This window comes from Pedobacter sp. GW456-11-11-14-TSB4 (assembly GCF_059424425.1).
The window spans coordinates 1,436,650-1,494,320 of the sequence record NZ_JBWKZK010000001.1 but is presented as its reverse complement, the minus strand read 5'-3'; the positions used below and the strand labels follow the sequence as shown (position 1 = coordinate 1,494,320).

Sequence of the window (57,671 nt, the reverse complement as noted above, 5' to 3'; positions counted from 1 at the left end):
GTATAAATCTTGTTAAAAAGATTAGTCAAGAAGCTTCATTTTTTACATAAACCACAGATTTAAAGCAAATAAATATCATTATTTCTTTGTGTTTGATTTAGATTTTTATACCTTAAAGCATCTAATTATTAAGCCCGTGAAAGAAGAATTAAAAGAATGGTATAGCCCAAACCTAAATATGGATATTAAAACCCTAATTTTTGGGCATAGTGGATATCCAATTATCCTTTTCCCGACCAGCATGGGAAGTTATTATGAAAATAAAGACTTTAAGTTAATAGAGGCGATATCGGGATTTATCAATGACGGCAAAGTAAAAGTATACTGTCCAGACGGAATTGATAAATTAAGTTGGTATAACAAAGGAGTTCATCCGGCAGACCGAGTAAAAAATCATGTTTGGTATGATAAATTTTTATTGGAAGAACTTGTTCCGTTAGCCAAACATGAAACCGGGCATCATAAAGTTATTACGGCTGGTTGTAGTTTTGGTGGTTACCATGCTGCAAACTTTGCCTTTCGCCACCCATGGACGGTAAGTCATTTATTTAGCATGAGCGGCGCTTTTGATATTTCGAGCCAGTTAGATGGCTTTTACAACGACGAAGCTTATTTTAACAACCCTGTAGATTTTGTGCCAAATGACATGAACCAAGAACTTTGGCAGATGAAAATTGTTTTAGGTACAACTGACAGAGATATGTGCAAAGGCGATAACGAGCGTTTATCAGAAATTCTAAATAGAAAAGGGATTAACCATTGGCTAGATATTAGACAAAATGCAGACCATGATTGGCCAATTTGGCGAACTATGCTACCAGAATACTTATCGCAATTGTAAAATAGGCTTAAAAGCAGCAATGTTAAACTTCAAGTGCAAATACAACATTTAATTACAACATTAATATACATCAATACTTATGAAGAAAATAGGAATTTTATATGGGCAAGAGCGCTCGTTTCCAGAAGCAGTAATTAAGAGAATTAACGAAAAAGGTGAAAAAGATATCACTGCTGAAGCAGTAAAAATCGATAAAATGTTTCAAAATGCGCCTTTAGGTTATTCGGTAATTATAGATCGTATTTCTCAAGATGTTCCATTTTATCGTGCATCATTAAAAAATGCTGCTATCACAGGTACGGCTGTTATCAATAATCCATTTTGGTGGAGTGCTGATGAGAAATTCTTTAATAATGCATTGGCAGAACAAATTGGTGTGCCGGTTCCTAAAACGGCTTTAATACCATCCCGTCAGCATCCAACAGGTACAACAGGAGAATCGTTTTCTAACTTGGCGATGCCTTTAGATTGGGATGCAATTTTTGAATATACTGGCTTTCCGGCTTACATGAAACCTTTTGATGGTGGCGGATGGAAAGATGTTTATAAGCTACACGATAAAGAAGATTTCTTTAACAAGCACAATGGCACTGAGCAATTGGTAATGCTTCTACAAGAGGAAATTATTTTCGAAGAATATTTTAGATGTTATTGCATTGGTGGCAAACATGTTCGCATTATGCAATATGAGCCACGCAATCCGCATCATTTACGTTATGAAGTTGGCAAAGAACCATCCAGCGCAGCATTGTTAAAAACAATAGAAGATTATACGATTAAACTTTGCAGCTATTTAGGTTATGATTTTAACACAGTAGAATTTGCAGTTCGTGATGGTGTGCCTATTGCTATCGATTTCTGTAACCCAGCTCCAGATGCGGATATTAAAAGCGTTGGGCAAGAAAACTTTGATTGGGTTGTAGAAACTACTGCAAATTACGCAATTGAAAGAGCTAAAGCTCAAAAAGATGGTCAGGATAATTTAACTTGGGGTAAATTTGTTAAAGCTGGCGCTAATGGTACAGCTTTAATCAGCGAAAACTTGCCAAAAGGTGTAAAAGCTAGTACTGCCATTAAAGAAGTTAAACCTAAATCGGCACCTAAGGCTGATGCTGCAACCAAAACCAAAGCTCCTGCAAAAGCAAAAGCTGCTGCAACTAAAAAAGCCGCTCCGAAAAAATAATTGGGATAATCTAAATTGGGAATAAAATGATGAATGAATTTACGCTCGGCATTGAGGAAGAGTACATGGTAGTTGATCCCGTTACCAGAGAACTAACCTCGCACGATCAAAAAATTGTAGAATCTGCTCAAAAAATCCATAAGGATCAAGTAAAAGCTGAAATGCACCAAGCAGTGGTTGAAGTTGGTACAGGCATTTGCCATAACACCGACCAAGCCAGGAAAGAAATTTCGCAACTGCGATACACAGTTTCTCAGTTAGCTGGAGAACAGGGTTTACGAATCGGCGCTGCCGGTACACACCCTTTCTCCCATTGGGAAAAACAATTGATAACTGAACATCCGCGTTATAACGAAATTGTTAATGAATTACAGGAGGCTGCAAGATCTAACTTAATTTTTGGCCTTCATGTTCATGTCGGTTTCCAATCTAGAGAATTGGCTATACACATTGCAAACCAAGTTAGGTATTTTCTACCACACGTTTTTGCGCTTTCTACCAACTCTCCTTTTTGGGAAAGTAGAAACACTGGTTACAAATCTTTTAGAACTAAGGTTTTTGATAAGTTTCCGCGTACTGGTATCCCTGATATTTTTAATAGCATTGAAGATTACGATAACTACGTTAAACTATTGATTAAAACAAACTGCATGGATAATGCCAAAAAGATTTGGTGGGATATTCGTGTACATCCGTTTTTTGATACGGTAGAGTTTCGCATTTGCGATTGCCCAATGCTAATAGATGAAACGATGGCATTTACAGCTTTGTTCCAAGCATTATGTGCTAAATTATACAAACTTCGTTTGCAAAACATGGAGTTTATCAGTTATTCTAGAGCATTAATTAATGAGAATAAATGGCGTGCTGCTCGTTACGGAATTGATGGAAATTTGATTGATTTTGGAAAGGAAATGGAAGTAAACTGTAGAAATTTGATACTCGAGTTGTTGGATTTTATAGATGATGTTGTCGATGACTTAGGCAGCAGAAATGAAATCAACTATGTACATCAAATTTTAGCAAATGGAACCGGAGCCGATAGACAATTGGCAGTTTACGAAAAAACTGGAAGTTTTGAGTCTGTAGTAGATTACATTACCACACAAACATTAATTGGGGCAGGATAAATGAGCGAAGGAAAACAAATTAAGGTAGCCGTTATCGACATGAATAATGGCTTCCCTAATCAAGGAATGAGGGGAATTCAAGAGCTTTTAAATAATTATAAAGCGAACATTGCGCCAAACCTAACTTTTGATTTATTTGATTTACGACAAAAAGGAGAAATACCAGATTTAAGTTACGATATTTTTATTTCTAGCGGAGGGCCAGGTAGTCCGTTTGATGGCGAAGGGCATAAATGGGAGGATGATTTTTTTTTCCTGTTAGATGAAATTGAAGAATTTAACGCTACAAACGTGCAAAAGAAACATGCATTTTTAATCTGTCACTCGTTTCAATTGGCATGCCGCAAATTTGGATTAGGAACCGTAACTCAGCGAAAATCTAACGCTTTTGGTATTTTCCCTATAAGTTTAACTGATAACGGAGAAGTGGAAACTGTGTTTAATGGGTTACCAAACCCCTTCTTTTCGGTAGATAGTAGAGATTGGCAAGTGATACAGCCTAATGAAGATGATTTTGAAGCGAAAGGCGCAAAAATTTTGGCTATCGAAAAAGAGCGCCCACATGTTGCTTTAGAGCGTTGTTTAATGGCAATCCGTTTTTCTGATCAAATTATTGGCACTCAATTTCATCCAGAAGCAGATCCTATTGGAATGAAAATGTATTTGTTGCAAGAAGATAAAAAATCGGCTATTATTAAAAACCATGGTGAAGAGAAATATTTCGACATGCTGGATAGTTTAGAAGACCAAAATCGTATCACGTTAACACAAAGTGTGATTTTACCTAATTTTTTGACTGAAGCTATTAGCGCTTTGCAAAAAGCATAACCTATAGTTATTAATACCACATAGGCTCATAGGTTGATTTTATATGTGAACTATGTACGTATGTGTTAAAATTATAATTCATCTACCATGATTGAAAAATACCGCAAAGCTTTTAATAATCACTTTTCTGAAGAAAAATACCAGCATTTTTTACAGGAACTGCAGGCAGGGTTTCCTGAAATACCATTTAGAGTTGCAGAAACTCCCATCTTTATAACTGATGATTTAAAATCAAAACTGATTGCAGCAGGCGAACAAATTATAGCTTTAATTAAACAAGATAATTTTAAGTCACTAACTCAAGCTGCCATTCCGCCACAATGGAATGTTCCTAATGAAACAGATCATCCTCATTTCTTAACCTTTGATTATGGTTTGTGTAAAAATGATATTGGCGAAGTAGTGCCGATGCTTATTGAGATGCAAGGTTTTCCATCTCTGTACGGATTTCAGGCTCATTTAGCTGATAGTTTTAAAAAAATATATAATTTAGAAGATAACCTAACTCCATTTTTTAATGATTTGGACGAGAAAAGCTACTTTGAATTATTAAAGAATGTAATTGTTGGAAATCATCAGCCACATGAAGTTGCCTTAATGGATGTTGATGCGCCAAACCAAAAAACAGCTATCGACTTTTTTGTAACAGCGAAACATTTAGGCATTAAAATTTTAGCATTAGAAGATATCTTTAAAGAAGGCAAATCATTGTTTTATAATGAAAATGGTGAAAAGATAAAGCTAAAACGTGTTTATAACCGATTGATTTTTGATGAAATTGGCGAAAATAGGGAGATCTTTAAAAACAGTTTTGATCCTAGAGAGGAATTAGATATAGAGTGGATTACCCATCCAAACTGGTTTTACCGTATCAGTAAATATACGATGCCGTTTTTAGATAGTGAATTTGTCCCTGAAACTCGTTTTTTAAATACAATTGAAAGTATCCCTACAGATTTAGAGAATTATGTGCTCAAACCGCTTTTCAGCTTTGCTGGCATGGGTGTAATCATTGATGTTACCGAGGAAGATATCAATTCAATTAAAGATCCCGAAAATTGGATTTTACAACGAAAAGTTACTTATGAGCCTGTTATTGAAGCTCCAGATGCTGGCGTAAAAGCAGAAATAAGAATGATGTATTTATGGCCTGAAGGTGGCGAGCCCCAGCTTTGCATCAATTTAGGCAGATTAAGTAGAGGAAAAATGATAGGTGTGCGTTATAATGCAGATTTTGATTGGGTTGGAGGAACTGTTGGGTTAATGAAATAATTAAGAGGTCGTCATGCTGAATTTATTTCAGCATCAGCTAAAAAAATGGAAAGAGGTGGATGTATTTATATCTTAACAAATTTTGAAAACACTGTTTTGTACATTGGTGTAACGTCTGAGTTATTCTTCAGAGCAAAAGAACATCGAGAGAAATTCTGTATTAAATCATTTTCAGCGAATACAACCTATTTAAATTAGTTTATTTTAATCAATTTATGAATATAGAAGAAGCTATTGCAGAAGAAAAAAGATTAAAAAATTGGAGAAGGGAATGGAAAATTAACTTGATCAATAGCTTTAATCCTAATTGGGATGATTTATTTTATGAGATTGATTAATTAATATTAGGCAGACCCTGAAATAAATTCAGGGTGACGTCTTAAATCGAAATCGACAAATTTTTACACTAATCTGAACCCTAATATACTATAAATCGTAATTTTGCAATATGGATATCCAATTCATTTTAATGATTATCATTTTTATCGCCGCATTATTTTATGTTGGCAGATTGATTTATAGATCGGTTTCGCCAAAAAATGATGGATGTGGAACAGGCTGTGGCAAATGTGCTGCAAATTTTGATAACATCCCTAATCTGAAAAAATAAGCTCCAATGCTTGATAAATTTGCCGCCTACCTTAATAAAAGATTAGCGATTACAGAAGAACAAGCTGCTGAAGCGGTAAGCTGTTTGAAAACAAAAACTGTTAAAAAAGGACAAGTTTTATTAAGTGCTGGCGATTTAAAATCTGAAGCCTATTTTGTAAACAGTGGCTTATTAAGATATTTTTCTATCGACGAAAAAGGCAAGGAACACATCATTCAATTTGCTCCAGAAGATTGGATGTTATCAGATCGTGACACCTCTGTATTTAATGAGCCGGCTGTATTTTATATAGATGCAATTGAAGATAGCGAAGTCGTTGTCGTAAAAAAAGACTTCTTCCCAGCTATTAAAAACATCGTTCCCGAAATTTTAGAACTTAATATTTTAATGTTGCATAACTCTATTCGCTTTATGCAAAAACGTTTAAATATGCTTTTATCGGCCACTGCCGAAGAAAGATATTTAGATTTTATTAAATTATATCCAAACTTAACTTTGCGTGTACCACAATGGATGATTGCCTCTTATTTAGGGGTTACGCCAGAATCGTTAAGCAGAGTTAGAAAAGATTTGGCGAAGAAACATTTTAGGTAAGTTTTAATTCTAAATATGAGAATTTTGATTTATTGAATGCTTATTCTATGCCTAAATCATTCAATCCATCAATCATTTTTTCTTAACATACATCAATGTTTAAACAAGTAGCTGACCATACCTTTGTGTTATAAAATTTAAACAATCACAAAAATTAAAATACTATGGCAACTACTAAATGGGCTTTAGACCCAACACACAGCGAATTGCAGTTTAAAGTAAAACACTTAATGATTACTACTGTTACTGGTAGCTTAAAATCATTTTCTGCAGAGTTAACTTCAGAAGGTGATGAATTTGCTGATGCAGATATTTCATTTAAAGGTGAGATTTCTTCAATAGATACAGGTAATACAGATCGTGATAACCACTTAAAAGCAGCTGATTTTTTTGATGCAGAAAAATTTGCTCACATCGAATTTAAATCAACATCGGTAGAAAAAGATGGCGATGATTATGCTGTTATTGGCGATTTAACAATAAAAGGCGTAACTAAACAAGTTAAATTAACTGCAGAGTTTGGTGGTATTGCTACAGATCCTTGGGGACAAACTAAAGCTGGTTTTACTTTAAGCGGCAAAATTAACCGTACAGATTTTGGATTAACTTGGAATGCAGCTTTAGAAACTGGTGGTGTAATGGTTAGCGAAGAAGTTAAAATTTTAGGCGAATTGCAATTCATTAAACAAGCTTAATCAGTTTTCGATCATCAGTTTTTGCTTTCAGTTCCTATACAGTTCTCAAATCTCATATCTATGCAAACTAAACAAGTATCAGCAATATTAAATCCACCAGCACCACACATGGTTGGCGATGGATTTAGAGTTCACAACTTTTTTCCGAGTGGCAATAAGTTAAACATGAGCCCATTTTATATGCTTGATTACAATGCAAAAATTGAGTTTTCAGCCCGGAATGAACCTCGTGGCGTAGGCGTTCACCCACATCGTGGCTTTGAAACCGTAACAATTGCTTATCACGGTGCGGTTGCTCATCACGATAGTGCTGGCAACAGTGGCATTATTTTTCCTGGCGATGTACAATGGATGACTGCAGCAAGAGGAATTTTACATAAAGAATATCACGAAGAAAACTTTAGCAAAAAAGGTGGATTGTTTCAAATGGTACAACTTTGGATCAATCTTCCGGCTAAAGACAAAATGAGTATCCCAAAATACCAAGGCGTAAAACATGAAGATATTCAAAAAGTTAATTTACCCAATAATGGCGGAGTGATAGAAGTTATAGCTGGTAATTTTCAAGGCTCAACAGGTAGCGTTTCTACCTTTACACCAATAGAAATGTACAATGTTCGTCTTAACAAAGCTGGCAAAGCTCAGTTCAGCTTTCCAGAAACTTACAATACAGGTTTTGTAATTATTGAAGGAAGCATTAAAGTTAACGATGATGAAATAGCTAAAACCAATCAATTTATTCACTTTAAAAATGAAGGTGAAAAAATTGAAATTGAAGCGCTGGAAGATTGCGTGATCCTTATTTTAAGTGGCGAACCAATAAATGAACCGATTGTTTCTTACGGCCCGTTTTTAATGAATACACAACAAGAAATACAACAAGCCTTGGCAGATTACAACGAAGGCAAATTTGGCTATTTAGAATAACAGAAATCATCCATTTTTTGTGCAAGTCGGCTATAGTAATTGTAGTCGGCTTGTTTTTTGAAAAGCAAATTGGTAGCATTTGGCAATGGTGGCCGGGCTGTACACTACAATCTTTTACCCCTAAATCACCGCCGCGGCGGAGACTTGGTAAAAGGATTTTCGTTTCCATCCCGTTTATAAAAAATTATCCAGTAATTCTATTTGAGGTTGCTAGGTGCCAACTTAAATAGTTGTAGAATTATTTGTTTTTTAAACCCGGTTGTAGTGTAAATACTTTTTTATTAGCCACACCCGTCATCCGATCAATATAGCCACCAGTACAACATTCATCGGATAACTTTAATAAACCACAAAAAAGATTGTAACGAAAAACGGGACTGCAAGCAACCGAAGAACTACCGGAATTGCTTTTCTAATTTTAATAAAACCGAAAGCTGAACAACTATTATTTTTGTATTAAACAAACCGCGTAAGCAACTACGCCTTCTTGCCTACCAATAAACCCCATTGTTTCATTGGTTGTTGCTTTTATAGAAATATCATCAACATCAATACCAATTGCTGCAGCAATATTTTTTTGCATTTGTGGTATATGCGGATTAATTTTTGGCGCTTCTAAACATAACATTGCATCGATATTACCCACCTCAAAACCTTTTTGTTTAACCAGTTTTACGGTTTCCTGTAATAAAATAATACTGCTTATGCCTTTCCACTGCGGATCGGTATTTTTAAAATGAAAACCGATATCTCGTAAATTTGCTGCGCCTAAAAGTGCATCGCATATGGCATGTAATAAAACATCAGCATCCGAATGCCCAAAAGCTCCTTTGTGGTGTTGCAAATTTACACCACCAACATAAAACGGATGATTGTCTTTTAATTGGTGAACATCAAAACCAAAACCTACTTTAATTTTCATTAATTGTTGTTATTACTGCCAAAGTTAAATAATAAGCTAAATCTTAAAGTATTAGCTAACGGACTTTTTTGTGGATTTGCCAATAAATAGGCAAAATCTATATTAAAAATATTATACTTTAAGCCAGCTCCCAAAGTCATGTATCTTCTATCGCCTTTTAACGGAGATTCGTAAAAATAACCTGCTCGTAAGGCAAACTGTTGGTTATACCAGTATTCAGCTCCGGTTGCAATGCTTACTTCTTTTAACTCCTCACTAAAACCTCCTGGCGCATCGCTAAAAGAGCCTAAAATCCCCGAAGGAATTGATCGATCTGGATCTTTGCCTGACACTATTTCTCCATTTCCACTTCTAATGGGCTGTGTTGGCACCATTAACTTATTAAAATCTAAGGCAAAAGTAAACTGATTATAATCATCTATAATAAAAGTAGACGCCGCCCCAATTTTCATGTTTGTAGGCAAAAATTGTTTAACGGCACCTTCAACGTATCCAATTTTGGTTCCGATGTTAGAAAAATTTGCACCTGCAGAAAGTATCGCATCTTTGCTAAATAATACTGTTTGCTTAGTATAAAAAGCCGAAACATCTACCGCGAATGCTTTACCGGCAGTAGTTTGCTGCCCAGCAGAAAACTGACCAGCAGTTAAATTACTATAAATAAACCTACCTGTTGTTGCTAGCGAAAGTTCATTACCAAATCGCTTTGCATAAGTTAAATCAAAAGCAAATTCATTAGGGCTGTAAATTCCTAAATCATTTTTGTTGATATCGGTAAGTTGTATTTGCCCAAGTGAAAAGTAACGTAATGAAGCGCCTAAATTACTTTGATCATTAAGTTTATAAAATCCGCTTAAGTAGGCTAAATTAATATCAGGCACTAAGCTTTTTAACCATGGGCTGTATGATGCTGCAAAGCCGTAAGGCATTTCTAAAAAGGCAAGCTTGGCAGGGTTAATACTCATTGCGTTTGCGTCTGGTTGTACGGCTACGCCAGCATCTCCCATACTACCGCTTCTTGCATCGGGAGTAATTAATAAAAACGGAACCGCAGTTCTAACGTTGTTAGATTGACTACCATTTGTTTGCGTACCAGGTTGCACCACTTGAGCCTGCAAATTTTTACTGCTTAATACAGCAAAAGTAAATACAGTAAAAACCGTTGCACCAAAGTACTTCACAATCATTAGTTAAAGATACATTATTAAGCATGCAAGTTAGCATAGTGTTGGCTATTTTCAAAGCACACATTTTAGCTATATTTTATTTTTAATAATTTCTAAACATGCTACAAAAATTTACTTAATCTATTTAATATCAACTAAAAACAGATTAAAAATTATATTTATTTTTAGCCACAATATTAATGCGGTCTCTTCGTTTCATCAATTTATGCTAATCATTTTTTACGTTTGTATTAGAAATTAAATAAAGACTGATCTAAAGCACAAAAATTTAAAATCATTTTTTTTGGTTCAAAGTCCTTTTTTTACGTATTTTTAACTTTTAAGTGTTATAGGGCACATTTTATGAAAAAAACATACTTATATTTTATTATAACTCTATTTACTGCAACGTCTTTTACGGCATGTAAAAAAAGCAAAACCGATGTTTCTACTAAAACAGGTTATGCCTACAACAAAAGAGAAAATGGCGGCTTTGAAGTAGCAAGTAAGTACAAACGTAGTAATGCAACTAATGAATATGGTCTAATAGAAATAGAAGGCGGTCAATTTATTATGGGCGGTAGTGCTGTTGATATACCTGGACAGGATATGAGCAACCTTAACTACAAAAGAGAAGTAACAGTTAGTTCATTTTATATGGATGAAACCGAGGTTTCTAATACAAACTGGTTAGAATATTTAAATTGGATTAAACGCAATTATCCAAATGATGCTCAGTATTATTATGAAGAATTGCCAGATACTTTAGTTTGGAGAAGACCATTGTCATTTAACGAACCTTACGTTAATAACTACTTAAGACATCCGGCATACAAAGATTACCCTGTTGTAGGCGTATCTGCTTTGCAAGCTGAAAGATATTGTGCTTGGAGAACAGACATGGTAAACGAAAAATTGCTTAGAGATGCTGGCTATATGAATAGCTTTGCAGCCATTAATGGCGTAGCATCTGGCAGAAGATCAGCAGCAAATGCAACTCCTGTGAGTAGACCAGCACAACCATTTAACACAGAAATATATTTAAATGGTCAAATTGATGACAAAGGCCCTAAAGCAATGCAAGATTTAAATCCTGCTGCTTCTGGTGCTGCTGCGGCAGGTACAACAACGGGCAGAAGAGGTACTGGACCAACTAGAAACGTACGTTTAGAAGATGGCGTAATTTTACAACCTTTTAGATTACCTACAGAAGCAGAATGGGAATATGCTGCAATGGCTTTAATTGGCAATACCCAATATGAAAATGTGAACGATAAAAAAATATATCCTTGGAATGGCTTAGGCATTACATCTGCTAAAAAAAGCACTAGAGGTTTAATTCTGGCTAACTTTAAAAGAGCCAAAGGCGACTATATGGGTGTTGGTGGATCATTAAATGATAAAGCTGCGTTTACCCAAGATGTTAAATCTTATGCACCAAACGACTTTGGATTGTATAACATGGCTGGTAACGTAAACGAGTGGACTGCAGATGTATATCGTGCTGCTACTTATGAACAAGCTGATGCCTTAAATCCGTTTAGGGGTAACCAATACCAAAATAAAGATAGAGACCCTGCTACTGGACAATTGAAAAAAGATAAATTCGGCAAACCAGAAATGATTAAAGCAAACTCTGGTAAAAAACAAACTTGGGAAGAACTACAAGCCTACAAAGCAGCTGGAAACAGTGCTGTACCTTATAATCCAGATCAGCGTGGATACCGTGACGAGCAAACAAGTTTATACGGCGTTACAACTTTAGTTAATGATAAATCTAGAGTTTATAAAGGTGGTTCTTGGGATGATCAGGCTCAATGGTTAAATCCAGCTACTAGAAGACATATACAAGAAGATGAATCTACAGCAGATATTGGCTTTAGATGTGCAATGACTATGCTTGGTTCTTCAGAAATTAGATCTGCAGGAAAGCCGCAGTTTAAAATGAAGTAATATAAAATATTAGGAAAATAAAAAAGGAGGCAATTGCCTCCTTTTTTATTTATCCAAAACTTATTAGCACTTGATTCTTTTCAACCTTTTCGCCTTGTTTAATTTCTATTTTCTTTACTGTGCCATCAGATGGAGATTTAATCATGTTTTCCATTTTCATGGCTTCTAAAACAAGTAAACTATCTCCTTTTTTAACTTCAACACCCTCGGCAACCAAAACGCTAAGGACCAAACCAGGCATTGGCGCTTTAACTTGCAACACTTTATTCGTTGCTAGGTTATCCATTCCTAATTGAGCCAATAACTGATCAAACTGATCTTTGATTGTTAGCGAATAAATATTACCATTTACTTTAACTATGGCAAGTTTTTCAACCTGATTAAGTTCTATAACTTCAACATTATGCGATTGGCTATGGTGTATGATATTCATTTTATTAACGCCCAAGGTAGTAATATCCAATTCTACAACTTCACCGTTAACCTTTGGTTTTTGATCTGAGCTAATCTCAAAATCAAATTTATCATTTACTTTAATTTGATACATATTATTGTGTTAAAGCGTACTGAACTAAATTAGCGCCCATTTTTAACGCTTTATTCCTGCTTTCTTGACTGTCTGAAGGATAAGTTCCAAAATCTTCCCAACCATTGCCCAAATCGCTTTCATAAGTGTAGTAGCAAACAACTCTACCTTTATAAATAAGTGCTAAACCTTGCGGCCTTTTACCATCATGCTCATGCACTTTTGGTAAACCTTGAGGGAACTTGAACTTCTGATTGTATATTTTATGATTAGCCGGCAATTCTACAAAATTTAACTCCGGAAAAACCTTTTTCATTTGTGGTCTAATAAATTTATCTAAACCATAATTATCGTCAATATGTAAAAAGCCACCACCGATTAAATATTTTCGCAAATTTGCAGCTTCTTGATCGTTAAAAACCACGTTACCATGTCCAGTCATATATACAAATGGAAATGAAAATAATTGTGCACTTCCTACCTCAACTATAGTTTCATCAGCTGCAAAGTTTGTTGCTAAATTTTGGTTACAAAAGTCGATAAGGTTAGGCAAAGCAGTTCTATTTCCATACCAATCGCCCCCACCACTATACTTTAGTTTACCCATTTTATAAGTTGGTGCTGTAAAGCTTGCTAAAGACAATAGTGCAAAAAGACTAAAGAATGCGGCAAACCTCCGAAAGAATGAACTCTTTAGGCTTAATCCTAAATCTAAAATCGTAAATCTAAAATCGCAAATTAACTTCATCTATTGATATAATTAACCTCAAAACAACCTGCTAATGCTGCAGTTTCGGTTCTCAACCTGGTATTACCTAAAGTTACGGGTTTGTAACCATTATGCAAAGCGATGTTAAGTTCTTCGGGACTAAAATCTCCCTCTGGGCCAATTAATATGATGTAAGATTGTTGAGGAGTAACATACTTACTGATAAAAGATTTTTCTCCATCCATGCAATGCGCAATCAGCTTATCGCCTTGTAAGTTTTGTTTAATGAAATTTTGGTAGGAAATAGCTTGATTTAGTTTAGGATGATAAGCCGTTAGAGATTGCTTTACAGCAGAGGTAATGACTTTCTCTAATCGATCATCCTTTATTATTTTTCGCTCGGATCTTTCGCAAACTATTGGTGTGATTTCATCGATACCAATTTCAGTAGCTTTCTCCAGAAACCACTCTAATCTATCAATATTTTTTGTGGGAGCTATTGCGATGTGTAAATGATGATTACGTTTGCCAAATTCTAGTTTAGTTTCTAAAACTTGAAGCTGAACATGTTTTTTGCCAGCTTCAATAATTTCTGCTTTGTATAATCCGCCTCTACCATCAATCAAATGGACTTTATCTCCCTTAGTTAAGCGAAGCACTTTACTGCAATGCTTACTTTCCTCTTCATTTAATGTGTAAATGTTTGATGAGATATCGGGAGTATAAAAAACATGCATTTGAAAAAGAATTAATGGACATCAACCATATCACTTTCGTTGATCACTAACTCTAATTTAATGGTTTCGATGTTTTGCTCAGTTTTCTTTAAGATGGTAAATAAATAGCCATAACATTCTTCACTATCACCAACCTCAGGTATTTTTCCAAAGGCATGAGATACTAAGCCGCCAACGGTATCAAAATCTTCATCTTCTGGCAAATCATGTGGCAAATGCTCGTTTACATCATATACCGTAGCATATGCATTAATCACAAATTCAGTATCAGAAATTTTTTCAACAGTAGGTTTTTCCTCATCATATTCATCCTGAATTTCACCTACAATTTCTTCTACAATATCTTCTAATGTAACCATACCAGCAGTACCGCCAAACTCATCAATCACAATAGCAATTTGAATTCGCTTTTGCTGTAGCTCACTTAATAAATCATTTATTTTTTTAGTCTCTGGTACAAAATAAGGCTTACGAATAATATCATTCAATGTCCATTCTTTTTTATCAGCTAACAAAGGTAAAACATCTTTAGCATGAACTACTCCGATGATTTTATCAATCACGTCATCAAAAACCGGCATACGAGAATAACCTTCAGAGATAATTTTGTTGATTACCTCATCCTTTGGTGTATCAAGTTCAATTCCCGAAATTTTTGTACGTGGCACCATAATATTTTTAACCACACGCTCATTAAAATCGAACACGTTTTTAATTAACTCATGTTCGTTATCTTCTAAAGCACCACTTTCTTTACCCTGATCTAACAGATATTGAAGCTCTTCGTTACTATGCAAAGATTCATGACCAGCTGCTGCATTTATCCCGAAAGGTTTTAAAATAATTGTTGCCAAACCGTTTAAAGCCCAAATAAATGGTCTAAAAATAATGTAAAACAACTGCAGTGGAATGGCTACAAATAACGTAGTAGCTACAGGGCGTTGAATTGCTAATGACTTTGGAGCTAGCTCACCGAAAACAATGTGCATAATTGTAATTACAGAAAATGCAATTGCTGTTGAGATAGTTGTAATTAAAGCTTCTCCAACGCCAAAATTAGCTAAAGAATCATGAATAATTTCATGCATTACTTTTTCTCCAACCACACCCAAACCTAGTGATGCTAAGGTTATACCCAATTGCGTTGCCGCCAGATAACCATCTAAGTGATGCAAAATATTTTTGGCCATTTTGCCAACCCTGCTTCCAGTTTTTGCCTTTATTTCTATTTGAGAGGCTCGAACCTTTACAATTGCGAACTCTGCAGCAACAAAAAATCCATTTAAAAAAACCAAAAACAACGCGAAAATTAATCGCCATCCAATAGAACTCGGTTCAGCGTCTGCTGGAGTTGCTAAGGCTAAAATGGGTGTTGGTAAATAACCTGCAAATGAGGTAAATGCCAACGAGCAAATGGAATCGTAAATCATTTTAAACTCTAAATTTCTTATCGTAAAGTTCTATACTTTCTTGTATAACTTTGTGGGCATAGCGAACACCTAACAAATGTTCAATGGTAACTTGTTTCTCTTCCAAAGCCTTATAATCTTGAAAGAATTTCACAATTTCTTTCATGGTATGTGGCGGCAATTCATGTAAATCGTTAATGTAATTTACAGACATGTCGTTTTTAGCTACCGCGATAATTTTGTCATCTTGCTCGCCGTTATCAACCATGTGCATTACACCAATCACTTTAGCCTCTATAATGGTCATCGGATAAACATCCACTGAACATAAAACTAAAATATCTAATGGATCATTGTCATCGCAATAAGTTTGCGGAATAAAACCATAATTAGCAGGATACATCACTGATGAAAATAATACACGATCTAATTTTATCAAATTAGAATCCTTATCTATTTCGTATTTTGCTTTAGAACCTTTTGGGATTTCTATAATTGCATTAACTGTTTCAGGCAAATTTTCGCCTGGAGATACACTGTGCCACGGATGGTGAACGTCTTTAATCATTTTTTTCTTCTTCTTCAAAATCTAAGTCTTCTTCATCGTTTCTATTCACTTTTTTCTTCACAAATGTGATGATTAAAGGAATTGTAGTGATAAGGATAAAACCTAATATAATATAAACCAAATATTCTTCAATTTGTTGAGCAAAACTTTTGCCCAAAAAATAACCAAGCAAAGTTAATGATGCTATCCAAATAATAGCGCCTACAATGTTATAAAATGCAAACTTTTTAAACTCTAATTTTACTACACCTGCAAAAATTGGCGCAAAAGTTCTAACAATTGGAACAAACCTACCCATGATTAAAGCAAAGGCACCTTGTTTTCTATAATATCGCTCTGCGGCTAATAAGTATTTCTTTTTAAAAAAAAACGAATCTTTTCTTTTGTATAATACTGGGCCTGTTTTACGACCAAACCAATATCCCGTAAAATTTCCTGAAACAGCGGCTATAATCAAACCTAAAATCAATATATAAATATTGACATCTAGTTTGCCAGTAGCAACGAACATTCCCGCTAAAAATAAAAGATAATCACCTGGTAAAAAGAAACCGAAAAACAAACCAGTTTCCGCAAAAATTACAAACAAAACAACATAGAAACCACCCTCTTTAAGTAATTTTTCGGGGTCAATAAAATGCTGTAATGAATTCCAGAATTCTTGCATAGTTCAATTATTCGTAAAACTACAAATAATAATCTATATCGTTAGTTTATATCAAATTTAAAATAAGATTTGGATAAACCCCTAAAAATAAGGTTACTATTACAGATAGCACTAAAACCACTTTATATTGAATTGGCATTTGTATTTCAACCTCATGCCCGTCTTTAAACCAAATTGCGATGATTACTTTGAAATAATAATAAAATCCAATTAGTGCATTAACAATAGCAATTACAACTAAAGCAACATGATAGTTTTCCATTACATTTAAAAACATCACATATTTACCAATAAAACCAGCTGTTAAGGGTATACCTGCTAATGATAGCATAGCTACCGTAAGTGTAAACGCTGCTAAAGGATTTCTCTTTCCTAAACCGTTGAAGCTATCAATATTATCACTACCAGTTTTTTGTTTAACTAAAATTAGCACCGCAAAAGCAATAATACTAGCAAAAGTATACGCAGCAGCATAAACCAATACGTTACTTGCCGAATTTGCAGTTAACACTACTAAAGAGAAAAGTAGATATCCTGCATGAGAAATACTTGAGTAAGCAAGCATTCTTTTAAAGTTCTTTTGGTATAAAGCTGTAATGTTACCTACGCATAAGGTGATGATTACGATAACCATTAAGGCAGGTGTCCAAAAATCATGCAGTGGCTCGAAAGCGCCTGCAAATAATCTTAAAAACGCAGCAAAACCAGCGGTTTTAACCACTGTTGACATGAAAGCAGTGATTAATGATGGAGAACCTTCATAAACATCTGGTGTCCAGAAATGAAAAGGAGCTGCACCAACTTTAAAACACAAGCCGATCATAATTAAAATGATACCAGGATAGAATAATGGCGAAACCGCTTTTACATTGTTTACCAAATACTGTTGGATCACATCTATATCAAATGAACCAGTTGCTCCATATATCAAAGTTATACCAAACAATAAAAACCCTGTAGAAAAAGCACCCATTAAAAAGTATTTTAATGAAGCTTCATTTGAGGCGAAATTTAGTTTTCGAATACCTGCTAAGATGTATAAACTTACCGACATGATCTCTAAGCCAATAAATAACATAGAAAGATTTTGGTAAGAAACCATGATCACTATACCGCTAAGAGCGAATAATATCAAGGTAAAATACTCAGCAATGTTATCGCTACCTTCTGCAAAATACTTTTGTGTAAGCAGAAATATAAAAAACGTACCAACAATTGAAATAGCTGAAAAAGCCAATGCAAAGTTGTCCATCTTCATCATACCAAAATAAATGGTGTTATTATTCCATGAAGCAACTGCAAAACCTAAAGCCACCAAAAGGCCAAGTAAAGTTAAGGGTAACAAAGCTTTTTTAGCCTTGAACAAACCTGCATAAAGCACTAAAAAAGCTGCTATAACTATGGTTATTATAATATTCATGTCTAGTTTACCCCTGTTAATTTTTGATTTACTTGTTCTAATAATTGTTGTACTGCTGCTTCAGAAATATGCAATATTGGTTTAGGATAAACTCCCATTACAATTACCAACGCACAAATAGTGTACAACACAATTTTCTCTGTCCCTTTTATATCTTTAAAAGTTATAGTAAGTTCATTGGTTTGTCCTAACATCACTTTTTGATACATCCTAAGCATATAAACCGCACCAAATATGATGGTTAAACCAGCAATTGCACCTAACCAAATATTGTAATTATAAACACTATATAGCAATAAAAACTCGCCAATAAACCCATTGGTTCCTGGCAAAGCTACTGTACCTAAAAGGATAATTAAGAACCCTATAGCTAATTGAGGGGCCACTTTTGCTAATCCACCTAACTCATCAATTTTATTGGTTTTTAAACGCGAAGAAATAATATCTAATACAAAAAACAAACCCACAACATTAATACCGTGACTTAGCATTTGTACCATTACACCTTGCATGCCTTGCGTATTTAAAGTAAAAATACCAGCAGCAATTAAACCAACGTGAGCAATAGATGAATAAGCCACCAATCTTTTAGCGTCTTTTTGTGTGAAAGCAATTAGTGATGCATAAACAATACCAATTACCGAAAGTATCATCGCTACACAAATCCAATCATTTACACCTTGAGGTACAATTGGCAACAACCATCTAATTACACCATAAATACCCATTTTTAACATGATACCTGATAACAACATTGTACCTGGAGCCGGAGCTTCTGTATAGGTATCTGGTTGCCATGTATGGAATGGGAATATTGGCATTTTAATAGCAAAAGCAATAAAGAAAGCCCAAAAAACCCAACCTTGCTGATAGGCATCTAAGTTTAAGTTGTAAAAAGCATTGATATCAAAGTTATTTGCAGGGTTTTGTAAATACAGGTAAATAATACCTAACAACATGAAAAGTGAACCTGCAATAGTGTAAACAAAAAACTTCATGTTTACTTTGATACGGTCTTTTCCGCCCCACATGGCGCAAATAAAATAGATTGGAATTAAAGCCGCTTCCCAACCGATGTAAAACAAAAATCCATCTAGTGCTGTGAATACCAAAATCAATCCACTTTGCATAAATAGCACTAATGCATAAAAAGCATTGGCATTTTTGTATTCGTGTTTAAAGCCAGATAGGATAATTAATGGCATTAAAACGTTGGTTAAAATAACCGTAATCATGCTAATTCCATCAACACCTACATGGAAGTTAATTCCTAGTTGCTTTATCCAAGGGTAATTTATAGCAAACTGCGTTGTTGCATCTGGAGTAAATTGTGTTAATAATCCGATGGTAACGCAAAGCGATGCAAGTGCAAATCCTAATGCGCTAATTTTAGCAGCACCTCCTTTAATAAAAGAGGTAATGATTGCTCCTGCTAGCGGTAAAAATATGAGTAGTAAAAGTTCCATTTATATTTGTTGAACCGATTAAGCGATAGATAAAAAAGTATACAATAACAAAGCGACGATACCAAATACCATCATAAAAATATAGAAGCCCACGTTACCCGATTGTAGTAAACGTAAACCTTTACTTCCTTCGGTAGCTGTCCAGCCTAAGCCATTAACTAAACCATCAATTAATTTTTTATCGATAATTCGATAGAAAAATTTAGAGAAAGCATCTAATGGCTTTCTAATGATCGCATCATAAATTTCATCTAGATAAAACTTATGATATGATAATTTAGCTAACGTAGAACGATGAGCTTCATCGGCAACTGGTACATGCGCATTTTTAACGTATCTACTGTAAGCAAAAATTAATGCAACAACTGCTGCTAGAACCGATACCCCCATTAAAGCATACTCTGTTGAGTGATCTAAAGTTAAGGCATGATGTTTAATACCTGCTCCTTCTAACCAATGCGCTAACCATTCATTGCCACCAAAAACAGCTGGAATATTAATTAACCCACCAATTGCAGCCAATACCGCTAACACGATTAATGGTAATGTCATTGTACTTGGCGATTCATGTACTTTTTCTTCAGCATGATGTGTTCCTCGGTATTCGCCAAAGAAAGTTAAAAACATCATTCTGAACATGTAAAAAGCAGTTAAGAACGCGGTTAACAAACCTATTGCCCAAAGCACTTTATTCTCTTGATATGCATGAGCTAAAATTTCATCCTTAGAGAAGAAACCTGAGAAAGGTGGCAAACCAGCAATGGCAATTGTACCAATCATCATGGTAGCAAAAGTAGTTTTCAATTTAGCTTTTAATCCACCCATGTGACGCATATCTTGTTCATGATGCATGGCATGGATTACAGAACCTGCTCCTAAGAATAACAACGCTTTAAAAAATGCGTGGGTTAAAACATGGAAAAATGATCCTGTATAAGCACCAACTCCTAAACCTAAAAACATGTATCCCAATTGTGAAACAGTTGAATAAGCCAATACTTTTTTAATGTCTGTTTGGGTTAAAGCGATAATTGCTGCAATTAATGCTGTAGCTGTACCCACAATTGCTATTACTGTTTGTGTATCTGGCGCTAAATCAAATAAAACGCTAGAACGGGCAATCATATAAATACCAGCTGTTACCATTGTTGCAGCATGTATTAATGCAGAAACTGGTGTCGGACCAGCCATTGCATCTGGTAACCATGTAAATAATGGCAATTGTGCCGATTTGCCACAAGCCCCTACAAATAGTAAAATGGTAATCAATGTGATCATTCCAGCTCCAGGCATCATTGAAGCAGCCTGAGGGAAAATTTTTGCAAATTCTACACTTCCAAAAGTATCGAAGATTAAAAACACACCTAAAAGGAAGCCTAAATCTCCTATTCTGTTCATTACAAATGCTTTTTTTGCAGCACTTGCATAACTGCTATTTGTAAACCAAAAACCGATTAACAGATAAGAACATAAACCAACACCTTCCCATCCAATAAACATTACGATGTAGTTTGAGCCTAAAACCAATATCAACATAAAGAAGATAAACAGGTTTAAGTAAGCAAAGAATTTAGCAAAACCAGCATCATCATGCATATATCCTACAGAGTAGATATGAATTAAAAATCCAACTCCTGTGATGATCAACAGCATTATTGCACTTAGCGGATCATACAAAAACGAAAGTGGGATATGTAAATTCGCTACACTGATCCAATCAAAAAGCTCAACAGGAAATTGTTTTTGAGCGCTACCACTCAACTCAAAAAACATAATTACACTTAATACAAAAGAAGCTAAAATTACACCACTGCCGATTAAACCAACAAGGCTTTTGCTTAACGTATTTCTGCCTAGGCCATTAATTACAAAGCCTAAAAGCGGAAGCAAGGGAATTAACCAAAGTAAACTATTTATCATCTTCTATATAATTACCACTTAAGGCGATTTAACACATTAATATCTATTGATTGCGTATTTCTGTAAACCATTACAATAATGGCCAAACCTACTGCAACTTCAGCAGCTGCTAAAGCCATAATAAAAAATACAAAAACTTGTCCTGATGGATCGTTATGATGTACCGAAAAAGCTGTTAACAATAAGTTTACAGAATTTAACATCAATTCTACCGACATAAAGATCACAATTGCATTTCTACGGGTTAAAACCCCTATTACACCAATTGTAAAAATAATTGAACATAACCAAATGTAATGGTTAAGCGGAACAGCTTGCATGCTTGAAGTTAAATTATCCATTCGCTTTTTCTTCTTTTTTAGTTAGTAATACTGCTCCAACCATTGCAACTAGCAATAAAATTGATGACAATTCAAATGGCAACATAAAGGGCCCAAATAATTCTTTACCCAAGTTTTTAACTAAACCCAAATTTGGATCTTTTAAGACTAGAGGACTGTTAATAGCTACCGCTTTTAATGAACCAACTAAGGTTACAATCAAACATCCGCCAGCAATTACTCCTAAAATCTTTACAAATGCAGTTTTATTTGGTTCGTTCTCTTTATTCAAGTTTAAAAGCATCAATACAAACAGGAATAATACCATAATTGCACCCATGTAAACGATGAAATTTACGACAGCTAAAAACTGTGCATTTAATAGCACATAGTGAACTGTAAATGTAAAAAAAGTGAGTATTAAGTATAAAACACTGTGAATTGGATTCTTCGAAAAGATAACCATCAGTGAAAATATGATGCTTAATGTTGCTACGAAATAGAATACTGATGTACCCATTAATTTTATTTTTGTTTAGTTTATTATTATCAACTGTCATGCTGAGCTTGTCGAAGCACGTTAATAGAGATTCTTCGCTACGCTCTGAATGACAAATTATTTCTTCAATGGAGCTTCTACCAACTTATCTTTTCCGTAAATAAAATCTTTACGCAAATAATCAGAAGGAACTATTGGCCCATCTAAATAAATTGCTTCTTTCGGACAAGCCTCTTCGCACAAACCACAGAAAATGCAACGCAACATGTTTATTTCGTAAACTGCAGCATATTTCTCTTCACGGTACAATGCTTTTTCTTCTGGCTTACGTTCAGCAGCAATCATGGTAATTGCTTCTGCAGGGCATGATAATGCACATAGACCACAAGCCGTACAACGCTCTTTACCTTCTTCGTCTCTTTTTAAAGAGTGCATTCCTCTCCAGTTGATAGAAAATTCTCTTTCAACTTCAGGATATCTGATGGTAGAACTTTTCTTAAAAAAGTGGCTCATTGTAGTAACTAAACCTTTTCCAATTGCAGGCAAGTACATGCGTTCTGCAAAGTTTAATGGTTTTTGTTCTAGTACTTTTTTCTTATTACTTAATGATTCCATGTGTGCTCCTTAAAATTTAATTACTGCGATTACAATACCCGTAATTATAATATTAGCTATAGCCAAAGGGATTAAAACTTTCCATCCTAAATTCATCAATTGATCATAACGGAAACGAGGGATTGTCCATCGTACCCACATAAAGAAAAAGATAAATAAGAATATTTTCAAAAACAATACTGCTGTTCCAATTAGTGGTGCGGCAACTGGACCAACATGGGCTGCTACCCAATCCATACCAGGATAATTATAGCCACCAAAATATAAAGTTGCCATTACTGCAGATGAAACAAACATGTTAATGTATTCTGCAAATAAATAAAAACCTAACTTCATTGATGAATACTCAGTATGGTATCCACCGATTAACTCAGTTTCACACTCAGGTAAATCGAATGGTGCACGGTTGGTCTCAGCAAAAGAACAAACCATAAATATTAAAAATCCAAGTGGTTGATATAAGACATTCCATCTCCAACCATGTTGACCTTCAACGATTTCTCTTAAACTTAAAGTGTTTGTTAACAAAAGCAATGCGATAATTGATAAACCCATTGCAACTTCGTAACTGATATTTTGAGATGCTGCTCTAATTGCACTCAATAAAGAGTATTTGTTATTCGAAGCCCAACCGCCAATCATCACGCCATAAACACCTAAAGAAACTACACCAAAAATATACAATACCCCAACGTTAATATCGGTTACTTGTAAAGGGATAATCCTTCCATCAATATTCAAATCTTGCCCCCAAGGAATGACTGCTGTACCAATGCAAGCACAAAGCATAGCCAAACCAGGACCAACCATAAATAACCATTTACTAGAATTTGCTGGCACAATTTCTTCTTTCATAAACATTTTTACACCATCTGCTAATGGTTGTAAAATACCAAATGGACCAGCTCTATCTGGACCCAAACGATCTTGCAAAAACGCTGCTACTTTTCGCTCTGCATATGTAGAATACATCGCAATTAGTAAGCTTATGGCAAATAAAACAGTTACCAGTGCAATTTTTTCTATTACAAAACTTATTTCCATTAGAATTTACTGGTTTTTTCTAGTTCAACTTTATTTGCTTGCTGCAAAGCAGGATTATCTTTAATAACTGGCAAAGGCTTAAATGTTTCGTAATGGTTTGAAGCAATTACAGAAGTGTCTGGAATGTGAGTTGGATGCTCAATTGTCCAATCTGAAGTTGCTTTTTTATCAAAACGGCATTCGTTACAAATAAATTCTTCTACTTCGCCAAACTGATCTTTACGAGCAGTTACACGTAAAACATCTTCACCTTTGTACCAAAGTGTTACTTTACCATTACATTTTTCATGTGTACAATTTCTATGCGCATCAACAGGCTTAGTAAACCAAACTCTGTTTTTAAATCTAAATGTTTTATCAGTTAACGCTCCTACCGGACAAACATCAATTACGTTTCCAGAGAAATCGTTATCAACTGCAGTTTGTATGTAAGTAGAAATCTCTGAGTGATCACCACGGTTTAAAATACCATGAACACGTTTGTTGGTAATTTGATCTGCAGTGAAAACACAACGATAGCATAAAATACAACGGTTCATGTGTAGCTGAATTTTATCGCCAATATCAATTCTCTCGAAAGTACGGCGTTCAAATTCGTATCTGGTTTTTTGCAAGCCGTGTTCGTAACCTAGATCTTGTAAATCACATTCACCAGCCTGATCGCAAACTGGGCAATCTAACGGGTGATTAATCAACAAAATCTCAACAACACCACTTCTTGCTTCTAAAACTTCTGGCGATGTAATGTTTTGCACTTCCATACCATCCATCACTGTTGTACGGCAAGATGCAACCAATTTTGGCATAGGGCGAGGATCTTTTTCAGAACCTTTGGTTACTTTAACAATACAAGTACGGCATTTACCACCACTACCCTCTAATTTAGAGTAATAGCACATTGCAGGTGGAACAATATCACCCCCAATTTGCCTAGCAGCATTAAGAATACTTGTACCCGGTGCAACTTCTACCGTGATCCCATCTATGGTAACTTTCATTAAATCAGCCATGATTAAGAATTATCCTGTTTAACTTCTTCAACTTTTTTCTCTATCGGAACAGCGTAATTGGCTAGGCCGTAATTACTGCTTAAGCTTTTTACTGGCTCTTTTACGTGCCATTCAAACTCATCTCTAAAATGTCTAATCGCACTTGCAACTGGCCAAGCCGCTGCATCGCCCAACGGACAAATTGTATTTCCTTCTATCTTTTTAGACACATCAACTAACAAGTCTATATCACTCATTTTTCCGTGTCCGTATTCTAATCTGTGTAATACTTTTTCTAACCAACCTGTTCCTTCGCGGCAAGGTGAGCATTGTCCGCAACTTTCATGGTGATAGAAACGGGCAAAATTCCAAGTATTTCTAACAATACATTGATCCTCATCAAAGGCGATGAAACCACCAGAGCCTAACATTGTACCAGTTGCAAAACCACCTTCAGACAAAGACTCATAACTCATTAAACGAGGTTCGCCATTCGCATATTTTAAAGTTAAGTTTGCTGGTAAAATTGGCACAGATGAACCTCCAGCTACTGTAGCTTTTAGTCTTTTGCCATTTGCAATACCACCACAATATTCATCAGAATAAATAAATTCTTCAACTGGCAAACCTAATTCAATTTCATAAACTCCAGGTTTTACCAAATTACCAGAGGCTGATATCAATTTAGTACCTGTACTTCTACCGATACCAACTTTTGCATATTCATCTCCCCCATCGTTAATAATTGGCACAACAGCAGCAATAGATTCAACATTATTTACCACCGTTGGACAACCATATAAACCAGCGATAGCCGGAAAAGGTGGTTTAATACGAGGATTACCTCTTTTACCTTCTAATGACTCTAACAATGCAGTTTCTTCACCGCAAATATAAGCACCACCACCTGGCTGTACATAAAGCTCTAAATCGTAACCAGAACCTAATATATTTTTACCTAAAAATCCAGCAGCTTTAGCTTCAGCAATTGCTTTTTCTAAAATGCGAATTTGAGGCATCATTTCTCCACGAACGTAGATATAAGAGGTGTTAGCTCCAAGTGCAAAACTCGAAACAATCATTCCTTCAATTAATGCATGAGGAATGTGGGTCATCAAATACCTGTCTTTAAATGTTCCAGGCTCAGACTCATCAGCGTTGCATACCAAATAACGTGCAACACCTTCTGGCTTTGCCAAAAAACTCCATTTCATCCCTGTAGGGAAACCTGCACCACCACGACCGCGTAAGCCTGATTTCTTAACTTCTTCCACCACTTCATCAGGTGTTAAAGTCTTAAGGGCTTTTTCTACGGCACGGTAACCACCTTTTTGGCGATATACCTCTAAGGTGTTAATGCCTGGTACGTTAATATGTTCTAGTAATAGTTTACGTCCCATTATTTTTTGCGTAAATCGTCTATCAATTGATCAACCGATTGCTCGGTTAAGTTCTCATAGAAAGTATATTCTGGACCAATTTGTAATACAGGAGCATAGCCACAAGCTGCTAAACATTCAACACCTCTCCAGCTAAATAAGCCGTCTGCAGTAACTTCACCTTCTTTTACACCAAGTTTATGCTCAATATGATCCATTATTTTTTCTGCACCAACTAAGCAACAAGGTCCGGTGCGACAAACTTCCAATACATATTTTCCTTTCGGTTGTAAAAAGTACATACTATAAAAAGAAGCAACTTCATACACTTCAATTGGCTCAATATTTAAGTATTCAGCAACTTTATCCATTCCAGCAACGCTAGTCCAACCAAATTCTGCCTGTACCAAATGTAAAATTGGCAGCAAAGCTGATTTCTGTTTCCCAGCAGGATAACGGCTAACAATCTCGTCAAACTTCTCTACCAAAGCCGACGAAAATTCTACAGGTTGTTGTTCTTCTACTTTAAGCATCTAATTCTCCTGCAATAATATTCATGCTACTCATGTTAATGATGGCATCTGATAACAACATACCTTCACTCATTTTTGCAAACATCGAATAATTAATAAAACTTGGTCTTCTAAAGTGTAAACGATAAGGAGTTCTGCCTCCATCATTAATTAAATAAAATCCAAGTTCTCCATTACCACCTTCTACAGCGTGGTAAACTTCTGCTTTTGGTGCATCAATTTCGCCCATCACAATTTTAAAGTGAAAGATTAATGCTTCCATATTGTTGTAAACTTCTTCTTTTCCTGGCAAGTAAAATTCAGGCACATCTGCATGGAAAATTCCTTTTCGCTCGGCCTTAATTTTTTCTAATGCTTGCTCAATAATGCGAACACTTTGCCACATTTCTTCGTTACGAACCAAATAACGATCGTAAATATCACCACTTGTACCTACCGGGATTTCAAAATCAAAATCCTGATAAGATGAATAGGGCTCGCTAGTACGAACATCATAATCAACTCCTGTTGCACGTAAAAGTGGGCCAGTCCAACCGAAACTTAACGCATTTTCTTGAGTTACTTCGGCAACGCCTGCAGTACGATCAACAAAAATACGGTTACGATTTAATAAGCTTTCGAATTCTTTTAAAGCAACTGGAAACTCTTTCAAGAATTTGTTAATCTTCGCAAAAGCGATATCATTAAAGTCTCTTTCTAAACCACCAATACGACCAATATTTGTAGTTAAACGAGCACCACAAACCTCTTCGTAAATTTCGTAAATATGCTCTCTAAACTGAAATAAATAAAGGAATGTTGTAGTTGCACCAGTATCTTGAGCAATAATTGTGTTGCAAATGATATGGTCGGCTATTCTAGATAATTCCATGATGATAACGCGTAAATAATCTACACGTTTAGGAATTTGAATATTTAATAACTTTTCAACCGTCATGTGCCATCCCATATTATTAATTGGCGATGAACAATAATTTAAACGGTCTGTTAATGGTGTAATCTGATAAAATGGACGATGTTCAGCAATTTTTTCAAATGCTCTATGGATGTATCCAATAGTTGAAACACCGCTTACAATACGCTCGCCATCTAGTTGCAAAACGTTTTGAAAAACACCGTGTGTTGCAGGGTGAGTTGGACCTAAATTTAAGGTTACCAATTCGCTCTGAGGATCATTATCTGTATATACTGGTTGATTGTGCTTCATATAGGTTTATCTACCAAAGTATTCGTCTTTTTTATCAACTCTGTTTGGATCTTCTAAAGGATATTGTTTTAACATCGGATGAACGCCTAATTCATCCATGTTCAATATTCTTCTTAAATCTGGGTGACCCTCAAACTTAACTCCAAAGAAATCGTAAGTTTCTCTCTCCATCCAATTTGCAGCATTCCACAAAGTGGATGCGGTAGGAATAGTAGGGTCGTTCTCTTTTAGAAAAACCTTAATCCTTACCCTTACTCCACTTACCATGCTATGTACATGATATACTACCGCAATCTGATTAGTTTCTGGGTAATGAACAGCTGTAATATCAGTTAAGAAGTTAAAATCAATTTTACCATTTTCTTTTATAAAAGATAAAACATCAATAATTCTATCCTTAGTTGTAGAAAATGTTAGCAATCCATAAGGTTCGGTAACATCAAAAAGTTGCTCGCCAAATTTTTCGCCAAGCAAATCAATAATTTCTGTATTCGTTGCTTTTGCCATTAATCTATTCCGTAAGAAGCTAACATTTCTTTATACTGATCAGAGTGTCTTCTTCTGCTCGATTCATTTTTTACCAATTCTTGGATTTTTCCAAAACCATCCAAAATTGCTTCTGGACGTGGAGGGCAACCCGGAACATAAACATCTACCGGAATAATTTCATCAATACCCTGCAAAACAGAATAGGTATCAAAAATACCTCCGCTTGATGCGCAAGCACCTACAGCAATTACCCAACGAGGTTCGGCCATTTGTAAATAAACCTGCTTTAGAACCGGACCCATTTTTTTTGCGATGGTGCCCATTACCATTAACAAATCTGCCTGACGTGGAGAAAAACTTAGTCTTTCTGATCCAAAACGACCGAAATCGTAATGAGAACCCATGGTTGCCATGAATTCGATACCACAACAAGAAGTTGCAAATGGCAAAGGCCATAACGAATGTGAACGTGCCAAACCTACAACCTTATCTAAGGAAGTAGCAAAAAAGCCTGAGCCTTCTATTCCTGGCGGAGCATCTACTATATTGATTTCACTCATGTCTTAAACAAAAAATGCTCATCCTATTATACAGAATGAGCAACAAATTTACAATATTTTAAAAGCAATTAGATTAATCGATTGGCATTTAGAACCTTTCTAAATAAAAGAATTTTCAACTTGCCAATTGATAAAGGTTTGATAACTAAAAACTGAATACAGATAACTGACTATGCCCAGTCTAATGCTTTTTTCTTGATGATATAAATAAAACCTAATAGTAAGGCACCCATAAAAATGAACATCTCAATTACACCATTCCAACCTAATTCTTTAAAATTTACTGCCCAAGGATACATGAAAATAACCTCTACATCAAACAAAACGAATAAAATAGCGACTAAGAAATACTTGATAGAAAATGGTTGACGAGCATTACCTACAGACTTAACACCTGCTTCGAATGTTGTTAACTTATCTTTTGTTTTGCGGCGTGGACCTAAAAAGTGTGTTGCTACCAAGGTTACAACAACAAAGCCTAAAGCAACAATTACTTGAAATATGATAGGTAAAAAATCTTGAGCTGTACTTGTAGTTTCCATGTATATTATTTTAGGCAAAATTAAAAGAAAAAGGCAGGATTACAAACCCTGCCTTCTATTTAATTTATATGAGAATTACTTACCACCAGTTTTAGCAGGACTTGACAGAACTTTTAAGTTCTCAGTTGCATTTGCATTAGCCGGATCAAGTGATAAAGTTTTGTTGAAATATTCTTTAGCTTTAGCTACATCTGTTAAAGCAGCATAAGAACCTAAATTATTATAAGCTTCAATTAGACCAGCTTTTGAATTTACCGCCTGGTCTGGTTTTTTTACAGTTACAAGTTCTACATATTGCTCATAAAACGGAACCATTAAACCTTTTAAAGCATCTTTGTTATCAAGGTTATCTAATTGTCTATTAGCTCTTGCCCTGTCTAAATATGCACCTGCATACTCTGGAGCTAATTTATTAACTCTAGCAAAAGCTGAGTCGGCATTAACTAAAAGCTCTCTTCTTAAAGGTCTGTTTGCACTTACGTCTGCCGCATAGTTAAAATAGTTAGCTCTACCTAAGTAATAAAGATTAGTGACTAAACTAGGGCTAGCAGAGTTAGCATTAACTACAGTGTTGAAAACTTCAATAGCCTTATCGTAATTTTTGGTTGAATAATACTTTAATCCCATAGCTGCTAAAGTATCAACTCTTGTCGAGTCTAATTTTACAGCTTTCGTGATGTTCATTAACGCTAAACTATCATTACCTGTATTTTTTTGTGCTAATCCTAAGTAAAGATAATCTGAACCTACAATACGTGCAGTATCCTGAGTTCTTGCAAACAATTCATTCATGTACTGAACACCTTTAGCATAATCTTTATTCTCAACTGCCGAATAACCTTGCATACGTTTCACAACAAAGTTTTTAGGATTATTTGCATCAGGTGCTGTTAAGGTAGCAACTTCCTGACCCAATGTAGCAAAATCATTGGCATAAACTAAGAATTGCGCATAACGTAAACGAGAGTCAAAAGATTTATCAGTTAAATCTAAATATTTTCTCATGTTGGTTAATGCATCTGTTCTTTTAGCAACACCATTTTTTGGATCTTGGTAAGACCACTGTAACAATAACTCAGCGTACTCACGGTAAGCTGGGCCGTAATTTGGGTCAGCTTCAATTACCTTTTTTAATTCAGTTTCTGCCTCTGGAAATGCATATGCACCTCTATACATGCTAGCAATTTGAACGTTTGCACGATATAAAGTAGGATTAATGTCTAATGCTCTTAAAAACAAAGGATAAGCCTCAGTATTTTTCTTTTGCATAGCATAAAAATCTGCAAGTGCCAAGAAAGTTTCAGGATCTTTATCTTTAGAGTCTAATTCGTCTGCCTTAGTTAAATTAGGCAAAGCTGCTGTATAATCTGGTTTTTCTTGTGCTAGGTAAGCTTTACCAATTTCTAAGTAAGTTTGATAATTTTTTGCACCAAAAGACAAAGCTTTATCAAAATTTGTTTTAGCATTTGTTGCATTATTTGATTGCAAATCTGCATGCCCTAAACCCACATAGTTTAATGGATTTTTAGGGTCTGCGGTTGTACCACTTGTAAAAGTAGCTCTCGCTGAGTCAATCTCGTCTGATAATAAATAAACAGTACCAAGATTAAAATAATTATCTCCTTCTTTTGCATTACTTGCAACCAATGTTTTAAGCATTGAAGTAGCCTTTTGATACTGCTCGGCATCTATCGCCTTTTTAGCATCGGCTAAACTTTGAGCAAATGAGGCAGCACCCATCATTACTAAACCTAAACTTAAGGTTATTGTTTTCTTAATCGTTTTCATCGTCTTCATTTGTTTTAATCGAAAATAACTTTTCCTGTGCTTATTATTGGTTCTGCATCAGCAATGTTCTTCTTCTTAGTTGAAATGTTAATTTTTAGTTCGTTTTTCTTAAATTAAAGTCTCTTGACACCATCTTATGAGGACCTAGTCCTGATTTGAGTACAATTAACTGACCACGTGGGCTACATAACCAATTTGCAAATCCTGTGCCTAAACCATTGTTACCTGTCGCATTAATTACATAAACATTACGCAAAAGCGGATAAACACCATTGATAAGGTTGTTCTGGGTTGGTTTATAATATGAATCATTAACCTTTTTACCTTTAACACTCATCAACTTAACTTTAGGCAAATATGACACGATGTCATTATTATTCTCTAATAGCCAGTTTATTCCTACAACACCAATGTAATCTTTATTCTCTGCAACGAATTTGATAACGTCATTATTGTTGTTTAAAGTATAAACACCACTTTTAGGAAGCGTTTTTACTTTAGCCGAATCTAAGAAATATCTTACAGTACTAGAATAGGCATTATCAAAAACTAATTTTTTACTATTTGTTGAAGTGCCCTTCATGATGTTAAATACTTCATCAACGGTTACATTAGTATCAATATTTGATGAATTGGTTATTAATGCAATTCCATCCACGGCAAATCTATCTACATAAATAGGTGTTTGTCTTTGCTTGTAATAATTTTCTTCGGCAGGTTTTAACATTCTAGAAAGGATAATTAATTTTACCTTACCATTTAAAAATGCAGGTATAATCTTATTCTCGTTTCCTAAAGTTGTTTTAACCTTAGCATCAGGATAGTCTCCTTCAAATACTTCAATTTGATCATCTAGTATACGAGCAAACGACTCATCTACCAAAAGCTCTGCAGTACCTGCAGTTCGTGTTTGTGAATTATCATCGGTTTTAACTTTTCTTTTGCAAGAAATTAAAACGCATAAAACCATAATTAGTGTAATGTATCTCATTTACTATGTATCTTTTTGATTCATTATTCTGCCAAATCTAATTGCCGAATAAACTACAAGAACGATGGCAAAAGCGATCCTGTATTTTGTTGGAAATTTATCCGGATCTAAATTTAGCATATCGCTAAAGAACACTAATATGATTCCAATTGATAAAAAAATCAAAATCATGAAAAGCCCTAAAATAAACAGAAATCGCTGTTGAGGCGATTTCTGTTTAAATTGATTCAAACTAAACATCTATGTGTTATTGTTGTAAGTTGAATTTAATTGGAATGTTATATTTCACACGTACTGGCTTACCATTTTGCATACCAGGATTCCATCTTTTACTTAATCTTAATACCCTTAAAGCTTCCTCATCGGTACCGTAACCAAGTTTTCTATCTACTTTTGCATCAGTAATTGATCCATCTTTTTCTACTGTAAAAGATACGAACACGTTACCTGAGATATTATTCTCAGCAGCCATAGGTGGATATTTAATATTCTTACCTAAGTACTCATAGAATTTCTCCATACCACCTGGATAATTTGGTGGGTTTTCCATACTTACGAAATTATATACAGTATTATCCTCTACTATAGCGGCTTGTTTTGGTCCTTCACCAGCAGCTGCAATCTGAACGATTTCTGCCGTTGGGTCACCTTCAATTGTTTTCTGACCAGGATCTGCCTTCTTCAAATCTTCCATTTTTGGTGGTTCTTCATCACGAACCTCATTATCTGGTTTTACAATTGGAGGAGGGAATTTAATCTGATCCTGTTTTGGAGGTGGTGGCTCTACCGGTGGTGGAGTTTTAACTTCCGGGTCAATTGGTGGCGGCGATTGCATTACCACTTCAACCACTTTTTCTGGCGGTGGTTCTGGCAACATACCTGAGATCAAGGCGTAAATTTTTGGCGCCATAAAAATTAGGATAAACACTATCGATGTAAAAAACAACGATTTTGTAGTATTTGAACCATTATTTTGGCGAAGAACATAAGCACCATATTCTTTGTTCTTCTTTGCAAAAACAACATCAAGCCATTCTCTTTTTAATAAATCTATCTTAGATCCAAACATTGCTTTGTTATTTAAATTTGTTAATACTAATTAGTAAATTCCACCCTGTTGCATGGCCTGAATTTCACTATCTAATAAGTGTTTAGGATCATCATCAATTGCCGGAGCACTAATGTTGGTTTTTGTAATATTCAACTCATCCATTACATCTACAAAGTTTTTATAAGTAGATCCTTTAGCCGGTTTAACAATTACAATGATATCCTTACCACCGAATGTATCTTTTACTAATTGTTTATTCTTTAATAATGAACTTCTCAAATCTCTAAAACCTTCAATTGTAGGAGTAGATTTTCCAGCTTCACCCATATACCAAGCAACTTTATTGTCTTTACCCAACAAAATAGTCATGGTTTGTGATGCTCTTAATTCAAGTTTATTATCATCATTTTTTTCATCCTTATCAGGCTTTGCAATATCCATTGCTAGCGGTTTAGATAAAGATGTAGTTAACATAAAGAACGTAATTAACAAGAAAGCTAAATCAACCATCGCGGTTAAATCCACTTTCGTAGACTGTTTTTTACTTCTTACTTTTTTTCCTTTAGCTCCGCCCCCGGAGGTATCTAATTCTGCCATGGCTTATATTTTATTTAACAGCTTCGGCTGATGTGATTAAACTAAATTTGTTCACTTTTTGACTTTGAAGCACATCAACTATTTTTCTAACAGTTTCATACTCTTCTTCTGCATCACCTTTAATACTGATACGCATATCAACTTGGTGTAATTCTGCAGTTGCACGACGAGCTTGCTCAATCCACTTGAAAAGCTGGTTAGTTTTTGTACTGTCTACTGGGATCCCGTTAAATTGTTTCTCAAATTTAGTACGTTCATCACCAGACATGTTAATGTACTGCTTTAAGTTTTCAATTGGCACTGTTACAACTGGCATAACCATGAAACGCTTTTTTTCTAATTCGTTAAAGGTTAAGCTATATTGCTCTGCCATTTTTTCTAAGGTCAATCTCTTTACATCTTGACCAACAATTTCCATGAATACTTTTCCTTTTCCGATAGATAAGATCGAGATATCTCTATCTGGAACTTTAAATGCTACCGTAGAAGAAGGAATGCTAATATCAAGAGGATCTGGTTGACGTGCTGTTGCTGTTAAGATAAAGAATGTTAACAACAAGAAAGACACATCACACATCGCCGTCATATCAATAGCCGTACTCTTTCTTTGAACTTTTGCTCTTGGCATAATATAAAAATTATAATATTTTAATTAATGATGTTAATTTTTCCGGTTTTCCATAAAGCCGGTAAAAAAAAATTAAAATAATTTTTATTTATGAGTACTTGCATAAGTTTGGATGATACTGAAACCAGCCTCATCGATAGCGTAAGTTAACTTGTCAATTTTAGAAGTTAATACGTTATACATGATAATTGCTAATGTAGAAGTACCGATACCAGTTGCAGTACACATTAACGCTTCAGAAATACCTACCGCTAATGCTGCTTGATCTGGAGCACCAGAGTTAGCTAAACCAGCGAAGGCCTTGATCATACCTGTTACTGTACCTAACAAACCTGTTAATGTACCGATTGATACTAATGTTGCGATTACAGTTAAGTTTTGTTCTAACATTGGCATCTCTAAAGTTGTAGCTTCTTCGATATCTTTTTGGATAGCTAAACATTTTTGGTCAGTATCCATATTAGCTTCAACTTCCATCTCTCTGTATTTTTTTAAACCAGATTTGATTACGTTTGCTACAGAACCTTCTTGTTTATCGCATTCTGCAGTTGCAGCTTCGATGTTGTTTGTGTTTAAATAACCTTGGATTTTTTTGATGAAAGTATCTAACCCGCCTTTTCCTGTTGCTTTACCAATTACAATTAAACGCTCTACTGAGAAAACGATTACCATTAAAAGTAAGCCTATTAATATTGCTACAATTGGACCACCTTTATAAGCCATACCAGCATAGTTACCTTGTTTAGGAAGGTTTTCTTTGTTGTTATCGATAAAGTTGCTAGCATCTCCTAATAAAAAGATGAAGATACATACTCCAATAGCTATACAAATTGGAATAACTAAAGTAGCGAATAAATTTGAAGCTGATGACGAAGAGCTTTCTTTTTTAACTGTTGTTGGTTTTGGTGCGTTTGCCATTTTTTTTTAGTTTTTAGTTTTAGTACTTGTTTTTAAACTTTAGATAAAATTAGTTAAAATATTTAATAGTATTACACACAACGTTTCTTCAAACTAAATGTTGCGTTAACAAATTTATAAATTGATTTTAAATTACAAATTAAATAATCGTTACACAATTAATTCGTTACGTTCAACACTTTTTCAAATGCGCTGGGTATATAACTAAAAAAAGATTGCCTATTGTTTAGACAATCTTCCACAATTAAAACTAAAAAATTAATTAAAAGCAAATTTTAAGCAAAAAAAATACTTTAAATCGCATTTTCCACAACTTTTGGTAGTGCATTTAGTATTTGTTCATCAGCTATATCTGCAAATTGTTTAAAGTTGTTGATAAAAGCCTGAGCCAATTCGCTTGCTTTTTGGTCATATGCGTGCATATCTCCCCATGTATTTCGAGGATTTAATATTTCTGAAGGAACATTTTTGCAATTTATCGGCATCAACAACCCAAAAATTGGATGCTCAATAAAATTTTCATCTGCTAAACTACCGTCTAATGCAGCTGTAATCATTGCTCTCGTGTAACTTAATTTCATTCTATTTCCGGTACCATAAGGTCCTCCACTCCATCCGGTATTAACCAGCCAAACATTTACGTTATGCTTCTTCATTTTATCGCCTAATAGTTTTGCATACTTAGCAGGATGCAATGGTAAAAATGCTTTGCCGAAACAAGCCGAAAATGTTAATTGAGGCTCTGTTACACCTGCTTCTGTACCTGCAACTTTAGCGGTATAGCCAGAAATGAAATGAAACATAGCCTGACTTGGTGTTAATTTTGATATTGGCGGAAGTACGCCAAATGCATCGGCGGTTAAGAAAAAGATATTTTTGGGGCCCTCTGCTACAGAAGGTTCTAAGGCATTTGAAATATAGTTGATCGGATAAGCTACCCTAGTATTTTCAGTTTTTTCGATATTAGAAAAATCAACATTACGTGTAAATGGAAAATAGTTAGTGTTTTCTAAAAGTGAACCAAATTTTATCGCTTCAAATATTTGAGGTTCCTTTTCGGCAGTTAGATCAACACATTTTGCATAACATCCGCCCTCAAAATTAAATACTGAGTTTTCACCCCATCCATGTTCATCATCACCAATTAAGGCTCTCTGCGGATCTGCAGATAACGTTGTCTTTCCTGTTCCCGATAACCCGAAAAAGATAGCAGTATCACCATCAACACCTACATTTGCTGAACAATGCATTGATAAAGTATTTTTTTGTTCAGGTAATATGAAGTTTAAAACAGAAAAAATTCCTTTTTTAATTTCACCAGTGTAAGCTGTTCCTCCAATCAAAATCATTTTTTTTGAGAAATTGATAACCGAGAAATTAGGTTGTCTTGTGCCGTCTGTAGCCGGATTAGCTAAAAAAGATGGCGCTGCAATAATAGTCCACTCTGGTTTAGCAGTTAGTTCTTGGTCATTGAACCTTAAAAATAAATTATTAGCAAAAAGATTTTGAAAGGCATGTTCAGTAACAACTCTAATGGTTGTTTTATAATTTTCATCCGCACAAGCATAAGCATCACGAACGTAAATTTGCTTTGTGCTTAAATGGGTTGTAATTTTTTCGAATAATGAATCAAAATGTATTGGTGTTATTTTTATATTGATATCGCCCCACCAAACTGCATTTTCTGTAACTTCATCGCAAACGATGAAACGATCTTTTGGAGAACGACCGGTAAATTTACCAGTATCAACCGCTAATGCGCCACTATCTGCTAAAGTTCCTTCGCCATTTTTCAAGGCCTCTTCAACTAATTCGGGTACACTAAGTTGGTACTTAACTGTTTTAGCACTCAAATTTAAATAACTTAAATCTGGCTGCGTTACATTCATACTGCTCATATATTTGGTTTAATATGCTGCAAAGCTAAGCAGATATTAACGCAAAAAACATCATTTTTGAGGAAAAATTTTACTTATTGTGGCAAATACACTAACAGTTAATTAATTGAAATACAGATGATTAATATACTATTTAACCGCCAGATTTTTTTACTTTGAAGCCTTCTTTTTGTAGCATTAAAATCACTTTATCTCTAAAATCACCTTGAATTAAAATTTCGTTATCTTTAGCTGCGCCACCAACACCACATTTAGTTTTTAGCATTTTAGCCAATACTTGCAAATCGTCATCACTACCTCTAAAACCGGTTATTAAGGTAACTGCTTTACCGCCTCTATTTTTTCTATCTAGCGTTACGCGTAAATCTTGCTGGTTATTTGGTAATTTTTCATCAGTAGATAGTGTATCATCTTGATATTCGAAAGTTGGATCTGTAGAATACATTATTCCACCAAAATCATTTATAACTTTTTTCTTTGGGTTTTTCATCACTATACGAATTTTCTACTTTGTAATAATTGTTAAGGCTGCCGGCATTACCTCTATTTCAATTTTTTGCCCCATTATAAAGGGCTCACCATCAAGGTGGATAGAATCTTCTGCTTGGCGTGTTATTGTAATTTTTTTTCCTCTAATAATTTCTACCATATCATGCTGATCTGTGGTTTTACGAATCATTTGGTAAGCTAAAATAGGCAATTTATATAGGGGGAATGGTTTTACAATACATAAATCCAATAATCCGTCTGTTAAAGATGATTTTGGAGAGATGTGAACATTATTTCCATATTGAGAAGAATTTGCAACACTTATTACGTAAGCTTTTCTTTCTAAATATTTTCCATCTATCTCAATTTGATAGTTTTGAGGTTTGTAAGAATTCATTTCCTTTAAAAACATTTCAATATATCCTTTTAAACCTCTCCCCTTTTTACCCGCAAAAACAGAACTGATGTGTGCATCGAAACCCATCCCTGCCATGTTAAAGAAATAACGGTTATTAAGTTTAGCAGCATCTATTACCTGGGTATTAAATGTATTGATAACCTGGATGGCTTTTTTGGTATCCATAGGTATTTTCAGATACCTTGCTAAGCCATTACCCGAACCAAAAGGAATAATGCCAAGGGTTTTGTTTAGCTTCATTACAATAGGTGCAACTTCATTAATAGTTCCGTCTCCACCAACTGCAACTATGATATCGAAATTCTTGTTAGCAGCCTCTTCGGCAATTTCTGATGCATGGCCTATATACTCCGTAAAGCTAAAATTAGCATTAAATTTATCTTTATCTAGATAGATATCTATTACCGAAGGTATCTTATACTTTTTTTTACCGCCAGAAATCGGATTGATAATAAATAAAATGTTTGCCTTTAACAATTTGCCTTGATTTATGAATTCACAAAATAATCGATATTTTTTGACTATTAATAATATATATAGTAATTTTGCAGCGTTAAAGTGGACTGATTTGCGTTGCTATTGAATTATAGCTGGATTGCAACCACGTAAAAAAAAGTGCTAACCTTACAACACTTCCTTTTACCGCCTGTTTTTAGGATCAGATTGCATTTTAATTATCATTAAATTAAATATTTAAAATGTCATATTTATTTACATCAGAATCTGTTTCAGAAGGTCACCCTGATAAAATTGCAGATCAAATCTCAGACGCACTAATTGATAATTTCTTAGCGTTCGATACCGAATCAAAGGTGGCTTGCGAAACTTTGGTAACTACCGGACAAGTAATTTTAGCTGGTGAGGTAAAATCGAAAACTTACTTAGATGTACAGCAAATTGCTAGAGATGTAATCAAAAAAATTGGTTACACTAAAAGCGAATACATGTTTGAGGCTAACTCTTGCGGAATTTTATCTGCTATACATGAGCAATCTCAAGACATTAACCAAGGTGTAGATAGAACTACTAAAGAAGAGCAAGGTGCTGGCGACCAAGGTATGATGTTTGGTTACGCAACTAATGAAACCGATGACTATATGCCTTTGGCTTTAGATCTTTCGCACAAATTATTGCAAGAACTTGCTGTATTAAGACGTGAAAATAATGAAATTACTTATTTACGTCCTGATGCAAAATCTCAAGTTACTTTAGAATATGATGATAACAATAAACCAGTTCGTATTGATGCCATTGTAATTTCTACTCAACATGATGATTTTGATGAAGAAGGCAAAATGTTAGCTAAAATTAAGCAAGATTTAGTAAGCATTCTTATTCCAAGAATTATTAAAAACAATCCGCAATATGCGCATTTGTTTAACGATAAAATTCAGTACCACATTAACCCTACTGGTAAATTTGTAATTGGTGGCCCACATGGCGATACAGGTTTAACTGGAAGAAAAATCATTGTTGATACTTACGGAGGTAAAGGTGCTCATGGTGGTGGTGCGTTTTCAGGTAAAGATCCAAGTAAGGTAGATAGAAGTGCGGCTTATGCTACACGTCATATAGCTAAAAATTTAGTAGCTGCTGGCCTAGCTGATGAAATTTTAGTTCAGGTTTCTTACGCTATAGGTGTTGCAAAACCAATGGGTATTTACATTAACACTTATGGAACGGGTAAAGTAAATAAAACCGACGGCGAGATTGCTAGAATTGTAGAAGATCTTTTTGATATGCGTCCGTATTTTATTGAGCAACGTTTAAAATTAAGAAACCCAATTTACAGCGAAACTGCTGCTTATGGACACATGGGACGTAAGCCTGAAACAGTTACTAAAACTTTTAGAACCCCAAATGGCGAAGAAAAAACAGTTACTGTAGAATTATTTACTTGGGAGAAATTAGACTTTGTAGAGAAAGTAAAATCTGCTTTTGATTTATAATTTAACCTAAACATAAATAAAAAAGGGATGTGCAAAATTTGTACATCCCTTTTTGTTTAAAAGCTAAATTTAATTTGGCCTAAATTTGCAGTATTAGGTAAAAAAATCCATTTAGGGCCATCTTTTAGCAAGCGGATAGCTTCTTTATCTTTCGCTTTATCTGCTGATTGAATAACTTTTATCGAGCTAACTGAGCCATCCTTTTTAATTGAAAAACTAAGTTCTATTTCAGTTTTTGCTGTTGTAAGTTTTAAAAATTTATGATTGGCTTTTAAATATTTTTGATAATTATCCCATCCGCCCAATGGTGAAACATTATTTTTTGAGGCAACGATTGTAATTAAAGAATTTTTATTAACCTCTAAAATAACATTAACAGGCTGATTAGATTTTGCACCTACTTCTGTTGTAGAAAAGCCAGAAAAACCTACTGTTAATTTTTGGTTTTGTGAACTATCTGCTACTAATTTAAATTCTCCATTTCTATCTGTTGTAGTTCCTCTATCAGCGCCTTCTAATCTTACAATGGCACCTTGTATAGGCATGCCCGTATCCTTCGAAACTACCTTACCCGTAAACTGACCTGGCATAATTCCTTCGGCTTTGCTAGGTAAAGCTGTTACCGCGGCCCTTGTTTGTACTTGTTTCTTTTCTTTAGATACCGTAATTTCTTCTAACTCTTGATTAGCAGCTTTTTGCTCGGCTATACGAGACGCAACAGGTGCACTGGCTACAATTGGCTGATCAGTTGCAGCAACAATTGGAGCATTTTTAATCAATTCAGTCTTATCCGCTTCTTTTTTTGGGATTGATTTAGCAATAATTGGTTTTGCAACAATAGTTTCCTCGGTAATAACAGAATTTGTATCTGTTTTTTCTTTAGCAACTTGTGGAGCAATCGTAACATCCACCTTTTTAGATTCATTTGCAGCTAGCATTTGTTGTCGCTTGCTACCTTTCATCCAAAATAAAATACATACCGCAATAAAAAGTACTGCAGCAGCAGAAGCAATGCTCAAACGTTGAGATGTAATTGCCCACCTTTTCTTTACAATTGGTTTTTGCGCAATTCGTTCTGCCAGTTGTTTCTGTAAAAGCGATAATGTTTGCGTTCTTTTGGGCGATTGACTTAAACCAGCCAGAGCCTCGGCCACGAATGGATCTTCGAGCGAAAGTTTTTCAACTCGGTGCATAGCTTTGGCATCAAGTTTACCATCAAGGTAATCTTCTAACACATCAATATCTAACCACTCGTTATAGCTCACTGTTTTTTTCAATACAAATTTTTAAATTCCTCTTCCCGTTCTGGATATAACTTTTTACTTTAAGCATATCATAACCCGTTATATCGGCTACTTCCTTATAACACTTTTCTTGCAAATAAAATAAATCTACACTTCTCCTTTGCTCTTCAGTTAAGGTTTCCATGCATTTTTCCATTATGGTTAATTGCGTTTCTTTTGTATCGTCGATATCAAGATGCACAAAATCTCCATTTTCCACAAAATTATCTTCCATGGCTACTGTCGGGTTTTTTGCCGACTTGCGTAAGGCCATTAAACAATGGTTTCGAGACAATACATGCAGCCAACTTTTAAAGTTTTGCACCTGATGAACTTTAAGTTTCACCACCAATTCTTCAAAAATTTGCATTACAGCATCTTTGCTCTGCTCCTCATCTTTAAAGTAATTAAAACAAACACCAAACACCAAATGCATATATTTATTGTAAAGCGTACCTAACAATCCTAAATCGCCACTTTTTTGATAAGCGGCAATGAGCGTAAGATCGTCTTGCTCATTTATTTTAGAGCTGTTCTTTATAAACTTCAAAATTCGGTAATCGGCTAAATGTTCTTCAAGTATAAAAAATATTTTTTGATAAGACGTGGCAAAAGCTCGATAATGTTAAAATAGCTCAAGCTTAAATTAGTGGCAGCAGATTTGCGTATAATTGTATTAGGAAATTTAAACCTCAATAAAATTAAAACACAGATGAATAGAATTGGATTATATTTTAGCGCTTTTGCCTTGATTTGTTTAAGCAGTTGCGATGTTCAAAGTCAGAACACGATTGGCAATATTTTAAAGCAAATACCAGCTGGCGGCACACCAACAAGCTTAGAAATTGGACAAGGAATTAAACAGGCTTTAGAAATTGGCACTTCACAAGGTGCGGCTAAACTATCGGCAAAGGATGGTTTTTTTGGCAACATGGCAGTTAAAATTCTCTTCCCTACTGAAGCACAAAAAGTAGAAAAAACACTACGAAGTGTAGGTTTAAATTCTCTTGCAGATAATGTGATTTTAAGCATCAATCGTGCAGCAGAAGATGCAGCAAAAGAAGCAAAGCCGATTTTTGTAGCTGCAATTAAACAAATGACCATTACTGATGCAACAAACATTCTTTTAGGTAATAAAGATGCCGCAACACAATATTTTAAAAGAGTTACTACAGCAGAGCTGATGCAAAAATTCTCTCCAGTTATTACCAATAGCTTGAGCAAAGTTGGCGCAACACGATATTGGACTGATGCTGCCACCGCATACAATAAAGTACCTTTTGTAAAACCTGTTAATACAGATTTATCTAATTATGTTGCTCAGAAAGCAATTGAAGGCATGTTTATACAAGTTGCACAAGAAGAGTTAAAAATTAGAGATAACATTAGCGCTAGAAGTACCGGCTTATTGCAAAAGGTATTCGGTTATGCTGATACGAAAAAGAGATAAATTATAAAGATAAATCGGAGGCTCCGTCATTCCCGCATATGCGAGAATCATAAAATAGCTAATAACCTGAGGAGTTCGATTAATAAATACTTGTTTATGCCATTAATATACTTTAAGCTAACACGGTCGTCACCCTGAATTTATTTCAGGGTCTTTATTGCATGAAAGATGCTGAAATAAATTCAGCATGACGGGATGGCTAAGTATAGATGCAATAGAACAAGATTTTAAAAAATTAATAATAATCGAAATAAGGTTAATATTCTCCTTAGTCATCCGATGAAACTTATAAAGCTGTAATATTCATCGGATAAAAAAACTTTATCAATAGCATGATTTGTGTTTTTTTGGCATTTGGTAAGAATACGTGGTTACTTAAACAAGCGTAAGTTAACTAAACCTGATTTAACGGAAATACTTTTACCAGGGATGGAAAGGAGCAATTGGGGCTAAAAGATTGGAGTGAGAGCAGGACTAACATTAATAAAAGTTGTGAAATTGCTTTTCAAATCCATTAACTTAAATACGTAATTTGCTTTTACTCGTAAATTAAGGTAATTTACACCATTATTTACAAGACAACATATTGGATTTCAAAGATTTTAATTTTAACCCCGAACTTTTAGAGGGTTTATTGGCAATGGGTTTTAAAAACGCTACGCCTATACAACAACAGGCAATTCCGCTAATTTTAGCTCATAAAGATTTAATTGCCTGTGCCCAAACGGGTACCGGAAAAACTGGCGCTTTTTTATTGCCTATTATGAATATGCTAACGGCAGATGATGATAGACATAACACCACTTTAATTTTAACACCAACGCGTGAACTCGCACAACAGATTGATTTACAGGTTGAAGCGCTTTCATATTTTACTAACATTAGTTCGTTAACGGTTTTTGGCGGTGGCGATGGCATTGCTTACGAACAACAAAAGCGCTCGATGCGTGAAGGAGTAGATATTATCATTGCAACTCCGGGAAGATTGATTGCTCATCTTTCATCGGGTGTGTTGAAAATGGATAAACTAAAATATTTGGTTTTAGATGAGGCAGACCGAATGCTGGATATGGGCTTTTACGAAGACATCATGAAAATTGTTGGATATTTGCCTAAAGAACGCCAAACGGTAATGTTTTCGGCTACAATGCCACCAAAAATTAGGACGCTGGCTGCTAAATTATTAAACGAACCTGAAAATATTAGTTTGGCCATTTCTAAACCTGCTGAAGGAATTAACCAGCAAGTTTATATGGTGCATGATGAGCAAAAAGTGCCTTTACTAACCGAAATTTTAAAACCAGCAACTTACAAACGTATTATTGTTTTTGCAGGGCGAAAAGAAAAGGTAAAAGAGCTTGGTAAGGTTTTTAAAAAATTAGGTCAGAAAGTTGCTGCTTTTCATAGCGATTTGGAGCAAAAGGAACGTGAAGCAATTATGCTAGATTTTAAAAATAGCAAGCTTGATGTTTTGATTGGTACTGATGTTTTAAGTAGAGGTATTGATGTTACGGGAATTGATTTGGTGATCAACTTTGATGCGCCTCAAGACCCAGAAGATTATATCCATAGAATTGGTAGAACGGCTAGAGCTGCCACAACCGGAACTGCAATTACTTTTGTGAACAACAAAGACAAACGCAAATTGGCCAATATTGAGAAATTAATTGAGCGCCAAATAGATCGTATCGCTTTGCCAGAACATTTAGGCGAAGCGCCGAAAGAAGGTGTTGTTGATGTAGAGAAAAAACCTCATGTTAAGAAAAGAAAGTTTTTTAAAAAGAAGCCTAAACCTAGTGTTGGGTGATTGATATTAAAATTTTGGTTTGTGGAGACACGAACCAAGGCAATAAATTTCGGCAGGTGAGACACCAGCCGATAGGTAAAGTTCTAAAGTTGAAGATTTAGATTGATTGGGTTACGAATTTAGGCAGAAGATTTTATTTTTTTCTTTTTGTCAGTATGAGAGTAGTAGAAGACTTTGTTTGAGCTTCGACTACACTCAGCATGACAGTTTTAAACTTGCCGCTATTTCTTTGCATTCTTAGCTTCTTTGCGGTTTCCCTAAAATCCCTATCTTTATCTTATGCAAAACCTACCGCCATTAGCAGAACGGATGCGCCCTCAAAATCTGGACGAATATGTTGGACAAAAGCATTTGGTTGGCCCAGATGCGGTTTTGCGCAAGGCGATTGAGAGTAGTCAGTTACCGTCAATGATATTTTGGGGCCCACCCGGAGTAGGCAAAACTACTTTAGCCACTATCATTTCTACGAATTTAGACAGACCATTTTTTAACTTAAGTGCCATAAATTCTGGTGTTAAGGATATTCGTGAGGTAATTGATAAAGCCGCCGCATTAAAAGACAGTTTTTTAGGCTTACCAATATTGTTTATCGATGAGATCCACCGTTTCAGCAAATCGCAGCAAGACAGCTTATTAGGTGCAGTAGAAAGAGGTTTAGTTACTTTAATTGGTGCGACTACAGAAAACCCAAGTTTCGAAGTCATTTCCGCTTTGCTATCGCGATGCCAAGTTTACATTTTACAGAATTTAACTGAAGATGAATTAGCGGGCTTATTACAAACTGCGATTGAAAAAGATGTTGTTTTAAAAGAGAAGCAAATAAAAATTAAGGAACACGAAGCATTAATTCGATTATCTGGCGGAGATGCTCGTAAGCTGTTAAATGTTTTAGAAATTGCTATAAATGGCATTGGTGGTAATAAAATTGAACTAACCAATGAGAATGTTCTCGCCCATGCACAGCAGAATTTAGCACTTTATGACAAAGCTGGAGAGCAGCATTATGATATCATTTCGGCATTTATAAAATCTATTCGCGGTAGCGACCCAAATGCAGCGGTTTATTGGTTAGCGAGGATGATTGAAGGTGGAGAAGACCCTTTATTTATTGCCCGAAGGTTGTTAATTTTAGCATCAGAGGATATAGGAAACGCCAATCCTAACGCGTTGTTATTAGCTAACAATTGTTTTACAGCGGTTAATGTAATCGGTTTTCCTGAATCTAGGATAATTCTTTCGCAATGCGTAACCTACTTGGCATCAAGCGTTAAGAGCAACGCAAGTTATGAGGCTATAAATAAAGCACAGGCTTTGGTGAAACAAACTGGCAATTTACCAGTCCCATTGCATATACGTAATGCGCCAACAAAGTTGATGAAAAACATAGGCTATGGAAAAGATTACCAATATGCGCATGGATATGAGGGTAATTTCTCTGAACAGGAATATTTTCCTGAGGGTTTAGGTGGCACGAAACTATATGATCCGGGTAAAAATCCGGCAGAGGATAAATTAAGAGAAAAATTGAAACAGAATTGGAAAAACAAATACAATTATTAATATGCTAAGTACATTTTTAAGTCACCAATGGAAAGATTTTTGGCGAAGCCGGAACAAAGCGGGTAGCATAGTTGCACAGCTTGTCCTCGGATTTTTTATGCTCTACTTTTTGGTAGTGGCCATTGCAGTTGGATTTGGAATGCCCTTTATGATCGATAAATTTTTTCCCGGTAGAGATGTAGTTCAAATTTTTAATGGTTTTATTCTGTATTATTTTCTTTTCGATTTAGCCATAAGAACACAAATGCAAGATTTACCTACGTTAAGTATTGTACCTTACTTACACTTAAAGATCAAAAAAAGCACCCTTGTTAATTTCCTTAACATCAAATCGTTATTTACGTTTTTTAACTTTTTACCATTATTTATCTTTATTCCTTTTAGTATTATTAAAATAGGCGGTACATATGGTGCTTTAACAAGTTTAATGTATGTTGTCTCCATAATTTCACTCACCGTATTTAACAATTATTTGGTGCTTTACTTAAAGCGCAAGGCTATCAATAATATCGCGTATTTTGCCAGCATTATTGGTTTTGTAGCCATTTTTGCAGCATTAGATTATTACAATATTGTTTCTGTTAGAGCTGCCTCTAACTATATTTTTATGGCAGTTGTAAAATTACCTTTATTAGGTTTAGTTTTTACGATTGCAGCCTTAGCCATTTTCTACATCAACTCCATTTATCTTCGCTCTAACCTATATACCGAAGAGTTAAGCACTAAAGATGATAAAAAAGTAAGTACAGATTATGCGTTTTTAAATCGTTTTGGTAAAGTTGGAGAGTTGGCTGCATTAGAATTAAAATTAATTTTAAGGCACAAACGTTCTCGTGGTTCGGTAGTGATGGGCTTTATGTTTTTATTTTATGGGCTCTTCTTTTACCGCATGCCTTTAATAAATGGTAACCAGTTTGGCATGATGCTTTTTGCAGCAGTTTTTATGACAGGTATAACGGTAATTACTTATGGTCAGTTCATGTTTGCTTGGCAGAGTACCCACTTTGATGGTTTGTTAATTAACAAAATAGATATTAAAAATTTCATTAAAGCTAAATTCTTACTCTTTACAATCAGCTGTACAATCATTACCTTGTTAGCAAGTTTTTATGGTTTTATGAGCTATAAATTGTTGCTTTTGCACTTGGCTGCCTATTTATATAACATCGGCTTTGCCACAGTAATTGTACTTTATTTTGCCACCATGAATTACAAACGACTGGACATTACCAAAAGCGCTAGTTTCAATTGGCAAGGAGTTGGAGCCACACAGTGGATTTTAGGTTTCCCATTATTATTGATTCCATTTGCGATTTACTTACCATTTACCTTTTTAGATAAACCTTATTGGGGTTTAACAGCACTTGGCGCCTTTGGTTTAATAACCTTGTTGATGAGAAATTTCTGGATAGATTTAATTGTTAAAAAATTTGAAAAACAACGATATAAAATAGCCGAAGGCTTTAGAGAATAATATGATGTTAGCATTTAAAGAACTAAAAAAATCATACGCGGGCAGAACCGTTGTAGATATCAAAGACCTAAAGATTGAAGCTGGTGAAACCATTGGCTTAGTGGGCAATAATGGTGCTGGTAAAACCACCATGTTTAGAATGTTATTAGATCTAATTAGGCCAGATAGTGGCGAAATTTTATCTAAAGATGTGAATGTTGCAGGCAGCAGCGAGTGGAAAAATTATACTGCTTCATATTTAGATGAAGGTTTTTTGATTGATTACCTTACGCCAGAAGAGTATTTTATTTTTATTGGCAGCTTAAATAATTTAAGCATAGCTGATGTAAATGAATACTTAAAACAGTACGAAGAATTTTTTAATGGAGAAATTCTAAATAGAGGCAAATACATTCGCGATTTTAGTAAGGGTAACCAAAACAAAGTGGGTATTGCTGCAGCGCTAATGCAAAAGCCAGAGTTATTGGTATTAGATGAACCTTTTGCAAACTTAGATCCAACTACTCAGATTAGGTTAAAATCTCATATTAAATCTTTGAAATCATCTCAGCGTTTAACAACATTAATTTCTAGTCATGATTTAAATCACGTAACCGATGTTTGTGATAGAATTATATTGCTTGAAAAAGGTATAGTGATTAAAGATTTTTATACTGATGAAAATTCGTTAAAAGAATTAGAAGCCTATTTTTCTGAGTAAACTTTCATACTCGGCTCTTCCCTAGTAGAAGTATTAAAAGATAAATGTATAGAATTATGGTCAATGAGGTACCCAAATTGTGGTATCTGATTGACCATTTTTAATTTAAAGCAGATAAATCTTTTAATTTAAAAGTAGGAATAGAGCTCTGAAAGGCTAATTATTTTTAATTATGATCAATTGTAACAATTGGCACTACGTTTGAATACAGGTAAACATTAACTAAATAAGAATAAAATGATGACTTCAAAAATTAAAATAGCAACGTTAAGTATAGCTTTATCGGTAGGTGCAATGACTTTTACTGGTTGCGATAGTTTAACTAATACACAAAAAGGAGCTGGAATTGGTGCTGCAGCAGGTGGCGTAATTGGTGGTTTAATTGGCAAAAAAGCTGGAAACACAGCAGTTGGTGCTATTTTGGGCGCAGCAGTTGGTGGTACAGCAGGTGGTTTTATCGGTAAACGTATGGATAAACAAGCTGCAGAAATTCAAACTGCGATTCCTAATGCTGAAGTTATCCGCGAAGGTGAAGGTATCATTGTAAAATTTGATAGTGGTATTCTTTTCGACTTCGATAAGTTTGCATTAAAAGATGCTGCTAAAACAAACATTCAATCTTTAGCAAGTTCATTAAATCAATATCCAGGAACTGACATTAAAGTTATTGGACATACTGATAGCCGCGGTACTGAGCAATATAACATGGGCTTATCTGAAAAAAGAGCTGCTGCTGTAAAAGCTTACGCAGTTTCTCAAGGTGTACCTGCATCTCGTTTAATTACTATTGGTAAAGGTTTTGCTGAGCCAATTGGCGATAATGCTACTGATGCTGGTAGAGCAGAAAACAGAAGAGTTGAGATTGTTATCGTTGCAAACGATCAATTGAAAAAAGAAGCTGCCACACAAGGCAAATAATAAAAATTTATATCTACCTATATAAATAACAAATCCTGTTGCATTAATTTGCTTCAGGGTTTTTTTTTTATAAAGTAATCACAATGGAAAAAACACAAGTTGTATTTGGTGAGTATACGCGATGATAATAATTGAAGTGTTATTAATATCTTGTTATAACAAAGTGATAAAGTTGATGCTGACATAAATTCAGCATGACAAAGCACCCACATCTTGGTCACCCTGAATTTATTTCAGACTCTGCTCAGCTGAAATCTATTCCAAAAATCTAAAATAGATTATAAATCGAGAGATAATAGATTAATTATGAATAGATATCTTCGAAATAAGTTATTGCTAAACCTTTAAGCAGCAACTCTTGCTCCATTAAGGCATATGATGGAACTGGTTTTACCAGTTTCCAATGTGGCCAACCATCTTGGTCTAATCCTTCCAATTCGTAAAAACCCATTTCGCTTAACAAACGACAAGTGGCAATGTGCATCAACTCCTCTTTTTGCCTTTTACTATATTTACCAGGGCCTTTACCAAGCTCTTGAACACCAATTAAAAACAGAATAACCTTTAAATCTGGCGTATCAGAATCAAATTCTTGAGAAATTTTTGTCTGTAGTTCTTTCCATTTGGCATGTATTTCTGCTGGCTTCATAATACAAATATAGTTTTATGACAAAGAGTTTAACGCACATATAAGTCAAATTTTTAGCTTTGTGATATGGAACCTCAAATAAACACTGGAATATTGGCCTATGGCATGTCGGGCAAAGTTTTTCACGCACCATTTATTGCTACACACCCCGGCTTTAATTTAAAAGGGATTGTAGAAAGGACTAAAAAGCTGGCTAAAAATGATTATCCGCATATTATAAGCTACAACAGTGTTGACGAATTGATTGCAGACGATAGTATAGATTTGGTGATCATCAACACCCCAAACAATACCCATTATGAATATGCCAAGCAAGCTTTAAATGCAGGTAAACATATTTTAGTAGAGAAACCATTTACTGCAACAACGAAACAAGCTAAAGAACTATTTGCATTAGCAAAAAGTGTTGGCAAAAAAGCGTTAGTTTATCAAAACAGGAGATATGATAGCGGTTTTAATGCGACTAAAAAGGTAATTGAAAGTGGACAATTGGGCAAACTAGTTGAAGTTCATTTCCGTTACGATCGATACAGAAATGAGATTGGTGTAAAAGCTTTTAAAGAAGAATTAGTTGAAGCCACGGGCTTACAGTATGATTTGGGCCCACATCTGTTAGACCAAGCAATAGCACTTTTTGGCAAGCCTTTAAAATTCAATAAAATATTGAGCAAAAATCGTGTTAACACAAAAGTGGATGATTATTTTGCCATTCAATTAAGTTACCCAAATGAATTGACTGTTTTTTTAACGGCGAGTATGTTGGTAGCTGATGTTAAAGATGCTTTTGTAGTGAATGGGATGATGGGTTCGTTTAGCAAAAACCATGCTGATGTTCAAGAAGCTCAACTCCTAAAAAACATGAAACCAACAGATGAAGGTTATGGCATTGAAAATCCAGCGGATTCTGGAAAATTGACATTGGTTACTGAAGATGGCGGTAGGGTTACTCAATTAGTAGAATCTGAAAAAGGCAATTATCCAGCAATTTTTGAAGCGGTTTATCAAAATATAGTGAATGATATTCAATATCCGATAACCGAAGATGATATTTTAACACAATTGGAGATTTTGGAAAATAATTAAATTACAACAAATAAGAGTCATCCTGAGCTTGTCGAAGTATTAATAATGAAAGTCTTCCAGCACACTCAAAATGACGGCAACGAAAAAAAGTTCCGTACAATAAAATTTTCTTTTAAAAAAGTAACTTTTGACGTCTCGTCATGCTCAGCTCGACTGGGCATCTTAAAGCGGAAGTAGGCTAACGTTTTATAGCATAACGATTCACGTTTATACGCGAATTACCACCGATATTACAACAAACTGCCTTTCAACAAAATCAAAAATTCTGTAGGGTTTTCAATATGCGGGATATGTCCGATACCCTCCAATTCAATTAATTTAGCACCATAAATCTTGGCGGCAGTTTGTTTACCCAATAATTGGTATTGCCCATGTATAGCTTGCTGATCTGGTGTTAACAAACCCTTACCAACAATCGTTCTATCTTCTGTACCGATAAACAAAACAGTTGGCACTTTAATATTCTGAAATTCATATACTACAGGCTGCTCATAAATCATGGTAAAGGTCATGGCCGCCACTTTTGCATAACGTGGAAAATCTGCACTAAAAGTTACCCCAGCTGCAATTCTTACCAACTCATCGTATGCTGTTTTCCACACTGTGAAATAAGAACTTTGATAATATTTTTGAATACTTTCTGCTGTAGCTTTTAACTCTGTTTGATACTGCTGCTGCGTATTTACATATGGCACAAAAGTTTTGTAATCTTCTAAACCTATCGGATTTTCTAACAGCAATTTTTCTGTTTTTTCTGGATAAAGCAAAGCGAAACGTGTAGCCAACATTCCACCCATTGAATGCCCTAAAACAGCTGCCTTTTGCACGCCCAAAGTATCTAATAGCTTTTTATTCCATGTAGCTAATTGATGGAAACTGTAATGTATAAATGGTTTTGATGATTTACCAAAACCAATCTGATCTGGCACAATTACCCGATAACCATCGGCAGAAAGTGATTTAATCACTTCCGACCAATAATAACCTCCAAAGTTTTTGCCATGAAATAACATTACCGTTTTGCCATTATTTTTTGCGATTGGCTTTACATCCATATAGGCCATTCTAATATCCTCACCGTCGGCTACTAAATTTAAAAACTGAACTGGATAGGCATACTTTACATTTTCTAAAGTAATAGATAGTGTATCTATTTGTTGTGCCTTTAATGCAAATTGGAAGGCAAATAAAGCAAAAACTAAAACAATATATTTCGTCATTATTAAATCGGATAGTGAACATTACAAACAATCGTTACAACTGATTGTGTTAAATTTGAGCATTATTTATACTTTTGGAGACCAAATATATCTTATGAAAGACTATCAAATTGGTTCTTACCAATTATCACTTAGTGTAATTAAGCAAATTATAACAGAGAAAAAACAACTTTCTTTATCTACACTAGCTATTGAACGCATTATAAAGTGCCGAAAGTATTTAGATGATAAATTAAGTGAAAATGAAAACCCGATTTACGGTATTAATACTGGCTTTGGCTATCTACAGCATGTAAAAATTGAAGCAGAAAATTTGAGCCAGCTGCAGCATAACTTATTGTTATCGCACGCATGTGGAACAGGAAATGAGGTGCCAAAAGAGATTGTAAAGCTGATGATTTTGTTGAAGATCCAATCATTAAGTTATGGCCATTCTGCAATTGCTTTAAGCACAGTAGAACGATTAATCGAATTTTATAACCTTGATATTTTGCCGGTAATTTACATACAGGGTTCTTTAGGTGCGTCTGGAGATTTGGCTCCTTTAGCTCACTTAGCTTTACCGCTAATTGGCAAAGGAGAAGTTTGGTACGAAAACAAAAAAATCAGCAGTGCTAAATTGTACGAAATATTAAATTGGCAACCTTTAACCTTAAAAAGTAAAGAAGGTTTGGCCTTAATTAATGGCACACAGTTTATGAGCGCTTATGGAACTTACTGTTTGTTAAAAGCACAACAATTTTCGGCATGGGCCGATGCAATTTCAGCCATTTCAATAGATGCTTTTGATTGTAGGATTGACCCATTTTTACCATTAAGTCATGCGATTAGACCACATACAGGCCAAATTGATACCGCAGCTAAGGTTTTTGATTGGCTAAAAGGAAGTGAATTAATGGAGAGAAAAGGGAAACAAACTCAAGATCCATATTCTTTTAGATGCGTACCACAAGTGCATGGCGCCAGCAAAGATAGCATCAACTATATCAAATCGGTTTTTGAGATAGAAATGAATGCTGTTACTGATAATCCAAATGTTTTCCCAGATGAGGATTTGATTATCTCTGCAGGTAATTTTCACGGACAACCATTGGCAATAACCTTAGATTTTTTGTGTATTGCATTGGCCGAATTGGGTTCTATTTCAGAAAGAAGAACTTTTCAATTGATTTCTGGAACAAGAGGTTTGCCTCCGTTTTTAGTGAAAAATGCAGGCTTAAATTCTGGCTTAATGATTACGCAATATACCGCAGCTTCTATTGCAAGTGAGAATAAGCAGTTGTGTACGCCAGCATCTGTAGATAGCATTGTAAGTAGCAACGGACAAGAAGATCATGTAAGCATGGGGGCAAATGCAGCTACTAAATGTTTACGCATTTGCGATAATGTAGAACGAATTTTAGCGATTGAGTTATTAACTGCAGCCCAAGCATTAGATTTACGTAAACCAGAGCAATCATCACCTTTGATAGAAAATTTAATTGCCGATTACCGAAAGGTAGTTTCATTTAATGATGCGGATCGGATTTTATCAAAGGACATTAAAGCAAGCATTGAATTTATCCGAAATACGGAGATTTAAATAATCATTAGGCTAAAGTATAGAGAACATCTATATAGATTAATCATTGAGAAAACTCAATTAAAAATTAGACAAATGAGTGCAATTATTATTAAGTAAATCATTTTGAATTATTTTTAGTGATCGTCATTGCGAAGCCAATTTTTCATTAGCTGTGGCAATCTCCTTATTAAAGTTTATTTTGCATCAAGCAGGAGATTGCTTCACTGCGTTCGCAATGACGAGTTAACTTATTACTTCTTATACATTTGGTTTAAATTTACTGCTGGCATTTGCACTTTGGTCTGGTCAGAGAAACTACCTGAGCATTTATCTATAGCAATATTTTCAACTTTAAAGTTTGCATCACCTTTGGTATTTATCACTAATTTTTTGATGCTGTATTTTGCTTCTTCTTTATCTGAGCCGAATAATTCTACTTCAGAATCTGACGTAATACTTAGGTTTTCAAATGAAGCAAATGAAGAATATAGCGGAGTTTTAGCTAAAGTAAAAGTCACGTTTTTTATGTCTTTATCTATGTTAATCAGCTTTACATCTGTGGCATTTACATTTATGCTACTCACTTGCATATCTGAAGAAAAATTAACCCTACCTGATTTCGAAACATTAAAATTTAATGAATCTTGGTTTGCTCTTAATTCAACTCCATCGGCTTTTGCTACAGCTATATTATTAATTTTTGGCGCATAAATTATAATCCAACCATAGTTATTGTCATCATTTTTTTTATCTGCAGCGCTGATCTGTAACGTTCCATTCTCATCAACATTAAAAGTAAATGTGTTTTTTAAATTCTCCTGCACTTTTACACCGTAATCTTTGTCCTCAACTAAACGGATATTTAAAAAATAACCTTTAGCATCTTGTACGTTAACCGCATTAAAAGATTTAGAAATTGGTGTACTTAAAAGATTTTCAGAAGGTGATTTAAATGTGTTATTCTCATAAGCAACACGGTTAACATCTTTGCTATCTTTATAATATACTTTAGAAGTGTAAACCATGCCCAAAATTGGGATTAAAATAAGCGCTGCTGCAAAGCTTATTAATATTTTATTACTTGTCTTCATTTTCTTTAAGGATTAAAATTTTCTTTAACAAACGTGTTGTAACGAGCTTCCAGTTCATCAAACTTGATGTTTAATAAATACACATTTCTAAAAACTACGGGTAGCTCATCATCCATAAATTGTGTTTTTCGGTAAGCTTTTACCTGTGTTATGGCATCATCCGCAACAAAAAAACCGATCCCTCTTTTATTGGTAATGATGTTTTTATTTTGCAACAGTTCGTAAGTACGCATCACTGTGTTGGGGTTTACTTCTAATTCAACTGCCAATTCCCTTACCGATGGCACTTTATCGTCGGTTTTCCATTTGCCAAGCAAAATATGCTCGCAAACGTACTCAGCTATTTGAAGGTATATTGCCTTATTGTCTCTAAATTCCATATCTATACCAATTAAATTAAACTTCCTTTTCTTTAAGGCGAACGTAAGTAATTGTCCAAAAAACAATTGTTAGCGCCATTAATAAAAGAAAAATATACACTCCAACATTATCCTTAGTATTGCTATTCATGTTCATACTAACTGTAGAAACCTTATTGCTAAATAAAGTATCACCAGCTTTATAAATAAGATAAGCCCATAAACCAGAAAAGATCATTACTGAAATTGCAGTTTTAATGTAGTGGAACTTATTAAAGTAAATAGACCCCAATAAAAATATGCTTGTAAATAATAAAGGTGTAGCATATAATGGAAGGAAACTTGTGCCACTATTATTTTTTTCGAAAAAATACAAAGCTGTTAAATTTGAGTTTTCTGAAAGGGTTTTAACCTTTGCTACAAAGGCTAAATCTGTAAGATAAAAAATAGCAATAAAACATATTGTACTCAGCAATCCAGCAAAGAACACACCTGTTAAAAATTTCTCAAAAGTTGATGCCGGTATCAGCAAATCAATAATCGCCTTTGGTTTTTGACCTAAATGGGCAAAATAGTTACTTGCAATTATCGTTATAAATAGAAAGCCAAAGATCAAAAATAATGGCTCTCTAAAACTGAATGATCTTGCTGTAAAAGCATATTCACCGGTAAATACACCTACCAAAGCGAAACCATAAAAAGCAATAATTACACCTGCAGCAACGCCTAATGTAATTAAGTAAATTTTGCCAAATTCTAGCCATTGTCTCTTTAACAAAAGCCCAAAACGTTGTATAGTATATGTGTTGTTCATGTTTGTTTAGGTTTAGTTAAAAATTGGTTTTAGTTTATTTTTTTCTGCCAACACTGCGTTAAACAACAACTCTAAATCTAGCTTGCTATCTTCCTGATGAAAATTTGGCATCACTGCGTTGTAACCCGCCATACTTGGCTCTGCATAAATTATAGTGTCATCCATTTCTTTAACACGTTTAAAGCAAAGTTTATTGGTAATTTCTTCTACTGATGCTTTTAAGGCAATGCTATTTTCATCTACCATAATTACCGTATCAATTAAATTATCTAAATCTCTAACCTGATGTGTTGAAATGATAATGCATCGATCTTCTGTTAATGCAGAAGCCATAATTTTACGAAACTGTGCTTTCGATGGAATATCTAATCCATTGGTTGGCTCATCCATAATAATCAATTTGGCATTAGTTGCTAAGCCAAAGGCGATGATTAATTTTTTCTTCTGCCCATAACTCATGTTTATCAACTTCTGCCCTACCGGGATATCAAATTCCGCTAGTAGCGTGCTAAAATAAGCATGATCAAAGTGGTGATAAAAAGCTGCATTTGCTTTTACATAAGCATCAATTTTAACCGATGGCAAATAAAACTCTTCGGGGATAAAACAGATTTGCTGCAATAAAGCGGGTTGGCGTTTGGCAGGATTATAGCCCAAAACATCTAATGTTCCACTTTGTGCATAAACCAAACCCGCCAAATTTTTTAACAAGGTTGATTTACCAGCACCGTTTTTACCTAATAAACCATAAATGTGACCATTGCTCAATTGCATGCTCAAGTTTTTGAATAACAATTTGTGCTTGTTGTATCCAAAATTTAGGTCGTTAATTTTAATCATTAGCTACTGTATTAGTTAAATAATACACTAAAGTATGGTAGATTTTTTAAACCTCCAAATTATTTGTGATTTATTTTTTGCTTGATGGTTGATAGTTAAGGTAAAATAGGTATTGAATTTTGATAGAAACAATAAGCGACATAATTATTTTGAAAAGCATGTGCAGTAATTCTTAGGAAATTGTTGTCCCGTTTTCCGTTACAATTCCCGATGAAAAATCGGGAGATTTCCACTTCAACCGGGTTTAAGAACAAAAGTTTATACTCCTATTTATGGCTAGGCATAAAGCAGCTGCAAATAGGAGTAATTACCCAAGTTTTATAAACGGGATCGCAGCGAAAATCCTTTTACTAGATGTCCGCCACGGCGGACATTTAGGGTAAAAGATTGAAGTGCAGAGCCCGACTAACGT

At 34.8% G+C, this 57,671-nt stretch carries 60 protein-coding genes; 21 read left to right on the top strand and 39 right to left on the bottom strand.

Going from position 1 to position 57,671, the window contains the following annotated elements; translation table 11 throughout:
- Positions 1 to 136: 136 nt before the first annotated feature.
- The 11 genes from AC07XU_RS06735 to AC07XU_RS06685 all read left to right on the top strand — a co-directional run bounded on the left by AC07XU_RS06735 (position 137) and on the right by AC07XU_RS06685 (position 8,080).
- Entirely contained in the window at positions 137 to 841 is a 705-nt protein-coding gene (locus AC07XU_RS06735) for an esterase family protein (protein ID WP_494942852.1), read from the top strand.
- Between the two features lie 79 nt (positions 842 to 920).
- Entirely contained in the window at positions 921 to 2,024 is a 1,104-nt protein-coding gene (locus tag AC07XU_RS06730) for an ATP-grasp domain-containing protein (protein ID WP_494942851.1), read from the top strand.
- 26 nt (positions 2,025 to 2,050) lie between these two features.
- A complete protein-coding gene (locus AC07XU_RS06725; RefSeq protein ID WP_494942850.1) occupies positions 2,051 to 3,154 on the top strand; it encodes a carboxylate-amine ligase in 1,104 nt (367 codons plus the stop codon).
- A complete protein-coding gene (locus AC07XU_RS06720) occupies positions 3,155 to 3,982 on the top strand; it encodes a type 1 glutamine amidotransferase (RefSeq protein WP_494942849.1) in 828 nt (275 codons plus the stop codon).
- Between the two features lie 87 nt (positions 3,983 to 4,069).
- Positions 4,070 to 5,254, top strand: coding sequence for a hypothetical protein (locus tag AC07XU_RS06715; protein ID WP_494942848.1), 1,185 nt, complete (start codon positions 4,070 to 4,072; stop codon positions 5,252 to 5,254).
- A 45-nt stretch (positions 5,255 to 5,299) separates the two neighbouring features.
- Positions 5,300 to 5,452, top strand: coding sequence for a GIY-YIG nuclease family protein (locus tag AC07XU_RS06710; protein ID WP_494942847.1), 153 nt, complete (start codon positions 5,300 to 5,302; stop codon positions 5,450 to 5,452).
- A gap of 17 nt (positions 5,453 to 5,469) precedes the next feature.
- Positions 5,470 to 5,592: a GIY-YIG nuclease family protein gene (locus tag AC07XU_RS06705; protein WP_494942846.1), complete on the top strand. Its 123-nt coding sequence runs from the start codon at positions 5,470 to 5,472 to the stop codon at positions 5,590 to 5,592.
- 110 nt (positions 5,593 to 5,702) lie between these two features.
- On the top strand, positions 5,703 to 5,864 hold the full coding sequence (locus AC07XU_RS06700; protein ID WP_494942845.1) for a FeoB-associated Cys-rich membrane protein: 162 nt from the start codon (positions 5,703 to 5,705) through the stop codon (positions 5,862 to 5,864).
- A 6-nt stretch (positions 5,865 to 5,870) separates the two neighbouring features.
- The gene (locus tag AC07XU_RS06695; RefSeq protein ID WP_494942844.1) at positions 5,871 to 6,458 is read left to right on the top strand and encodes a Crp/Fnr family transcriptional regulator; all 588 of its coding nucleotides are present in this window, start codon (positions 5,871 to 5,873) and stop codon (positions 6,456 to 6,458) included.
- A 164-nt stretch (positions 6,459 to 6,622) separates the two neighbouring features.
- Entirely contained in the window at positions 6,623 to 7,153 is a 531-nt protein-coding gene (locus tag AC07XU_RS06690) for a YceI family protein (RefSeq protein ID WP_494942843.1), read from the top strand.
- A gap of 60 nt (positions 7,154 to 7,213) precedes the next feature.
- A complete protein-coding gene (locus tag AC07XU_RS06685) occupies positions 7,214 to 8,080 on the top strand; it encodes a pirin family protein (protein ID WP_494942842.1) in 867 nt (288 codons plus the stop codon).
- A 445-nt stretch (positions 8,081 to 8,525) separates the two neighbouring features.
- Here AC07XU_RS06685 and ispF read toward each other — a convergent pair whose 3' ends face one another.
- Together ispF and porV are read right to left on the bottom strand one after the other, a co-directional pair.
- Positions 8,526 to 9,002, bottom strand: a complete 477-nt coding sequence (ispF, locus tag AC07XU_RS06680; protein ID WP_494942841.1) for a 2-C-methyl-D-erythritol 2,4-cyclodiphosphate synthase — start codon at positions 9,000 to 9,002, stop codon at positions 8,526 to 8,528.
- Entirely contained in the window at positions 9,002 to 10,189 is a 1,188-nt protein-coding gene (porV, locus tag AC07XU_RS06675) for a type IX secretion system outer membrane channel protein PorV (RefSeq protein ID WP_494942840.1), read from the bottom strand. The genes ispF and porV overlap by 1 nt, the downstream gene beginning before the upstream one ends.
- Before the next feature lie 342 nt (positions 10,190 to 10,531).
- Between porV and AC07XU_RS06670 the strand changes: the two genes are divergently transcribed.
- Positions 10,532 to 12,121 (top strand): SUMF1/EgtB/PvdO family nonheme iron enzyme, encoded by a 1,590-nt coding sequence (locus AC07XU_RS06670; RefSeq protein ID WP_494942839.1) that lies wholly within the window; start codon positions 10,532 to 10,534, stop codon positions 12,119 to 12,121.
- A 49-nt stretch (positions 12,122 to 12,170) separates the two neighbouring features.
- Here AC07XU_RS06670 and AC07XU_RS06665 read toward each other — a convergent pair whose 3' ends face one another.
- The 29 genes from AC07XU_RS06665 to AC07XU_RS06525 all read right to left on the bottom strand — a co-directional run bounded on the left by AC07XU_RS06665 (position 12,171) and on the right by AC07XU_RS06525 (position 38,975).
- On the bottom strand, positions 12,171 to 12,668 hold the full coding sequence (locus tag AC07XU_RS06665; protein ID WP_494942838.1) for a biotin/lipoyl-containing protein: 498 nt from the start codon (positions 12,666 to 12,668) through the stop codon (positions 12,171 to 12,173).
- Between the two features lies 1 nt (position 12,669).
- Positions 12,670 to 13,395, bottom strand: coding sequence for a DUF4159 domain-containing protein (locus AC07XU_RS06660; protein WP_494942837.1), 726 nt, complete (start codon positions 13,393 to 13,395; stop codon positions 12,670 to 12,672).
- A complete protein-coding gene (locus tag AC07XU_RS06655) occupies positions 13,392 to 14,093 on the bottom strand; it encodes a 16S rRNA (uracil(1498)-N(3))-methyltransferase (RefSeq protein ID WP_494942836.1) in 702 nt (233 codons plus the stop codon). The genes AC07XU_RS06660 and AC07XU_RS06655 overlap by 4 nt, the downstream gene beginning before the upstream one ends.
- An 11-nt stretch (positions 14,094 to 14,104) precedes the next feature.
- Positions 14,105 to 15,418 carry a hemolysin family protein gene (locus tag AC07XU_RS06650; RefSeq protein WP_494942999.1) on the bottom strand — a complete coding sequence of 438 codons (1,314 nt, stop codon included), beginning with the start codon at positions 15,416 to 15,418 and terminating at the stop codon, positions 14,105 to 14,107.
- 106 nt (positions 15,419 to 15,524) lie between these two features.
- Entirely contained in the window at positions 15,525 to 16,070 is a 546-nt protein-coding gene (locus AC07XU_RS06645; protein ID WP_494942835.1) for an inorganic diphosphatase, read from the bottom strand.
- Complete coding sequence (locus AC07XU_RS06640) at positions 16,063 to 16,737, bottom strand: DedA family protein (protein WP_494942834.1); 675 nt, start codon at positions 16,735 to 16,737, stop codon at positions 16,063 to 16,065. The genes AC07XU_RS06645 and AC07XU_RS06640 overlap by 8 nt, the downstream gene beginning before the upstream one ends.
- 46 nt (positions 16,738 to 16,783) lie before the next feature.
- Positions 16,784 to 18,157 (bottom strand): NADH-quinone oxidoreductase subunit N, encoded by a 1,374-nt coding sequence (locus AC07XU_RS06635; protein WP_494942833.1) that lies wholly within the window; start codon positions 18,155 to 18,157, stop codon positions 16,784 to 16,786.
- A 2-nt stretch (positions 18,158 to 18,159) separates the two neighbouring features.
- Entirely contained in the window at positions 18,160 to 19,623 is a 1,464-nt protein-coding gene (locus AC07XU_RS06630) for a complex I subunit 4 family protein (protein ID WP_494942832.1), read from the bottom strand.
- Between the two features lie 18 nt (positions 19,624 to 19,641).
- Positions 19,642 to 21,543 (bottom strand): NADH-quinone oxidoreductase subunit L, encoded by a 1,902-nt coding sequence (gene nuoL, locus AC07XU_RS06625; protein WP_494942831.1) that lies wholly within the window; start codon positions 21,541 to 21,543, stop codon positions 19,642 to 19,644.
- An 11-nt stretch (positions 21,544 to 21,554) separates the two neighbouring features.
- The gene (gene nuoK, locus AC07XU_RS06620; protein ID WP_494942830.1) at positions 21,555 to 21,884 is read right to left on the bottom strand and encodes an NADH-quinone oxidoreductase subunit NuoK; all 330 of its coding nucleotides are present in this window, start codon (positions 21,882 to 21,884) and stop codon (positions 21,555 to 21,557) included.
- Complete coding sequence (locus AC07XU_RS06615) at positions 21,877 to 22,383, bottom strand: NADH-quinone oxidoreductase subunit J family protein (RefSeq protein ID WP_494942829.1); 507 nt, start codon at positions 22,381 to 22,383, stop codon at positions 21,877 to 21,879. Before AC07XU_RS06615 ends, nuoK begins: the two co-directional genes overlap by 8 nt.
- A 96-nt stretch (positions 22,384 to 22,479) precedes the next feature.
- A complete protein-coding gene (locus tag AC07XU_RS06610) occupies positions 22,480 to 22,977 on the bottom strand; it encodes a NuoI/complex I 23 kDa subunit family protein (RefSeq protein WP_494942828.1) in 498 nt (165 codons plus the stop codon).
- A 9-nt stretch (positions 22,978 to 22,986) separates the two neighbouring features.
- Positions 22,987 to 24,021, bottom strand: coding sequence for an NADH-quinone oxidoreductase subunit NuoH (gene nuoH, locus AC07XU_RS06605; RefSeq protein ID WP_494942827.1), 1,035 nt, complete (start codon positions 24,019 to 24,021; stop codon positions 22,987 to 22,989).
- On the bottom strand, positions 24,021 to 25,031 hold the full coding sequence (locus AC07XU_RS06600; protein ID WP_494942826.1) for an NADH-quinone oxidoreductase subunit G: 1,011 nt from the start codon (positions 25,029 to 25,031) through the stop codon (positions 24,021 to 24,023). The genes nuoH and AC07XU_RS06600 overlap by 1 nt, the downstream gene beginning before the upstream one ends.
- Before the next feature lie 2 nt (positions 25,032 to 25,033).
- Positions 25,034 to 26,410 carry an NADH-quinone oxidoreductase subunit NuoF gene (gene nuoF / locus AC07XU_RS06595; RefSeq protein WP_494942825.1) on the bottom strand — a complete coding sequence of 459 codons (1,377 nt, stop codon included), beginning with the start codon at positions 26,408 to 26,410 and terminating at the stop codon, positions 25,034 to 25,036.
- A complete protein-coding gene (locus AC07XU_RS06590) occupies positions 26,410 to 26,922 on the bottom strand; it encodes an NADH-quinone oxidoreductase subunit NuoE family protein (protein ID WP_494942824.1) in 513 nt (170 codons plus the stop codon). Before AC07XU_RS06590 ends, nuoF begins: the two co-directional genes overlap by 1 nt.
- Entirely contained in the window at positions 26,915 to 28,129 is a 1,215-nt protein-coding gene (locus AC07XU_RS06585; protein WP_494942823.1) for an NADH-quinone oxidoreductase subunit D, read from the bottom strand. The genes AC07XU_RS06590 and AC07XU_RS06585 overlap by 8 nt, the downstream gene beginning before the upstream one ends.
- A 6-nt stretch (positions 28,130 to 28,135) precedes the next feature.
- Positions 28,136 to 28,636, bottom strand: a complete 501-nt coding sequence (locus AC07XU_RS06580; RefSeq protein ID WP_494942822.1) for an NADH-quinone oxidoreductase subunit C — start codon at positions 28,634 to 28,636, stop codon at positions 28,136 to 28,138.
- A complete protein-coding gene (locus AC07XU_RS06575; RefSeq protein WP_494942821.1) occupies positions 28,636 to 29,178 on the bottom strand; it encodes an NADH-quinone oxidoreductase subunit B in 543 nt (180 codons plus the stop codon). Before AC07XU_RS06575 ends, AC07XU_RS06580 begins: the two co-directional genes overlap by 1 nt.
- A 170-nt stretch (positions 29,179 to 29,348) precedes the next feature.
- Entirely contained in the window at positions 29,349 to 29,720 is a 372-nt protein-coding gene (locus tag AC07XU_RS06570) for an NADH-quinone oxidoreductase subunit A (protein ID WP_494942820.1), read from the bottom strand.
- A gap of 75 nt (positions 29,721 to 29,795) precedes the next feature.
- Complete coding sequence (locus tag AC07XU_RS06565) at positions 29,796 to 31,508, bottom strand: tetratricopeptide repeat protein (protein WP_494942819.1); 1,713 nt, start codon at positions 31,506 to 31,508, stop codon at positions 29,796 to 29,798.
- Positions 31,509 to 31,602: 94 nt separating this feature from the next.
- The gene (locus AC07XU_RS06560) at positions 31,603 to 32,499 is read right to left on the bottom strand and encodes a substrate-binding domain-containing protein (protein ID WP_494942818.1); all 897 of its coding nucleotides are present in this window, start codon (positions 32,497 to 32,499) and stop codon (positions 31,603 to 31,605) included.
- 247 nt (positions 32,500 to 32,746) lie between these two features.
- Positions 32,747 to 33,568, bottom strand: a complete 822-nt coding sequence (locus AC07XU_RS06555; protein WP_494942817.1) for an energy transducer TonB — start codon at positions 33,566 to 33,568, stop codon at positions 32,747 to 32,749.
- Positions 33,569 to 33,598: 30 nt separating this feature from the next.
- A complete protein-coding gene (locus AC07XU_RS06550) occupies positions 33,599 to 34,147 on the bottom strand; it encodes an ExbD/TolR family protein (RefSeq protein WP_494942816.1) in 549 nt (182 codons plus the stop codon).
- A 10-nt stretch (positions 34,148 to 34,157) separates the two neighbouring features.
- A complete protein-coding gene (locus AC07XU_RS06545; protein WP_494942815.1) occupies positions 34,158 to 34,775 on the bottom strand; it encodes a biopolymer transporter ExbD in 618 nt (205 codons plus the stop codon).
- Positions 34,776 to 34,859: 84 nt separating this feature from the next.
- The gene (locus tag AC07XU_RS06540) at positions 34,860 to 35,693 is read right to left on the bottom strand and encodes a MotA/TolQ/ExbB proton channel family protein (RefSeq protein WP_494942814.1); all 834 of its coding nucleotides are present in this window, start codon (positions 35,691 to 35,693) and stop codon (positions 34,860 to 34,862) included.
- A gap of 293 nt (positions 35,694 to 35,986) precedes the next feature.
- Positions 35,987 to 37,591, bottom strand: a complete 1,605-nt coding sequence (gene pckA, locus AC07XU_RS06535; RefSeq protein ID WP_494942813.1) for a phosphoenolpyruvate carboxykinase (ATP) — start codon at positions 37,589 to 37,591, stop codon at positions 35,987 to 35,989.
- 133 nt (positions 37,592 to 37,724) lie between these two features.
- Positions 37,725 to 38,081, bottom strand: coding sequence for a translation initiation factor (locus tag AC07XU_RS06530; protein WP_494942812.1), 357 nt, complete (start codon positions 38,079 to 38,081; stop codon positions 37,725 to 37,727).
- A gap of 15 nt (positions 38,082 to 38,096) precedes the next feature.
- Entirely contained in the window at positions 38,097 to 38,975 is an 879-nt protein-coding gene (locus AC07XU_RS06525; protein WP_494942811.1) for a diacylglycerol/lipid kinase family protein, read from the bottom strand.
- Positions 38,976 to 39,196: 221 nt separating this feature from the next.
- Here AC07XU_RS06525 and metK point away from each other — a divergent pair, with 221 nt between their 5' ends.
- A complete protein-coding gene (metK, locus tag AC07XU_RS06520; RefSeq protein ID WP_494942810.1) occupies positions 39,197 to 40,447 on the top strand; it encodes a methionine adenosyltransferase in 1,251 nt (416 codons plus the stop codon).
- A 56-nt stretch (positions 40,448 to 40,503) separates the two neighbouring features.
- Here the strand turns inward: metK and AC07XU_RS06515 are convergent, their stop codons facing one another.
- Complete coding sequence (locus AC07XU_RS06515; RefSeq protein WP_494942809.1) at positions 40,504 to 41,724, bottom strand: carboxypeptidase-like regulatory domain-containing protein; 1,221 nt, start codon at positions 41,722 to 41,724, stop codon at positions 40,504 to 40,506.
- A complete protein-coding gene (locus tag AC07XU_RS06510) occupies positions 41,702 to 42,280 on the bottom strand; it encodes an RNA polymerase sigma factor (protein ID WP_494942808.1) in 579 nt (192 codons plus the stop codon). The genes AC07XU_RS06515 and AC07XU_RS06510 overlap by 23 nt, the downstream gene beginning before the upstream one ends.
- Positions 42,281 to 42,442: 162 nt before the next feature.
- Between AC07XU_RS06510 and AC07XU_RS06505 the strand changes: the two genes are divergently transcribed.
- From AC07XU_RS06505 to AC07XU_RS06480, 6 genes are all read left to right on the top strand, one after another.
- Positions 42,443 to 43,180, top strand: coding sequence for a DUF4197 domain-containing protein (locus AC07XU_RS06505; protein ID WP_494942807.1), 738 nt, complete (start codon positions 42,443 to 42,445; stop codon positions 43,178 to 43,180).
- A gap of 586 nt (positions 43,181 to 43,766) precedes the next feature.
- Entirely contained in the window at positions 43,767 to 44,987 is a 1,221-nt protein-coding gene (locus AC07XU_RS06500) for a DEAD/DEAH box helicase (RefSeq protein ID WP_494942806.1), read from the top strand.
- Between the two features lie 279 nt (positions 44,988 to 45,266).
- On the top strand, positions 45,267 to 46,547 hold the full coding sequence (locus AC07XU_RS06495; RefSeq protein WP_494942805.1) for a replication-associated recombination protein A: 1,281 nt from the start codon (positions 45,267 to 45,269) through the stop codon (positions 46,545 to 46,547).
- A gap of 1 nt (position 46,548) precedes the next feature.
- Entirely contained in the window at positions 46,549 to 48,021 is a 1,473-nt protein-coding gene (locus AC07XU_RS06490; protein WP_494942804.1) for a DUF5687 family protein, read from the top strand.
- Position 48,022: 1 nt separating this feature from the next.
- A complete protein-coding gene (locus tag AC07XU_RS06485) occupies positions 48,023 to 48,721 on the top strand; it encodes an ABC transporter ATP-binding protein (protein ID WP_494942803.1) in 699 nt (232 codons plus the stop codon).
- Between the two features lie 237 nt (positions 48,722 to 48,958).
- The gene (locus AC07XU_RS06480; protein WP_494942802.1) at positions 48,959 to 49,639 is read left to right on the top strand and encodes a YiaD family glycine zipper/OmpA-like lipoprotein; all 681 of its coding nucleotides are present in this window, start codon (positions 48,959 to 48,961) and stop codon (positions 49,637 to 49,639) included.
- A gap of 304 nt (positions 49,640 to 49,943) precedes the next feature.
- Here AC07XU_RS06480 and AC07XU_RS06475 read toward each other — a convergent pair whose 3' ends face one another.
- Positions 49,944 to 50,288, bottom strand: coding sequence for a hypothetical protein (locus AC07XU_RS06475; RefSeq protein WP_494942801.1), 345 nt, complete (start codon positions 50,286 to 50,288; stop codon positions 49,944 to 49,946).
- Positions 50,289 to 50,354: 66 nt separating this feature from the next.
- Between AC07XU_RS06475 and AC07XU_RS06470 the strand changes: the two genes are divergently transcribed.
- A complete protein-coding gene (locus AC07XU_RS06470; RefSeq protein ID WP_494942800.1) occupies positions 50,355 to 51,371 on the top strand; it encodes a Gfo/Idh/MocA family oxidoreductase in 1,017 nt (338 codons plus the stop codon).
- Positions 51,372 to 51,601: 230 nt separating this feature from the next.
- Here AC07XU_RS06470 and AC07XU_RS06465 read toward each other — a convergent pair whose 3' ends face one another.
- Positions 51,602 to 52,591, bottom strand: coding sequence for an alpha/beta fold hydrolase (locus tag AC07XU_RS06465; RefSeq protein ID WP_494942799.1), 990 nt, complete (start codon positions 52,589 to 52,591; stop codon positions 51,602 to 51,604).
- Between the two features lie 94 nt (positions 52,592 to 52,685).
- On the opposite strand from AC07XU_RS06465, the gene hutH reads away from it, so the two are divergent.
- Positions 52,686 to 54,173 (top strand): histidine ammonia-lyase, encoded by a 1,488-nt coding sequence (hutH, locus tag AC07XU_RS06460; RefSeq protein ID WP_494942798.1) that lies wholly within the window; start codon positions 52,686 to 52,688, stop codon positions 54,171 to 54,173.
- A 233-nt stretch (positions 54,174 to 54,406) separates the two neighbouring features.
- On the opposite strand, the gene AC07XU_RS06455 is transcribed toward hutH, so the two are convergent.
- From AC07XU_RS06455 to AC07XU_RS06440, 4 genes are read right to left on the bottom strand one after another with little or no spacing between them, the layout of a single operon-like run.
- Positions 54,407 to 55,246 carry a GIN domain-containing protein gene (locus AC07XU_RS06455; RefSeq protein WP_494942797.1) on the bottom strand — a complete coding sequence of 280 codons (840 nt, stop codon included), beginning with the start codon at positions 55,244 to 55,246 and terminating at the stop codon, positions 54,407 to 54,409.
- A gap of 5 nt (positions 55,247 to 55,251) precedes the next feature.
- Positions 55,252 to 55,626: a GntR family transcriptional regulator gene (locus AC07XU_RS06450; RefSeq protein WP_136875859.1), complete on the bottom strand. Its 375-nt coding sequence runs from the start codon at positions 55,624 to 55,626 to the stop codon at positions 55,252 to 55,254.
- A 16-nt stretch (positions 55,627 to 55,642) separates the two neighbouring features.
- Entirely contained in the window at positions 55,643 to 56,419 is a 777-nt protein-coding gene (locus AC07XU_RS06445) for a hypothetical protein (RefSeq protein WP_494942796.1), read from the bottom strand.
- A 12-nt stretch (positions 56,420 to 56,431) separates the two neighbouring features.
- Positions 56,432 to 57,259: an ABC transporter ATP-binding protein gene (locus AC07XU_RS06440; protein ID WP_494942795.1), complete on the bottom strand. Its 828-nt coding sequence runs from the start codon at positions 57,257 to 57,259 to the stop codon at positions 56,432 to 56,434.
- Between the last annotated feature and the right edge of the window lie 412 nt (positions 57,260 to 57,671).

Excerpts from the sequence above, each read along its gene's own strand:
- AC07XU_RS06730 (WP_494942851.1), top strand. The coding sequence starts at position 921 with ATGAAGAAAATAGGAATTTTATATGGGCAAGAGCGCTCGTTTCCAGAA.
- AC07XU_RS06725 (WP_494942850.1), top strand. The coding sequence starts at position 2,051 with ATGATGAATGAATTTACGCTCGGCATTGAGGAAGAGTACATGGTAGTT.
- AC07XU_RS06720 (WP_494942849.1), top strand. The coding sequence starts at position 3,155 with ATGAGCGAAGGAAAACAAATTAAGGTAGCCGTTATCGACATGAATAAT.
- AC07XU_RS06715 (WP_494942848.1), top strand. The coding sequence starts at position 4,070 with ATGATTGAAAAATACCGCAAAGCTTTTAATAATCACTTTTCTGAAGAA.
- AC07XU_RS06710 (WP_494942847.1), top strand. The coding sequence starts at position 5,300 with ATGGAAAGAGGTGGATGTATTTATATCTTAACAAATTTTGAAAACACT.
- AC07XU_RS06705 (WP_494942846.1), top strand. The coding sequence starts at position 5,470 with ATGAATATAGAAGAAGCTATTGCAGAAGAAAAAAGATTAAAAAATTGG.
- AC07XU_RS06700 (WP_494942845.1), top strand. The coding sequence starts at position 5,703 with ATGGATATCCAATTCATTTTAATGATTATCATTTTTATCGCCGCATTA.
- AC07XU_RS06695 (WP_494942844.1), top strand. The coding sequence starts at position 5,871 with ATGCTTGATAAATTTGCCGCCTACCTTAATAAAAGATTAGCGATTACA.
- AC07XU_RS06690 (WP_494942843.1), top strand. The coding sequence starts at position 6,623 with ATGGCAACTACTAAATGGGCTTTAGACCCAACACACAGCGAATTGCAG.
- AC07XU_RS06685 (WP_494942842.1), top strand. The coding sequence starts at position 7,214 with ATGCAAACTAAACAAGTATCAGCAATATTAAATCCACCAGCACCACAC.
- ispF (WP_494942841.1), bottom strand. The coding sequence starts at position 9,002 with ATGAAAATTAAAGTAGGTTTTGGTTTTGATGTTCACCAATTAAAAGAC.
- porV (WP_494942840.1), bottom strand. The coding sequence starts at position 10,189 with ATGATTGTGAAGTACTTTGGTGCAACGGTTTTTACTGTATTTACTTTT.
- AC07XU_RS06670 (WP_494942839.1), top strand. The coding sequence starts at position 10,532 with ATGAAAAAAACATACTTATATTTTATTATAACTCTATTTACTGCAACG.
- AC07XU_RS06665 (WP_494942838.1), bottom strand. The coding sequence starts at position 12,668 with ATGTATCAAATTAAAGTAAATGATAAATTTGATTTTGAGATTAGCTCA.
- AC07XU_RS06660 (WP_494942837.1), bottom strand. The coding sequence starts at position 13,395 with ATGAAGTTAATTTGCGATTTTAGATTTACGATTTTAGATTTAGGATTA.
- AC07XU_RS06655 (WP_494942836.1), bottom strand. The coding sequence starts at position 14,093 with ATGCATGTTTTTTATACTCCCGATATCTCATCAAACATTTACACATTA.
- AC07XU_RS06645 (WP_494942835.1), bottom strand. The coding sequence starts at position 16,070 with ATGATTAAAGACGTTCACCATCCGTGGCACAGTGTATCTCCAGGCGAA.
- AC07XU_RS06640 (WP_494942834.1), bottom strand. The coding sequence starts at position 16,737 with ATGCAAGAATTCTGGAATTCATTACAGCATTTTATTGACCCCGAAAAA.
- AC07XU_RS06635 (WP_494942833.1), bottom strand. The coding sequence starts at position 18,157 with ATGAATATTATAATAACCATAGTTATAGCAGCTTTTTTAGTGCTTTAT.
- AC07XU_RS06630 (WP_494942832.1), bottom strand. The coding sequence starts at position 19,623 with ATGGAACTTTTACTACTCATATTTTTACCGCTAGCAGGAGCAATCATT.
- nuoL (WP_494942831.1), bottom strand. The coding sequence starts at position 21,543 with ATGATAAATAGTTTACTTTGGTTAATTCCCTTGCTTCCGCTTTTAGGC.
- nuoK (WP_494942830.1), bottom strand. The coding sequence starts at position 21,884 with ATGGATAATTTAACTTCAAGCATGCAAGCTGTTCCGCTTAACCATTAC.
- AC07XU_RS06615 (WP_494942829.1), bottom strand. The coding sequence starts at position 22,383 with ATGGGTACATCAGTATTCTATTTCGTAGCAACATTAAGCATCATATTT.
- AC07XU_RS06610 (WP_494942828.1), bottom strand. The coding sequence starts at position 22,977 with ATGGAATCATTAAGTAATAAGAAAAAAGTACTAGAACAAAAACCATTA.
- nuoH (WP_494942827.1), bottom strand. The coding sequence starts at position 24,021 with ATGGAAATAAGTTTTGTAATAGAAAAAATTGCACTGGTAACTGTTTTA.
- AC07XU_RS06600 (WP_494942826.1), bottom strand. The coding sequence starts at position 25,031 with ATGGCTGATTTAATGAAAGTTACCATAGATGGGATCACGGTAGAAGTT.
- nuoF (WP_494942825.1), bottom strand. The coding sequence starts at position 26,410 with ATGGGACGTAAACTATTACTAGAACATATTAACGTACCAGGCATTAAC.
- AC07XU_RS06590 (WP_494942824.1), bottom strand. The coding sequence starts at position 26,922 with ATGCTTAAAGTAGAAGAACAACAACCTGTAGAATTTTCGTCGGCTTTG.
- AC07XU_RS06585 (WP_494942823.1), bottom strand. The coding sequence starts at position 28,129 with ATGAAGCACAATCAACCAGTATATACAGATAATGATCCTCAGAGCGAA.
- AC07XU_RS06580 (WP_494942822.1), bottom strand. The coding sequence starts at position 28,636 with ATGGCAAAAGCAACGAATACAGAAATTATTGATTTGCTTGGCGAAAAA.
- AC07XU_RS06575 (WP_494942821.1), bottom strand. The coding sequence starts at position 29,178 with ATGAGTGAAATCAATATAGTAGATGCTCCGCCAGGAATAGAAGGCTCA.
- AC07XU_RS06570 (WP_494942820.1), bottom strand. The coding sequence starts at position 29,720 with ATGGAAACTACAAGTACAGCTCAAGATTTTTTACCTATCATATTTCAA.
- AC07XU_RS06565 (WP_494942819.1), bottom strand. The coding sequence starts at position 31,508 with ATGAAAACGATTAAGAAAACAATAACCTTAAGTTTAGGTTTAGTAATG.
- AC07XU_RS06560 (WP_494942818.1), bottom strand. The coding sequence starts at position 32,499 with ATGAGATACATTACACTAATTATGGTTTTATGCGTTTTAATTTCTTGC.
- AC07XU_RS06555 (WP_494942817.1), bottom strand. The coding sequence starts at position 33,568 with ATGTTTGGATCTAAGATAGATTTATTAAAAAGAGAATGGCTTGATGTT.
- AC07XU_RS06550 (WP_494942816.1), bottom strand. The coding sequence starts at position 34,147 with ATGGCAGAATTAGATACCTCCGGGGGCGGAGCTAAAGGAAAAAAAGTA.
- AC07XU_RS06545 (WP_494942815.1), bottom strand. The coding sequence starts at position 34,775 with ATGCCAAGAGCAAAAGTTCAAAGAAAGAGTACGGCTATTGATATGACG.
- AC07XU_RS06540 (WP_494942814.1), bottom strand. The coding sequence starts at position 35,693 with ATGGCAAACGCACCAAAACCAACAACAGTTAAAAAAGAAAGCTCTTCG.
- pckA (WP_494942813.1), bottom strand. The coding sequence starts at position 37,591 with ATGAGCAGTATGAATGTAACGCAGCCAGATTTAAGTTATTTAAATTTG.
- AC07XU_RS06530 (WP_494942812.1), bottom strand. The coding sequence starts at position 38,081 with ATGAAAAACCCAAAGAAAAAAGTTATAAATGATTTTGGTGGAATAATG.
- metK (WP_494942810.1), top strand. The coding sequence starts at position 39,197 with ATGTCATATTTATTTACATCAGAATCTGTTTCAGAAGGTCACCCTGAT.
- AC07XU_RS06505 (WP_494942807.1), top strand. The coding sequence starts at position 42,443 with ATGAATAGAATTGGATTATATTTTAGCGCTTTTGCCTTGATTTGTTTA.
- AC07XU_RS06495 (WP_494942805.1), top strand. The coding sequence starts at position 45,267 with ATGCAAAACCTACCGCCATTAGCAGAACGGATGCGCCCTCAAAATCTG.
- AC07XU_RS06490 (WP_494942804.1), top strand. The coding sequence starts at position 46,549 with ATGCTAAGTACATTTTTAAGTCACCAATGGAAAGATTTTTGGCGAAGC.
- AC07XU_RS06485 (WP_494942803.1), top strand. The coding sequence starts at position 48,023 with ATGATGTTAGCATTTAAAGAACTAAAAAAATCATACGCGGGCAGAACC.
- AC07XU_RS06480 (WP_494942802.1), top strand. The coding sequence starts at position 48,959 with ATGATGACTTCAAAAATTAAAATAGCAACGTTAAGTATAGCTTTATCG.
- AC07XU_RS06475 (WP_494942801.1), bottom strand. The coding sequence starts at position 50,288 with ATGAAGCCAGCAGAAATACATGCCAAATGGAAAGAACTACAGACAAAA.
- AC07XU_RS06470 (WP_494942800.1), top strand. The coding sequence starts at position 50,355 with ATGGAACCTCAAATAAACACTGGAATATTGGCCTATGGCATGTCGGGC.
- AC07XU_RS06465 (WP_494942799.1), bottom strand. The coding sequence starts at position 52,591 with ATGACGAAATATATTGTTTTAGTTTTTGCTTTATTTGCCTTCCAATTT.
- hutH (WP_494942798.1), top strand. The coding sequence starts at position 52,686 with ATGAAAGACTATCAAATTGGTTCTTACCAATTATCACTTAGTGTAATT.
- AC07XU_RS06455 (WP_494942797.1), bottom strand. The coding sequence starts at position 55,246 with ATGAAGACAAGTAATAAAATATTAATAAGCTTTGCAGCAGCGCTTATT.
- AC07XU_RS06450 (WP_136875859.1), bottom strand. The coding sequence starts at position 55,626 with ATGGAATTTAGAGACAATAAGGCAATATACCTTCAAATAGCTGAGTAC.
- AC07XU_RS06445 (WP_494942796.1), bottom strand. The coding sequence starts at position 56,419 with ATGAACAACACATATACTATACAACGTTTTGGGCTTTTGTTAAAGAGA.
- AC07XU_RS06440 (WP_494942795.1), bottom strand. The coding sequence starts at position 57,259 with ATGATTAAAATTAACGACCTAAATTTTGGATACAACAAGCACAAATTG.